This window comes from Streptomyces sp. NPDC056347 (genome assembly GCF_042262625.1).
Taxonomy (GTDB): domain Bacteria; phylum Actinomycetota; class Actinomycetes; order Streptomycetales; family Streptomycetaceae; genus Streptomyces.
Genome location: NZ_JBHJQP010000045.1, coordinates 1 through 46,310, shown reverse-complemented (window position 1 = coordinate 46,310; position 46,310 = coordinate 1). Strand labels below are relative to the sequence as shown.

The following is a 46,310-nucleotide window of genomic DNA, read 5'->3' as shown; positions in this document are numbered from 1 at the left end:
CCCGTGCCCGGTCCGCCGGCCCGGGGGCGCTCACTCCGTCGGCTCGACCCCGGCCCGCAGCAGGCCGTACGTGCAGGCGTCCTCCAGCGCCTGCCAGGAGGCGGCGATGACGTTGTCCGCGACGCCGACCGTGGACCATTCGCCCTCTCCGTCGCCGGTGGTGATGAGGACGCGGGTGGTGGACTCGGTGCCGGTGCGGCCCTCGAGGATGCGGACCTTGTAGTCGATCAGCTCCAGCTTGGCGAGCTGCGGGTAGATCCGTTCCAGGGCGACCCGCAGCGCCCGGTCCAGCGCGTTGACCGGGCCGTTGCCCTCGGCGGTGGCGACGATCCGCTCGCCCTTGGCCCAGAGCTTCACGGTCGCCTCGTTGGCGTGCGTGCCGTCGGGACGGGTCTCGACGATGGACCGCCAGGACTCGCTGCGGAAGTAGCGGCGGACCCGGCCCTCCGCCTCGGCGCGCAGCAGCAGTTCGAAGGAGGCGTCGGCGGCCTCGTACGTGTAGCCCTTGAGCTCGCGCTCCTTGACCCGCTGGACGATCCGGCCGACGAGCGCGCGGTCGCCGCTGAGGTCGAACCCGAGCTCCTTGCCCTTGAGTTCGATGGAGGCCCGGCCCGCCATGTCGGAGACCAGCATCCGCATGGTGTTGCCGACCCGGGCGGGATCGATGTGCTGGTAGAGGTCGGGGTCGACCTTGATCGCGGAGGCGTGCAGCCCGGCCTTGTGGGCGAAGGCCGAGACCCCCACGTACGGCTGGTGGGTGGAGGGGGTCAGGTTGACCACCTCGGCGATGGCGTGCGAGATCCGGGTCATGTCGGCGAGCGCGCCCTCGGGGAGCACGGTCTTGCCGTACTTGAGTTCCAGGGCGGCGACGACCGGGAAGAGGTTGGCGTTGCCGACCCGTTCGCCGTAGCCGTTGGCGGTGCACTGGACGTGGGTGGCGCCCGCGTCGACGGCGGCCAGGGTGTTGGCGACCGCGCAGCCGGTGTCGTCCTGGGCGTGGATGCCGAGCCGGGCCCCGGTGTCGGCGAGCACCGTGGCGACGACGGCCTGGACCTGGGCGGGGAGCATGCCGCCGTTGGTGTCGCAGAGGATGACGACGTCGGCGCCCGACTCGGAGGCGGCGCGGACGACGGACTTGGCGTACTCGGGGTTGGCGCGGTAGCCGTCGAAGAAGTGCTCGCAGTCCACGAAGACCCGGCGGCCCTGTTCGCGGAGGTAGGAGACGGTGTCGACGATCATCTCCAGGTTCTCTTCGAGGGTGGTGCGCAGCGCGAGTTCGACATGGCGGTCGTGCGATTTGGCGACCAGGGTGATCACCGGGGCGCCGGACGCCAGCAGCGCCTTGACCTGCGGGTCCTCGGCGGCCTTGGCCCCGGCCCGGCGGGTCGCGCCGAAGGCGACCAGCTGGGCGTTCTTGAACTCGATCTCCTGCCGGGCACGGGCGAAGAACTCGGTGTCGCGGGGGTTGGCGCCGGGCCAGCCGCCCTCGATGAAGCCCACGCCGAAGTCGTCCAGGTGCCGGGCGATGGTGAGTTTGTCCGCGACCGTCAGGTTGATGCCTTCACGCTGGGCCCCGTCGCGCAGCGTGGTGTCGAAGACGTGGAAGCTGTCGTCCGTGGCGTTGGCCTTGGTGGTCATGCTGGTCTGACTCCTGTCGGATGGAGCGGATCCGGACATTCTGGCTCCACTTGCCCCCATCATCCCGCGCGCGGATCGGCCCGGCCGGGGTGAGGGCCGGAAAACGAAAAAACCCCTCGCGGGTGCGAGAGGTCTGCGCGCGGGTCTGGGGCAGGGTGGCCGTGCCGCACGAGGTGGTGCGGGACGGTCACTGCGGACCGGCGCGCCTGCTGCCGATAATCATGGCGGAGAAGGGCACGGTCGCAGTCTTGCACAAGGCCGCGGCCGCGCCCCGCCCCGTCTCAGGATGCGGGCGTGACGGTCCGTTCCGGTGCACCCCGCCCGGTCTCCTCGGCGCCGATCCGGCCCAGGTCGATGTCGCGGGTCTCCCGCATGGTCAGGTAGACGACCAGGGAGACCGCCGCGCAGCCCGCCACGTACCAGTAGAAGCCGGACTCGATGCCCGCCTTCTTGAACCAGAGCGCCACGTACTCGGCGGTGCCGCCGAAGAGCGCGTTGGCCAGGGCGTACGGAAGGGCGACACCCAGGGCGCGGATGCCGGTCGGGAAGAGCTCGGCCTTCACGCAGGCGTTGATCGAGGTGTAGCCGGTGACGACGACCAGGGCGAGCAGCGCCAGTCCGAGGGCGGGCCAGAAGGTGCCCGCGTGCTTGAGCATCGTCATGATCGGCACGGTCAGGAAGGTGGAGCCGACCGCGAAGGTGATGAGCAGCGGCCGCCGTCCGATCCGGTCGGAGAGCATCCCGGCGAGCGGCTGGATGCACATGAAGACGAACAGGGCGCAGAAGCTGACGAGCGAGGCGGTGGACTTCTCCATGCCCGCGCTCGTGGAGAGGAACTTGGTGAGGTACGTGGTGTACGTGTAGTACGCCACGGTCCCGCCCATGGTCAGCGCCATCACCAGGAACGCCTCGCGCCTGTGCTGCCACAGGGCCTTCAGGGTGCCGCGGTCCTGCTGCCCGGCCGCGCCGGACTCCGCGTAGACCTCGGTCTCCAGCATGTTGCGGCGCAGATAGAAGACGATCGCGGCGCCGAGCGCGCCGATGATGAACGGGATGCGCCAGCCCCAGCTGTGCAGGGCCGCCTCGGACATGTTGCGCTGCAGGACGATCTGGAGGCCCAGGCCGACGAGCTGTCCGGCGGTCATGGAGACGTACTGGAAGCTGGAGGCGAAACCGCGCCGGTCCGGGGCGGAGGCCTCGGTGAGGTAGGTGGCGCTGGCCGCGTACTCGCCGCCGACCGAGAGGCCCTGGAGCAGCCGGGCGACCAGCAGTACGGCGACGCCGCCGTACCCCGCGACGTCGTACGTCGGGGCGGCGGCGATGAGGATCGCGGAGGCCGACATGAGGGTGACGGTGAGGGTGAGCGCCGCCTTGCGGCCCCGGCGGTCGCCGATCCGGCCGAGCAGCCAGCCGCCGACCGGCCGCATGAAGAAGCCCACGGCGAAGATGCCCATGGTGTTCATGAGGTTGGCGGTCTCATTGCCCTCGGGGAAGAACGAATCCGCGAAGTAGACCGCGAAGGTCGCGTACACGAACCAGTCGAACCACTCGACCATGTTGCCGGCCGAACCGACCCAGATTTTCTTCCACTGCTCTCGTCCCATGGTCCGTCACCGTGCCCGAACCACCGGGAGGGGAACAAGGGCGCGCGGCGCAACGATCACGCGTACTTACGTACGTTTCGTTCACGGCGACGCGAACGTGCGGCGCGAGCCCTCACCGCGAGCCCTCACCGCGGGCAGTCGCCCGGCAGGCGCTGCGGGCGGTCACCGCGGGCGCTCATCGGGCGAGCAGCGACTCCTCGAGGAACTCCGTCACCCGGGCGAGGGCCCGCTCCCGCCCGGTGCCGGGGAGGCCGACCGCGACATGCACGCTGAAACCGTCGAGCAGGGCGCGCAGCCGGGCCGCGAATCCCCCGGCGTCGACCGGGCGGAACTCCCCGGCCGCCGCGCCCCGCGCCAGCAGCTCCACCAGGTCGCGGTGCCAGGCGTCCTCGACGGCGGCCTGGCGGGCGCGCGCGTCGTCGTCCGCGTTCCGCGAGCGGTTCCACACCTCCAGCCAGAGCGTCCAGTGCGGGTCGCCGGGGCCGTCCGGGAGGTACAGGCCGACGTACCCGTCGAGTTGCTCACGTGCGGTCCCCGGCCCCGACAGCAGGGCGCGCCGCCGCGCCCCGAGCTGTTCCTCGCTCCATTCCAGGGTCTGGAGCAGCAGCTCGTCCTTGGTCCGGAAGTAGTAGAGGAGGTGACCGCTGCTCATGTGGACCTCGCGGCCGAGCCCGGCCATGGTGAGGCCGTCCAGCCCGCGCTCGGCGATGGTCGCCATGGCGGCGGCCAGCAGTTGTTCGCGGGGCGGGGCGGTGTTGCGGCGGCGGGGCGCGGGGGGCACGGTTTCAGACCTTCGGCTGCTGCTGGGTGATGCAGTGGATGCCTCCACCGCCGGCGAAGATCGTACGCGCGTCGACGAGGGTGACCGTGCGGTCCGGGAAGAGTTCACCGAAAATGGCGGCCGCCTCCTGGTCGCGCGGGTCGTCGAAGGCGCAGAGCACCACGCCGCCGTTGCAGAGGTAGTGGTTGATGTAGGAGTAGTCGACCCACTCGCCGTCCGCCTCGAGCACGGTGGGCGCCGGGACCTCCACGACGTCCAGCGAGCGGCCCCGGGCGTCGGTGGCCCCGCGCAGGATGCGCACGGTCTCCCGGGTGATCTCGTGGTCGGGGTGGGCCGGGTCCGGCTGGACGTGGGCGACGACGGTGCCGGGGCGGGCGAAGGCGGCGACGATGTCGACATGGCCGAGGGTGCCGTACGTGCCGTAGTCGCCGGCCAGTCCGCGCGGCAGCCAGATCGCCTTCTCGGTGCCGAGCCGGGCGTGGACCTCGGACTCCACCTGCTCGCGGGTCCAGTCGGGGTTGCGCTCCTTGCCGAGCTGGACGGTCTCGGTGAGCAGGACGGTGCCCTCGCCGTCCACGTGGATCGCGCCGCCCTCGTTGACCAGCCGGGAGCTGTGCACGGGGACGTCGGCGAGCCCGGCGACGGCGCGGGCGATGTGCTGGTCGTGCTCCCAGCGGGCCCAGCCCTGGGCGCCCCAGCCGTTGAACGTCCAGTCCACGGCGGCCAGCTTCGTCCCGTCGGTGACGAAGGTGGGGCCGATGTCCCGCATCCAGGCATCGTCGAGGGGGTGTACGGCGATTTCCACGTCCGGGCCCAGCAGCGCGCGGGCGCCGTCCTCCTGGCCGGGTCCGACGACCATGGTGACCGGCTCGAAGCGGCGCACGGCGCGGGCGACGGTGGCCCAGGCGTCGCGGGCCGCGGCCAGTTCGGCCCCGGACTCGAAGGTGGGGTTGGGGCCGGGCCAGGCCATCCAGGTGCGTTCGTGCGGGGCCCACTCGGGGGGCATGCGGAAGGTCACTGCGGGTCCTTGGGGTCTGCGGTTCGGCGGAGGTGTCAGAGGAAGTAGAGGCGGTTGAGGGAGACGGAGTCGGCGGGCTCGGAGCGCAGCGGGTCGCCGTCCAGGGTGACCAGGCCGCTGTGGGCGTCCACGGCGACCTCCCCGGTGCGGGAGTTGTGGATCAGGTCGCCGGGGCCGATGCCGCGGGTGCCGCGCACGCCGACGCGGCGGCGCCGGGTGGGCATCTCGTCGGCGCCGAGCTGGGCGGCGGCCTGCGAGACGAAGGCCACCGAGAGGTCGGCGGCGGTGGCCCCGTACGCCCCGAACTGCGGCCCGAGGACCAGGGGTTCGCAGGTGTCGGTGGCGGCGTTGGGGTCGCCGGTGACGCCGTACGCGGGGAATCCGGCCTTCAGGACCAGCTGCGGCTTCGCGCCGAAGAACTCGGGCCGCCACAGCACGATGTCGGCCATCTTGCCGGTCTCGATGGAGCCGATCTCGTGCGAGAGACCGTGGGCGATCGCGGGGTTGATGGTCAGCTTGGCGATGTAGCGCAGCACCCGGGCGTTGTCGTCACCGGGGCCGTCGCCCTCCATCGGGCCCAGTTCGGCCTTCATCTTCCCGGCCATCGCGAAGGTGCGGCGCACCGTCTCGCCGGCCCGGCCCATGCCCTGCGCGTCGGAGGAGGTGATGCCGATGGCGCCCAGGTCGTGCAGCACGTCCTCGGCGCCCATCGTCCCGGCGCGGATGCGGTCGCGGGCCATGGCGGCGTCGCCCGGCAGGTCGGTCTTCAGGTCGTGTACGGAGACGATCATCCCGTAGTGCTCGGCGACCGCGTCCCGTCCGAAGGGCAGCGTGGGGTTGGTGGACGAGCCGATGACGTTCGCCACGCCCGCCATCTTCAGGACGTTGGGGACGTGCCCGCCGCCGCAGCCCTCGATGTGGAAGGCGTGGATCGTACGGCCTTCCAGGACGCGCAGGGTGTCCTCCACCGACAGGCACTCGTTCAGTCCGTCGCTGTGCAGGGCGACCTGGACGTCGTGCTCCTCGGCGACCCGCAGCGCGGTGTCCAGGGCGCGGGTGTGGGCGCCCATGTCCTCGTGGACCTTGAAGCCGCAGGCCCCGCCCTCCGCGAGCGCCTCGACCAGCGGGGCCTGGTGGGAGGACGAACCCCGGCCCAGGAAGCCGATGTTGACCGGCCAGGCGTCGAAGGCGTTGAAGGCGTGGCGCAACGCCCAGGGCGAGTTGACGCCGACGCCCCAGACCGGGCCGAACTCCTGGCCGATGATCGTGGTGACGCCGGAGGCGAGGGAGGCCTCCATGATCCGCGGCGAGAGCAGGTGGACATGGGTGTCGACGGCGCCCGCGGTGGCGATCATGCCCTCGCCGGAAACGATGGTGGTGCCGGTGCCGACGACGACGTCCACGCCGTCGAGGGTGTCCGGGTTGCCGGCCCGGCCGATCGACGCGATCCGGCCCTCGCGGATGCCGATCGACACCTTGCGGATGCCCTGCACGGCATCGATGACCAGGACGTTGCTGATCACGACGTCGCAGGTGTCGCGGACCGCGGCGGCCTTGAGGTGGAGCCCGTCGCGGGCGGTCTTGCCGAAGCCGGCCAGGAACTCCTCGCCGTACGCCTGGGCGTCGGACTCGACGCGGACGGTCAGCCCGGAGTCGCCGAGCCTGACCCGGTCACCGGCGCGCGGGCCGTGCACGGAGGCGTACTCGTACGGGTCGATGCTCATCGTTCAGCTCCCAGGTATCCACAGGCGGCTGCGCGCCGCAGGGCCTCCTCGCGTGCGCCGGGCGCGTCGAGCGGCCCGTCCACCAGTCCGGCGAAGCCGATCGCGATCCGGTCGCCGCCGATCGGCACGAGCCCCACCTCGACGCTCTCGCCCGGCCCGAACCGCACGGAGGACCCGGCGGGGACGCGGAGCCGCATCCCGTAGGCCTCCGCGCGGGCGAAGTCGAGCCGGGGGTTGGCCTCGAAGAAGTGGAAGTGCGAGGTCACCGAGACCGGCACGGTCGCGGTGTTGCGGACGGTCAGCCGCACCGCGGGCTCCGGCTCGGGCGTGGCGGGCCCGGGGAGCACGGCCCCGGGGCCGTCGTCGCCCAGCCCGTCGCCCAGCGGCCGGGAGACCACGGCGAGCCGCGAGCCGTCGTCGAAGACGGCCTCCACATGGACCTCGGTGACGACGTCGGCGACGCCCGGCAGCACGTCCTGCGGACCGAGCACGCAGCGGGCCGCCTCGATGGCCTCGGCCAGCCGGAGCCCGTCGCGGGCGGCCTCGCAGACGGTGTCCGCGATCAGGGCGGTGGCCTCGGGGACGTTGAGCCTCAGGCCCCGGGCGCGGCGGGCGCGAGCCAGCTCGGCTGCGCTGAACAGCAGCAGCCGGTCACGTTCCGTCGGAGTCAGTCGCATGTCTCCCACCTCTCGGTTTAGAGCGTCACTCTAACTCAAGGTTAGAGCGACGCTCTAAGACATGTGAGAGGTCCCACTCCACAGCGCGGGACCGCTCCGCGCACCGCTCCGCGCACCGCACCGCGCACCGCACCGCGCACCGCACCGCGCACCGCACCGCGCACCGCACCGCGCACCGCTCCGGGCACGCGAAAGCCGCGCCGGCGAAGCGCCTGGCGCGGCTTTCGTGCGTACTGCGTGGCCCGGTTCGGGCCCCGGCACAGGGGAGGGCTCAGCCCAGGGGGTGCATCCAGCCGTGGGCGTCCTCGACGACACCGCGCTGGATGTCGAGCAGCCGCTCACGCAGCTTCATCGTGACCTCGCCGGGCGTACCGCCGCTCTGGACCCACTCGCCGCTCGCGCACTTCACGGTGCCGACGGGGGTGATGACGGCGGCGGTGCCGCAGGCGAAGACCTCGGTGAGGCTGCCGTTCGCACTGTCCTCGCGCCACTGGTCGATGGAGACGCGCCCCTCCTCGGACTCGTAGCCGAGGTCACGGGCGACCTGGAGCAGCGAGTCGCGGGTGACGCCGGCGAGCAGCGAGCCGGTCAGCGCCGGGGTGACGATCTTGTTCCCGTACACGAAGTACAGGTTCATCCCGCCGAGCTCCTCGACCCACTTGTGCTCGATCGCGTCGAGGTAGGCGACCTGGTCGCAGCCCTTCTCGGCGGCCTCGGCCTGGGCGAGCAGGGACGCGGCGTAGTTGCCGCCGGTCTTGGCGTCGCCCATGCCGCCGGGGACGGCGCGCACCCGGTCCTCGGAGAGCCAGATGGAGACCGGCTTCACGCCGCCGGGGAAGTAGGCGCCCGCGGGCGAGGCGATCACCGCGAACAGGTACTCGTTGGCGGGCTTCACGCCGAGGCCGACCTCGGTCGCGATCATGAACGGGCGCAGGTAGAGCGACTCCTCGCCACCGTGCGCGGGCACCCACGCCTTGTCCTGCTGGACCAGCACGTCACAGGCCTCGATGAAGGTCTCGACGGGCAGCTCCGGCATGGCCAGACGGCGGGCGGAGGCCTGGAAGCGCCTGGCGTTGGCCTCGGGCCGGAAGGTGGCGACGCTGCCGTCGGGGCGGCGGTAGGCCTTGAGCCCCTCGAAGATCTCCTGGGCGTAGTGGAACACGGTGGTGGCCGGGTCGAGCGAGAGCGGGCCGTAGGGGACGAGCCGGCCGTCGTGCCAGCCGCGCCCCTCCGTCCAGCGGATCGTCACCATGTGGTCGGTGAAGCGGCGGCCGAAGCCGGGATTGACCATGCTGGCCTCGCGCTCCGCGTCGGACAGGGGGTTCGAGGAGGGCTTGAGCTCGATCGTGGGCGTCGTCATGAGTGCGTGTCCTTCACCGGTTGTATGGGGTGGACCGCGTGCACGCCGCTCCCGCCAGGCAGGTACTAGGACGTCCGAGCTTCCGTTCGACCCGCGGCCCCGTTCGATTATCGCTCCCGGGTGGCCGTGGGTGAAACGTGGTGAATACGGTCCAGTGGTCGATGGTGGCACCCGGGGCCGCACAGGTGAAGCCGCCGGGTGCGGCTGCTACCCGGCGGCTTCGAAGCGGAGTCGTCGGGTCAGCCCGCTACGCGTACCGCGAGCGCGTCGCCGATCTGTTCGGTCGTACGGGTCGAACCGTCGCGCTCCGCGAGGTCGGCGGAGACGGCGTCCTCGATGCGCGCGGCCTCGGACTCGTGGCCGAGGTGGCGCAGCAGGAGGGCGACGGAGAGGATCGTGGCCGTCGGGTCGGCCTTGCCCTGGCCCGCGATGTCGGGCGCGGAGCCGTGGACGGGCTCGAACATCGACGGGAAGGCACCCGTCGGGTTGATGTTGCCGGAGGCGGCCAGGCCGATTCCGCCGGTCACGGCGGCGGCGAGGTCGGTGAGGATGTCGCCGAAGAGGTTGTCGGTGACGATGACGTCGAAGCGCTCCGGCTGGGTGACGAAGAAGATCGTCGCGGCGTCGACGTGCAGGTAGTCGGTGGTGACCTCGGGGTATTCGGCCGCGACGCGGTCGAAGGTGTTCTTCCAGAGGTGGCCCGCGTACACCAGCACGTTGTTCTTGTGCACCAGCGTGAGCTTCTTGCGCGGACGGGCGTTCGCCCGCTCGAAGGCGTCGCGGACGACCCGCTCGACGCCGTAGGCCGTGTTCACGCTGACCTCGGTGGCGACCTCGGCGGGGGTGCCGGTGCGCAGCGAGCCGCCGTTGCCGGTGTACGGGCCCTCGGTGCCCTCACGGACGACGACGAAGTCGATGTCCGGGCGGCCGGCCAGCGGGGTCGCGGTGTTCGGGAACAGCTTGGACGGGCGCAGGTTGATGAAGTGGTCGAAGGCGAACCGCAGCTTCAGCAGGAGCCCGCGCTCCAGGACGCCGGACGGCACGGAGGGGTCGCCGATCGCGCCGAGCAGGATGGCGTCGTGGCCCTTGAGGGCTTCGAGGTCCGCGTCCGGGAGGGTTTCGCCGGTGCGGTGCCAGCGCCGGGCGCCAAGGTCGTACTCCTTGGTCTCCAGCTTCACGTCCTGCGGGAGAACGGCGCGGAGGACCTTCAGACCCTGGGCCACGACCTCCTGGCCGATACCGTCACCGGGGATCACTGCGAGATTGATGCTGCGAGACATGTCCGCACCCTACTGCCCGTCCCATCCCATGACATGCGACGTCCACCATGCGGACACATGGGCAGCTATACGTGTACCGTTCACCTATTCGCCGGTAGGGCGTCGGCCGACGGGTGGATGTTCTGGTTCATGGACATCCCCCGTTTCGGAATCCCCGAGAAGCTCGCCGCCCGTATGAGCATGGCCGAGCAGCACGAGTATCTGCGCACCCGGCTGACCCGGCGCGGCGCGCTCCGCGCGGGCGTGGCGACCGCGGCGGTCGCCGGCGCCGGGCTCGCGGCCCAGCCCGCCCAGGCCGCCCCCACCGTGCTCACCGCGCCCCGCACCTCCACCCGGGTCGACGGTGCGCTGGTGGCACCGTTCGGACGGCATCTGGCCTACGGGGCGGACCCGAGGACACGGATGACGGTCTCCTGGCAGGTCCCGTTCGCCGTGCGGCGGCCGTACCTGCGGATCGGGCTCCAGCCGTGGGCGCTGAGCCGCCGGATCGACGCCGAGGTGCGCCACCTGACCACCCCGGAGCTGAACGGCGGGAAGATCGCCGCGGCCGAGCAGTTCTATCTGCACGCGAGCCTGGAGCGGCTGCGGCCGGGCACCACGTACTACTACGGGGTCGGCCACGACGGCTTCGACCCGGCCGACGCCCGCAACCTGGGCACCCTCGGCACCTTCACCACCGCGCCCGCCCGCGCGGAGCCCTTCACCTTCACCGCCTTCGGCGACCAGGGCGTCAGCTACCACGCGCTCGGCAACGACCAGCTGATCCTCGGCCAGAACCCGGCCTTCCACCTGCACGCGGGCGACATCTGCTACGCGGACCCGTCCGGCTCGGGACGGCCCACCGACAGCTACGACGCCCGCACCTGGGACCAGTTCCTGGCACAGACCGAGACGGTGGCGAAGACGGTGCCGTGGATGGTCACCACCGGCAACCACGACATGGAGGCGTGGTACTCGCCGGACGGCTACGGCGGCCAGAACGCCCGCTGGACGCTGCCCGGCAACGGCCCGGACCCGGTGCACCTGCCCGGCGCCTACTCCTTCACGCACGGCAACGTGGCCGTCGTCGCGCTGGACGCCAATGACGTCTCGTACGAGATCCCGGCCAACTTCGGGATCAGCGACGGCCGCCAGACCCGCTGGCTGGACCGGCGCCTGGGCGAACTGCGGGCCCGCCACGACATCGACTTCATCGTGGTCTTCTTCCACCACTGCGCCTTCTCGACGACCAACGCGCACGCCTCCGACGGCGGGGTGCGCGACGCCTGGGTGCCGCTCTTCGAGAAGCACCGGGTGGACCTGGTCGTCAACGGCCACAACCACGTCTACGAGCGCACCGACGCGATCCTGGACAACGCCGTCCGGCGCAAGGTCCCCATCGGCGACCGCACCGACCCGGCCCGGGACGGCATCGTGTACGTCACCGCGGGCGGCGCGGGCAAGGCGCTGTACGACTTCCCGGTCCCGGACAGCTACGAGGGGCACGTGGCCGACCGGGAGAGCGTGGACACGTACCACGTGACCAGGGACGGACAGCGGGCCGCCGAGACCGTGGAGTGGTCCCGGGTGCGCTACACCGGGTTCTCGTTCCTGGCGGTGACGGTCGAGCCCGGCCGGCACCCCCGGATGAAGGTGGCGGCGCTCGCCGAGTCGGGCGAGCGCGTCGACCACTTCGAGATCGCCCGGAGCTGACGGGCGGGTACTGACCGGACCGGCACCGGCCGGACCGGTACCGACTGAACCGGTACCGACTGGGCCGGTCTCAGTGACCGGTGGAGCCGCCGTTGTCCCTGCGGTCGAGGGCGCGCTGGAGGGCGGCGGCGGCGTTCCGGCGCTCCGACTCGGTCGGGCGGTGGGAACGGCGGACACGGCGGACGGTCGTCTGGACCATGATGGATCGACTCCTTGAGATCACGGGGATTTCGAGATCGAAGATCGAAGATCGTGAAAGTGATTTCGAGATCAGGATTTCGAGGCGCCGGAGGGGCGGGGAGCGCGCACCGCAGGGGTTGCCTGCACTAGGGCGCGCACTCACGACCGCCAGTCGCTGGATCGAGCGTGACGTTCGGCTCCTACAAAGCTAGGGCAGCGGAGCCGGTCTGTCTCCACAGTTACTCGGACTTCCTACTATCTGAGACGGAGGTTTGGGCCCGGCCCCCGGAACCGACCGGCCGAACGCCCAGGGCTCGGGGCATCGCCCCAGCTCGGACGGGGTGCCGGGGAGGCCCGCCGGACGGGCGGCAATTGTCCGGCAGCGACCCGGCAATATGCTCACGGCGTCACGTTCCCGGCACCGCCACCACCGACGGGCGCCCAGTCGCCGGTCGGCCGCACCCTGGTCCGGACCAGTCATGATCGGCCACACTGCCGCCATGACCGACACCCCGGCCAGCACGGCCACCACAGCCGCATCCACCCGGTGGACGCCCATCCACGGCGCCGCCTACCAGCCGGTCCCCTACCGCCCCGGGCGGATGGCGGCCGACGAGTCGCTCGCCACCGCCGCCCGGCTGCGGCGGCGGATGGACGAGCGCAGGACCGTACGCCGCTTCTCCCCCGACCCCGTGCCCGAGCAGGTGGTACGGGACGCGATCGCCTGCGCCGCGACCGCGCCGTCCGGCGCCCACCAGCAGCCGTGGACCTTCGTCCTGGTCAAGGACCCGGAGGTGCGGCGGCGGATCCGGGAGGCGGCGGAGCACGAGGAGCGGATCAGCTACGAAGGCCGGCTCGGCGAGGAATGGCTGGCGGCGCTGCGTCCGCTGGGCACGGACGCGGTCAAGGCCCATATGACGGACGCCCCGGCGCTGCTGGTGGTGTTCCAGCAGCGGTACTGGGTCGGCGAGGACGGCACCCGGCACAAGCACTACTACGTCGACGAGTCGGTGGGGATCGCGGTCGGCATGCTGCTGAGCGCCCTGCACCAGTCGGGCCTGGCGGCGCTGATCCACACCCCGAGCCCGATGCGGTTCCTGCGCGAGGTGCTCGGCCGCCCGGAGAACGAGAAGGCGTTCGCGGTGATCCCGGTCGGCTACCCGGCCGACGACTGCGAGGTGCCCGGCCTGATACGCAAGTCGCTCGACCAGGTGCTCGTGGAGATCTGAGGACCGGGCCGTACGGGCCCCGGAAATGGAAACCGCCTCCCGGCCGGCAGGGGAACCGGGCGGGAGGCGGAGTTCATGGGCGGGGCGCCGGGGTGGGGCGCCCCGCGGGGTGTCAGCCCTGGTGGGGGTAGGTGTAGTCGGTCGGCGGAACCAGCGTCTCCTTGATGGCCCGGGTCAGGGTCCAGCGCTGGAGGTTCTGCGGAGCGCCCGCCTTGTCGTTGGTGCCCGAGGCCCGGCCGCCACCGAAGGGCTGCTGGCCGACGACGGCACCGGTCGACTTGTCGTTGATGTAGAAGTTGCCCGCGGCGTACCGCAGCTTCTCCATCGTGTGCGCGGCGGCGGCGCGGTCGTTCGAGATGACGGAACCGGTCAGCGCGTAGTCGGAGACCGACTCCATCTGCTCCAGCATCTCGTCGTACTTCGCGTCCTCGTAGACGTACACGGCGAGGATCGGGCCGAAGTACTCGGTCGTGAAGACCTCGTTGGCCGGGTCGGTGCACTCGATGACGGTCGGACGGACGAAGTAGCCCACCGAGTCGTCGTACGTGCCGCCCGCGACGATCGTGCAGCTCGGGTCGGCCTTGGCACGGTCGATCGCGGCCTTGTTCTTGGCGAACGAGCGGTCGTCGATGACGGCGCCGATGAAGTTCGACAGGTCGGTGACGTCACCCATGGTGATGGAGTCGACCTCGGCGGCGAAGGTCTCCTTGAAACCGGAGTTCCAGATGGAGGCCGGGACGTACGCCCGCGAGGAGGCCGAGCACTTCTGGCCCTGGAACTCGAAGGAGCCGCGGGTCAGCGCGGTCTTCAGGACGGCGTGGTCGGCCGACGGGTGGGCGACGACGAAGTCCTTGCCACCGGTCTCGCCGACGAGCCGCGGGTAGGTGCGGTAGTTGGCGATGTTGGTGCCGACCGTCTTCCACAGGTGCTGGAAGGTGGGGGTCGAGCCGGTGAAGTGGATGCCGGCCAGGTCAGGGTGGTTCAGCGCGATCTCGGAGACGGCCAGGCCGTCACCGGTCACCAGGTTGATGACGCCCTTGGGCAGACCGGCCTCCTCCAGCAGCTGCATCAGCAGCACCGCGGAGTGGGTCTGGGTCGGGGACGGCTTCCACACCACGACGTTGCCCATGAGGGCGGGGGCGGTGGGCAGGTTGCCCGCGATGGCCGTGAAGTTGAACGGCGTGATCGCGTAGACGAAGCCCTCCAGCGGGCGGTGGTCCATGCGGTTCCACACGCCGGCCGAGTTGGCGGGCGGCTGCTCCGCCAGGATCTGGCGCGCGTAGTGCACGTTGAAGCGCCAGAAGTCGACGAGCTCGCAGGGGGTGTCGATCTCGGCCTGCTGGGCGGTCTTGGACTGGCCGAGCATGGTGGAGGCGGCCATCGTCTCGCGCCACGGGCCGGACAGCAGCTCGGCGGCGCGCAGGATGATCGCGGCGCGGTCGTCGAAGGACATCGCGCGCCAGGCCGGGGCGGCGGCGAGCGCGGCGTCGACCGCGTCCTTGGCGTCCTGCTCCGTGGCGTTGGCGTACGTACCGATGACGGCCTTGTGGTTGTGCGGCTGCACGACGTCGAAGCGGTCACCGCCGCCCATCCGCTTCTCGCCGCCGATGGTCATCGGCAGCTCGATGGGGTTCTGGCTCAGCTCCTTGAGCTTCTCCTCCAGGCGGGCACGCTCCGGGGAGCCCGGGGCGTAGGAGTGGACCGGCTCGTTGACCGGCGCGGGGACCTGGGTCACAGCGTCCATGGTTTCCGTTGCTCCTTGGGTAGAGAGGTGGAGGGGGAGGGGGAGGGCTCAGCCCTTGGTCAGGATGGAGCGGCCGAAGAACAGCAGGTTCGCCGGCTTCTCCGCGAGACGGCGCATGAAGTAGCCGTACCAGTCGGTGCCGTACGCCGTGTAGACCCGCATCCGGTGGCCCTCGGCGGCGAGCCGCAGGTGCTCCTCGCTGCGGATGCCGTAGAGCATCTGGAACTCGTACTCGTCCAGCTTGCGCCCGGCGCGGCGGCCCAGCTCCTGGGCGATGGCGATCAGGCGGGGGTCGTGCGAGCCGATCATCGGGTAGCCCTCGCCCTCCATGAGGATGCGCAGGATCCGGACGTACGCCTTGTCGATCTCGGCCTTGTCCTGGTACGCGACGGAGGCGGGCTCCTTGTAGGCGCCCTTCACGATGCGGACGCGGCTGCCCGCGGCGGCCAGGCGGCGGGCGTCGTCCTCGGTGCGGAACAGGTACGCCTGGATCACACAGCCGGTCTGCGGGAAGTCCTTCCGCAGCTCCTCGTGGATGGCGAACATCGAGTCGAGGGTGGTGTGGTCCTCGGCGTCCAGGGTGACCGTGGTGCCGATCGCGGCGGCGGCCTCGACGACCGGGCGGACGTTGGCGAGCGCCAGCTCGTGGCCCCCGTCCAGCGACTGGCCGAACATGGAGAGCTTCACGGACATCTCTGCCTTGGTGCCCAGGCCCAGGTCCTTGAGGCGCTCGATCAGTTCGAGGTAGGCGTCGCGGGCGTCGGCGGCCTGCTCGGGGGTGGTGATGTCCTCGCCGACCACGTCGAGGGTGACTTCGAGGCCCTTGGCGGCGGCGTCCTCGATGACGGGCACGACCTGGTCGACGGTCTCACCGGCGATGAACCGGTCGACGACCTGCTTGGTGCCGGGTGCGGCCGAGATGAAACGGCGCATCTTGTCGCTGCGGGACGCGGCGAGAATCACGGGAGCCAGCACGGGGCACCTCCACGGAAAGTACGAACGGAGGCCATATCGGTCGAGGGGTAACAGACCGGTACAGCACGGAGAACCACCGTGAAATCTAAGGATCGCTCCGATCCTGTGCCATCGACAGCTGTCACGCATCCGCTCCCCCGTTCTCAGACATATGTCTGAAGGAGTGCGAGAATGATCGGGTGAAGGGTGATTACCAGGAGCTGGTCGACGAGATCTCCGGGCTGCTCGGCGCCCCCGCGACGCTGGAGAACCGGGATTTCGGCCTGGTCGCCTTCGGTGCCCACGACAGCGACGACGACAGCGCGATGGACCCGGTCCGCACCCGCTCGATCCTGACCCGCCGCTCCACCCCGGCCGTCCGGACCTGGTTCGAGGGCTTCGGCATCACCCGCGCCACCGGCCCCGTCCGCATCCCCGCCGCCCCGGAGGCCGGGGTCTTCCGGGACCGGATCTGCCTCCCGGTGCGCCATCGCGGGGCGGTGCTCGGTTACGTGTGGCTGCTGGACGCGCACCCCGGGCCGACCGACGAGCAGCTGGCCGCGGCGATGGAGGTGGCGGCCCGGATCGGTGCGCTGCTGGCCGAGGAGGCGCGGGCGGGCAGCGATCCGTCCCGGGAGTTCGGCGCGGTGCTGGCCGCCGGGCGGGGCTGGCAGCGCGACATGGCGGTGGCCGCGCTCACCGAGGCGCTCGGCCCGGACGCGCAGGGGCTGCACACGGTGGTGTGCGTGACCCCGTGGCCGCTCGACCCGCCGTCGGTACGCACGGTGCCGTCGGCGGCGGCGCTCGCCCCGGTCGCCGGGGCCGGGGCGCCGCACTCACTGGCCGCGCTGGTCCGGCTGCGCTCCTCCGGGGTGCTCGATCCGGCGTACGCCGCCGCCGACCGGCTGCGCGTGGTCGCGGGCGGGCCCGCCACCGCCGGGGTCGCGGTGCCCCGCCGGGGCCTGGCGGAGTTGGCCGCGGCCTGGCGGGAGGCGGCGGCCGCCGCCCGCGCCGCCGCGGCCGAGGACCGGTTCGGCGAGGTCGTCGAATGGTCGGCGATCGGACCGTACCGGCTGCTGACCACGCTTCCCGCCCACACCGTCGCGGACCCCGCGGTACGCGCCCTGCTCGCCCCGGCGCACAAGGATCTGGCCCACACCGCCGAGGCGTTCCTCGACTGCGCGGGGCAGGCGTCCCGGACGGCCGCCGTGCTCGGCGTCCACCGCCAGACGCTCTACTACCGCCTCTCCCGCATCCAGCAGCTCACCGGCCTCGATCTCAACGACGGCGAGGACCGGCTGCTGCTGCACATGGCCCTCAAGAGCGCCCGGCTGGGCCGGGCCTGACCCGGCGGGCGGCCGCCCGCGGCCACCCCGCGCCCACGTGCCCGACGCACTGGAAGCCGGCCGGCCCGGTGGGCTCGTGGACGCGGGCCCGGACCGCGGCCGGCCCATCACCGGCAAGGCCCACCACCGGTACTCCCGACGGTGACTACGACGCCCCCTGCCCCGGATCGGGAGCGGTGCGTTCCTGGTCCGACCGGCCGCCCAGCACGGCCTTCAGACCGTCCGTCAGGTCCTGGGCGGACGGGGCGGACTCCTCGTCCATCATCCACTGGACCATCACGCCGATGAGGAGCGCCTGGCAGAACAGCCCGGCCACCCGCGACCGCTCGGGGTCCTTCTCCGGGTCGATGCCGAGCATGTTCTCGGCGAGCCCGTCGCGCCCCTCGCGCTGCGGGCCCAGCAGGGCGTCGCGCAGCGCGGGGTCCTTCTCCAGCCGGGAGACGACCTCCATCTGGAGCTGCCAGACGGACCGGGTACCGGGGTAGCTGGCGATCACCCGCTGCCAGGTGTCGCGGAACTGGTCGAGCGGCGCCAGGGGCCCGGCATCGGCCGCGTCCCCCTTCTCCGGCTCGGTGAGCAGATCGCCCCACTCCTCCGTCACCCTCAGGAAGGCGAGGTTGAGCAGCGCCTCCTTGGAGCCGTAGTGGTAGCCGATGGAGGCGAGGTTCGTGCCGGAGGCGGCCACGATGTCCCGCGCCGTCGTCCGGGCGTACCCCTTCTCCAGCAGGCAGCGCTTGGCGCCTTCGAGCAGATCCTCACGGTGTCCCATGACAGCAGCGTACCCGGCACACAGACATACGTGTAAGACGTACGTCTAGATGCCGGGTACGCGACAGCGGCGGAGGTACGGCCGTCAGTAGGTGAGGTTCACCGTGCGGGCCGAGGCGGCGCCGATCTCCGTGGCGATCTCGGCGAGCACCGAGGCCGGGACGTCGTCGTCGACGGTGAGGACGACCAGGGCCTCGCCGCCCGCGCCGGTCCGGGAGACCTGCATGCCCGCGATGTTCAGACCGGCCTCGCCGAGGATGCGGCCGACGGTGCCGACGACGCCCGGGCGGTCCTCGTAACGCAGCACGACCATGTGGTCGGCGAGCGCCAGGTCCACGTCGTACTCGCCGACGGCGACGATCTTCTGGAGGTGCTTGGGCCCGGCCAGCGTGCCGGAGACCGAGATCTCCTCGCCGCCCGAGAGCGTGCCGCGGACCGTGACCACATTGCGGTGCTCCGGCGACTCGGAGCTGGTGGTGAGGCGGACCTCGACACCGCGCTCCTGCGCGAAGAGCGGGGCGTTCACGTAGGACACGGTCTCGTCGACCACGTCCTCGAAGACGCCCTTGAGCGCGGAGAGCTCGAGCACCTTGACGTCGTGCTGGGTGATCTCGCCGTAGACCTCGACGTCGAGGCGGACGGCGACCTCGCCCGCGAGGGCGGTGAAGATGCGGCCGAGCTTCTCGGCGAGCGGCAGCCCCGGCCGTACGTCCTCGGCGATCACGCCGCCCTGGACGTTGACCGCGTCCGGGACCAGCTCACCGGCGAGAGCCAGGCGCACGGACTTGGCGACCGCGATGCCCGCCTTCTCCTGGGCCTCGTCGGTGGAGGCGCCGAGGTGCGGGGTGCAGACGACCTGGTCGAACTCGAAGAGCGGGGAGTCCGTGCAGGGCTCCTTCGCGTACACGTCGAGACCGGCACCGGCGACCCGGCCCTCCTTGAGGGCGGAGGCGAGGGCCGCCTCGTCGACGATGCCGCCGCGCGCGGCGTTGACGATGCGGACCGAGGGCTTCACCTTGTGCAGCGCCTCGTCACCGATCAGGCCGATCGTCTCGGGCGTCTTGGGCAGGTGCACGGTGATGAAGTCGGCGACCTGGAGCAGCTCGTCGAGCGTGAGGAGCTTGACGCCCATCTGCGCGGCACGGGCGGGCTGCACATAGGGGTCGTACGCGACGATCTTCATACCGAAGGCGGACATGCGCTGGGCGACCAGCACGCCGATGCGGCCGAGGCCGACGACGCCGAGGGTCTTCTCGCTCAGCTCGACGCCGGTGTACTTGGACCGCTTCCACTCGCCGTTCTTGAGCGCGGTGTTGGCCTGCGGGATGTTGCGCGCGGTGGCGACCAGCAGACCGCAGGCGAGCTCGGCCGCGGTGACGATGTTGGAGGTCGGGGCGTTGACGACCATCACGCCGGCCTTGGTGGCGGCGGAGACGTCGACGTTGTCGAGGCCGACGCCGGCGCGGGCGACGACCTTCAGCTTCTTCGCGGCGGCGATGGCCTCGGCGTCGACCTTGGTCGCCGAGCGCACCAGGATGGCGTCGACATCGGCGATCGCGGGGAGGAGTTCGGCGCGGTCCGCGCCGTTGCAGTGCCGGATGTCGAAATCCGGTCCCAGCGCGTCCACCGTGGCGGGCGACAGCTCTTCAGCGATGAGTACGACAGGTTTCGAGCTCACGTGGGTCCTCACAGGTCCAGTGCGGACGGCCGTCCCGACGGCCGCAGGCGTGGAGGGGCTTGCCGCGTGGAAGACGCACGACACTGTGGGCCTGACGCGTGTATGTGTGGAGCAGTGTAGTCATGCACCAGGACGCATATTGCGCCCCGTTGGAAGGATCACCCGCACGGGGGTGGACGACTTGTACACACGTACGACGCCGCGACTTCCAGCGGTGGAGAAGGGGAAAACGCCCCGGGGGCGGGCCGGTGGACCCGCCCCCCGGGGCGTCGGTGTTACGCGTCCTCGTCGTTGACCCAGCTCATGAGCTTGCGCAGCTCGCGGCCGGTGGTCTCCAGGAGGTGGTCGCTGTCGGCCTTCTTGTACTCGTTGTACTTGGGCAGGCCGTTGTGGTACTCGGCCATCCAGTTCTTCGCGAAGGTGCCGTCCTGGATCTCCGCGAGGACCTTCTTCATCTCGGCCTTGGTCGCCTCGGTGATGATCCGCGGGCCGGTGACGTAGTCGCCCCACTCGGCGGTCTCCGAGATCGACCAGCGCATCTTCTCCAGACCGCCCTCGTACATCAGGTCCACGATGAGCTTCAGCTCGTGCAGGCACTCGAAGTACGCGATCTCCGGCTGGTAGCCCGCCTCGGTCAGCGTCTCGAACCCGGCCTTCACCAGCGCCGCCGTACCACCGCAGAGAACGGCCTGCTCACCGAACAGGTCGGTCTCGGTCTCCTCGGTGAACGTCGTCTTGATAACCCCGGCCCGCGTCCCGCCGATCGCCTTCGCGTACGAGAGCGCCAGCGCCAGCCCGTTGCCCGAGGGGTCCTGCTCGACCGCCACGATGCACGGAACCCCGCGCCCCTCCTCGTACTGCCGGCGCACCAGGTGGCCCGGACCCTTCGGCGCGACCATGCACACGTCGACATCGGCCGGCGGCGTGATGAAGCCGAACCGGATGTTCAGACCGTGCCCGAAGAACAGCGCGTCCCCGGCCTTCAGGTTGTCCCGGACGGACTCCTCGTAGACCTTCGCCTGGATCGGGTCCGGCACCAGGATCATGATCACATCGGCCTCGGCGGCGGCCTCGGACGGCGAGACCACCCGAAGCCCCTGCTCCTCGGCCTTCACCTTCGACTTCGAGCCCTCGTGCAGACCGACCCGGACGTCGACACCCGAGTCACGCAGCGACAACGCGTGCGCGTGCCCCTGGCTCCCGTAACCGATGACCGCGACCTTGCGGCCCTGGATGATGGACAGATCGGCGTCGTCGTCGTAGAACAGCTCGGCCACTGGGTTTCTCCTTGGTGTGCAGGTGTTGCGTCCCACCGTACGGCGGGGTGCGTCAGATACGTTCTCGGGTCTCGCCATACGAGCGGCGAGGCGGCGGGGCCGGTTGCGGCCCTACGCCGTGCGGTCGAGGGCGCGCAGCGAGCGGTCGGTGATCGAGCGCGCGCCACGTCCTATGGCGATGGTGCCGGACTGGACCAGCTCCTTGATGCCGTACTGCTCCAGCATCTTGAGCATGGCCTCCAGCTTGTCGGAGCCGCCGGTCGCCTCGATCGTGACGGCCTCCGGGGAGACGTCCACGGTCTTGGCGCGGAACAGCTTGACGATCTCGACGATCTGGGAGCGGGTCTCGTTGTCGGCGCGGACCTTCACCAGAACGAGTTCGCGCTGGATCGCAGCGGAGTGCTCGAGTTCGACGATCTTCAGGACGTTCACCAGCTTGTTGAGCTGCTTGGTCACCTGCTCCAGGGGCAGGTCCTCGACACTCACCACGATGGTGATGCGGGAGATGTCGGGGTGTTCGGTGGTGCCGACCGCGAGCGAGTCGATGTTGAAGCCGCGGCGCGAGAACAGGGCGGTGATCCGGGCGAGGACACCGGGCTTGTTCTCGACCAGGACGGAGAGCGTGTGCTTGGTGGACATGGCGTCGGTCTCTCTTCGTCTCTCAGTCGTCTTCGTTGTCGCCGAAGTCGGGGCGCACCCCGCGGGCGGCCATGACCTCGTCGTTGGAGGTGCCCGCGGCGACCATCGGCCACACCATGGCGTCCTCGTGGACGATGAAGTCGATCACGACGGGGCGGTCGTTGATGGAGTTGGCCTCTTCGATGACCTTGTCCAGGTCGGCCGGGTCCTCGCAGCGGATGGCGTGGCAGCCCATGGCCTCGGACAGCTTGACGAAGTCCGGCACGCGGGTGCCCTTCGCCGGGACGCCCTCGGTGTCCGCCCCGGAGTGCAGCACGGTGTTGGAGTAGCGCTGGTTGTAGAACAGGGTCTGCCACTGGCGGACCATCCCGAGGGCGCCGTTGTTGATGACCGCGACCTTGATCGGGATGTTGTTGAGCGCGCAGGTGGTGAGTTCCTGGTTGGTCATCTGGAAGCAGCCGTCGCCGTCGATCGCCCAGACCGTACGGCCGGGCATGCCGGCCTTGGCGCCCATCGCGGCGGGGACCGCGTACCCCATCGTCCCGGCACCGCCCGAGTTCAGCCAGGTGGCGGGCTGCTCGTACTGGATGAAGTGCGAGGCCCACATCTGGTGCTGGCCGACGCCCGCCGCGAAGATGGTGCCCTCGGGGGCGAGCTGGCCGATCCGCTGGATGACCTGCTGCGGCGAGAGGCTGCCGTCCTCGGGCAGGTCGTAGCCGAGCGGGTAGGTCTCGCGCCAGCGGTTCAGGTCCTTCCACCAGGCGGTGTAGTCGCCGACGCGGCCCTCGGTGTGCTCCGCCTGGACGGCCTGGACCAGGTCGGCCAGGACCTCGCGGGCGTCACCGACGATCGGGACGTCGGCGGCGCGGTTCTTGCCGATCTCGGCGGGGTCGATGTCGGCGTGGACGACCTTGGCGTACGGGGCGAAGCTGTCCAGCCTGCCGGTGACGCGGTCGTCGAAGCGGGCTCCGACGGCGACGATCAGGTCGGCCTTCTGGAGCGCGGTGACGGCGGTGACCGCACCGTGCATGCCCGGCATTCCGACGTGCAGCGGGTGGCTGTCGGGGAATGCGCCGAGCGCCATCAGCGTGGTGGTGACGGGCGCTCCGGTGAGCTCGGCGAGGACCTTCAGCTCGGCGGTGGCCCCGGCCTTGATGACGCCGCCGCCGACGTACAGCACCGGGCGCGCGGCCTGGGTGATCAGCTTGGCGGCCTCGCGGATCTGCTTGGCGTGCGGCTTGGTGACCGGGCGGTAGCCGGGCAGGTCCAGGGTGGGCGGCCAGCTGAAGGTGGTCTTCGCCTGGAGGGCGTCCTTGGAGATGTCGACCAGGACCGGGCCCGGACGGCCGGTGGAGGCGATGTGGAAGGCCTCCGCGATCGTGTGCGGGATGTCCTCGGCCTTGGTGACCAGGAAGTTGTGCTTGGTGATCGGCATGGTGATGCCGCAGATGTCCGCTTCCTGGAAGGCATCCGTGCCGATCGCCTTGGAGACGACCTGGCCGGTGATCGCGACCATCGGGACGGAGTCCATGTACGCGTCGCCGATCGGGGTGACCAGGTTGGTGGCGCCGGGGCCGGAGGTGGCCATGCAGACACCGACCTTGCCGGTGGCCTGGGCGTAACCGGTGGCCGCGTGCCCGGCACCCTGCTCGTGACGGACCAGCACATGACGGACCCGGGTGGAGTCCATCATCGGGTCGTACGCCGGAAGGATGGCGCCGCCGGGAATGCCGAATACCGTGTCGGCCCCCACCTCCTCGAGGGAGCGGATGAGGGACTGCGCGCCCGTGACGTGCTCGACGTTGGCGGCGGACGATCCGCCGTTACGGGCCCGCGGCTGGGGGTGGTGGGCCCCGGTGGCCTGCTCGGTCATCGGCATTCTCTTCTCGAAGCTGAGGGTTTCTGCGGGTGTTTTGCGACAGTTTGCGTAGTGCCGGTGCAACAAAAAACCCCTCGTGCCTGAGGCAAGCGAGGGGAGCGCGTCGGTGTTGGTCTGCGGAGTGCCGTGCGGGACTCTGCTTCAGCCGACGCGCTGTCCAAGTACGAGAATTCGGGTGCGCATGGCATTGACCCTCTCTCCGACGCACTCGCGATGTCAAGTGGGTGGGATGGACGTCTCAACATGTGATCCACTGAGGAGGGGGCCGGCGCCACCGGTCAGGACCGGCTGGGCCAGGCTACTGCCGGGCACCGGGAACTCCCTGCGGGCGAGCACGCGGCGCAGCCGGTACTCGTCGAGCGGCCCGGAGAAGGCCATGCCCTGGGCGTGCGTACAGCCCATGGCGCGCAGCGCGAGGACCTGCTCCGGTACGTCGACGCCGTCGGCGACCGACTGGAGACCGAGGTCGCAGGCGATGCGCAGCAGACCGCTGGTGATCTTGTGAAGTCGAGCGGACTCCACCACTCCCTCGACCAGTTCTCGATCCAGTTTCAAGACGTCGATGGGGAGTCTGCGCAGGGCGTTGATCGCGGCGTAGCCGCTGCCGAAGCCGTCCAGCGCGATCCGGACCCCGATGCGGCGCAGGGCCGCCAGACGCTGCTCCAGCTCGTCGAAGGAGATCCGGGGGTCGCTGTCGGCGACCTCGATCATCAGCGCGCCGGAGGGCAGGCCGTGCCGGGTGAGCAGTGCCTCGACGGAGCCGGACGGCATCCCCTTGTCGAGGAGGCGGCGGGCGGACAGCCGCACGGCGACGGAGACCGGGTGCCCGGCCCTGGCCCGCTCGGCGGCCTGCTCGACGGCCTCTTCCAGGAGCCAGCGGCCGAGCTCCGCGGTGCGGTCGCTGTCCTCGGCGACGCGGAGGAACTCCGCCGGGGTGAACAGGATGCCCTGGGCCGAGCGCCAGCGGGCCTGGGCGGAGACGGCGGCGACCGTACCGGTGGCGAGGTTCACCACCGGCTGGTGGAGCAGGGCGAACTCGCCGTCGCGCAGGGCGGTGCGCAGCCGGGCGGCCAGCTCGGAGCGGCGTACGACATCTGCCTGCATCTGGGGGGCGTACAGCTCGACGCGGTCCTTGCCGCCGGCCTTGGCGCGGTACATGGCGAGGTCGGCGTTGCGCATGAGGTCGCTGGGGCTGATGCCCGGCTCGGCGAAGGCGACCCCGATGGACGCGGCCACCCGGACGTCCCCGGTACCGATCCGGTACGGCTGGGAGAGGGTGAGGCGCAGCCGGTCGGCGATCTCGTGGACCTGGCATTCCCGGGCGGACTGGTCGCGGGTGCCGTCGCCGAGGATGATCGCCGCGAACTCGTCGCCGCCGAGGCGGGCCGCGGTGTCCCCGGCCCGGACGGATTCGTGGAGGCGGTGGGCGGCCTGGACGAGGAGCTCGTCGCCCGCCTGGTGACCGAGGCGGTCGTTGACCGCCTTGAAGCCGTCGAGGTCGATGAAGAGCACGGCGGTGCCGGGGTCGCCGGAACGGCGGCCGCCGAGGGCCTGGCGGACCCGCTTGGTGAACAGGGCGCGGTTGGGCAGGTCGGTGAGCGGGTCGTGCTCGGCGTTGTGCTGCAACTGCGCCTGGAGACGGACCCGTTCGGTCACGTCGCGGCTGTTGAGGATCAGCCCGCCCTGGTGGCGGTTGACCGTGGATTCGACGTTGAGCCAGTCACCCGTGCCGGATCTGAAGCGGCACTCGATCCGGGTGGTGGGCTCCTCGCTCGGCGGGGTGGCGAGGAAGCGGCGCACTTCATGGATGACCCGGCCCAGGTCCTCGGGGTGGATGATCGAGGAGAGCTCGGCCCCGACCAGCTCCTCGGCCTCGCGCCCGTACACCCCCGCGGCGGCGGGGCTCACGTAGCGCAGCACGCCGGTGGGGGCGGCGATCATGATGACGTCGCTGGAGCCCTGCACCAGGGAGCGGAAGTGGTTCTCCTTCTGGGCCAGTTCCTGGGTGAGGGCGATGTTGTCGACGAGCATGATGCCCTGCCGGACGACCAGGGCGAGCACCACCGTGCAGCCGGTGAAGATCACGACGCGGTCCACCCGGCGGCCCTCGATGGCGTTGTAGAGGATGCCGAGGGTGCAGACGGCGGCGGCGAGGTACGGCGTGAGCGCGGCCAGGGAGCCCGCGATGGGGCGGCTGACGGGCGGTGCGCCGCGGGGCGGCAGGACGATGTCCGCGGCCCGGTTGGCGCCCCAGGGGGCGTAGGCGAGGAGCAGGGAGCCGGCGAACCAGCCCGCGTCCAGCATCTGGCCGGAATGGTAGGCCTGGCGCAGCAGCGGCGAGGTGAACAGGGCGTCGGACAGTACGGTCAGGGCGAGTGCGGCGACGGCCGTGTTCACCGCGGAACGATTGACGCTGGACCGGCGGAAGTGCAGCGCCAGCACCATGGAGACCAGCACGATGTCCAGGAGCGGATAGGCCAGCGCCAGCGCCACCCGGGCCACGCTCACGCCCTCGGCGTCCACCAGATGCGCGGTGTGGGCGAGGGCGAGGCTCCAGGAGAGCGTGAGGAGCGATCCGCCGATCAGCCAGGAGTCCAGCGCGAGGCAGAGCCAGCCGGCTCTGGTGACGGGGCGTTTGGCGAGGACGAGCAGTCCGACGATGGCGGGCGGCGCGAAGCAGAGGAACAGCAGGTCGGCCAGGGAGGGCGTGGGCACCGGGAGCCCGAGCACCACTTCGTACCAGCCCCAGACCGCGTTGCCCGCGGCGGCCATGAACGAGGAGAGCGCGAAGAGGAGCCAGGCGGGCCGGAAGCGGCTGCTGCCCTCCCGCGCGTAGCGGTAGCAGGAGACGGCGGCGACCAGTGCCGCCGCGCAGAGGCCGAAATCCCCCATGAACGCGGCCAGTTGCGGGGATCCCCAGCCGAAGGCCGAGCCCACGGCGTATCCGGCCCAGACGACACCGAGAAGGGTCTGCCAGAGCAGCGGGGACACGCCGCCCGCGGCCGACCTCCGGGAGAGCAGCGCCCCTAGGGCGTCGGCCGGCGCGCTCACCGGGGCGCCCCCGGCATCGCCGCGTACGCCGGCCCCCTTCGGCTGTCCGGTGGTGTCGGATCGTGCGCCCATCGCCCGTGCATCACCCGTCGCCCCCTCGCGTGTCGCGTCCTCCCCGGCGCCGTCCCTCCACTCCGCGGCTCAGCGCCCCTTTCGGGACGATACACCAGACCCGTCACACAGGGACATAGTTCCTCTACTCTCCGTGACGATCAGGGAGGTTGTCCTGTACCGTGCGCGACCGCTGCCCTTCGCTGCGTGGTCAGCCGGTGGTGAGCACCACGTTGCGCACCGGCTCCCCCGCCGCGAACCGCCCCAGTTGCGCGGCCAGCAGACGTTTGGCGCGCGGGAGGAAGGCGGAGGAACTGCCGCCCACGTGCGGGGTGATCAGGACGTGGGGAGCATGCCAGAGCGGGTGGCCGGGCGGCAGGGGTTCCGGGTCGGTGACGTCGAGGGCGGCGCGCAGCCGGCCGGACTCCAGTTCGGCCAGCAGCGCCGCGGTGTCGACGACGCCGCCCCGGGCGACGTTCACCAGCAGCGCCCCGTCGCGCATCGCGGCGAGGAACCCGGCGTCGACCAGCCCTTGGGTGGAAGGGTTCAGCGGGGTCGACAGCACGACGACGTCGGCCTCGGGCAGCAGACCGGTCAGTGCGTCGAGCCCGTGCACGGGGCCGCGCGCGGATGCCCGCGCGGAGCGTGCGACGCGCACCACCCGCGCGCATTCGAAGGGCGCGAGCCGGTCCTCGATGGCGGCGCCGATCGACCCGTACCCCACGATCAGTACGGATCTGTCGGCGAGCGCCGGGTAGAAGCCGGACCGCCACTCCTGCGCGTCCTGGCCGCGCACGAAGCCCGGGACGCCGCGCAGCGAGGAGAGGATCAGGGTGAGGGCGAGCTCCGCGGTGGACGCCTCGTGGACACCCCTCGCGTTGCAGAGCCGCACCCCGGCGGGCAGCACCCCGAGCCCCGGCTCCACGTGGTCGATGCCCGCGGTCAGCGTCTGCACGACCCGGACGCCCGTCATCCCGGCGAGCGGCCGCACCGAGACCGCGGAGCCCTTCATGTACGGCACGACGTAGAAGGCGCAGTCGGCGGGATCGGCCGGGAAGTCCGGCCCGCCGTCCCAGAACCGGTACGCGAGCCCCTCGGGGAGCCCGTCGATCCCACCGGCCGGGAACGGCAGCCACACCTCGGGCGTCTTCGCCGGTGCGGGGCTGTCGGAGGTGTTCGTCGATGTCATGGTCAGGAGGCTAATCGCCACCGGGAGGGTGATCGTCGGAGGCCGTGCGAGGTGCGGTGGGCGGCAGAGGTTACTTTGGGGTGTGCGGTGCGGTCCCGCGACGGCGGGGCGTGGGCCCGGTTCGGCGGTGGGCCCGGGGAGGATCGGGGAGTTGGAGCGCAGGAGTCTTGGTGCGGCGGCGCTCGCCGTGGGGGCGGTCGGTCTCGGCTGCATGCCGATGAGCTGGGCGTACAGCGCCTCGCAGCAGCGCGGTGACCGCGCGTTGCGTACGGTGCACGCCGCGCTCGACGCGGGCGTCCAACTGCTCGACACGGCCGACATGTACGGGCCGTTCACCAATGAGCTGCTGGTCGGCCGGGCACTGAAGGGCCGCAGGTCGGACGCGTTCGTCTCCACCAAGTGCGGTCTGCTGGTGGGCGATCAGCACATCGTGGCCAACGGCCGTCCCGGCTATGTGCGGCGGGCCTGCGACGCCTCGCTGCGTCGCCTGCAGACCGATGTGATCGATCTGTACCAGCTGCACCGGCCCGACCCCGAGGTGCCGATCGAGGAGACCTGGGGCGCGATGGCCGGCCTGGTGACCGCCGGGAAGGTACGGGCGCTCGGGCTCTGCGCGGTCGGGGCGCGGGCCTCGCGGCGGGCCGGGTCGCGTATGTACGACGAAACGATCCGTCAGCTGGAGCGGGTGCAGCAGGTCTTCCCGGTGAGCGCCGTGGAGGCGGAGCTGTCGGTCTGGTCGCCGGAGGCCCTGGAGTCCCTGCTGCCGTGGTGCACCACGCGCGGGGTGGGGCTGCTGGCGGCGAAGCCGCTGGGGAGCGGCTATCTGACGGGCACGCTGACGCCCGGTCAGGGCTTCGAGCCGGAGGATCTGCGGGCCCGGCATCCCCGGTTCACGGCGGAGATGATGGCGGCGAACCAGCCGGTGGTCGTGGGGCTGCGGCGGATCGCCGAGCGGCACGGGGCGAGCGCGGCGCAGGTGGCGCTCGCCTGGGTGCTGCGGCAGGGGCCGCACGTGGTGCCGGTGCCGGGGACCAAGCGGGAGCACTGGGCGGTGGAGAACGCGGCGGCAGCCGGGCTGGCGCTGACCCCGCGGGACCTGGCGGAGATCGCCGCGCTGCCCCGGGCGCAGGGGTCGTGGGACTGAGGCCCGGCCTTCCGGACCCCCGGTGGCCGGTTCCGGGGCCCCGGGGCGGGTTCGCGGGATAGGAACAGTGGTCAGGTGTCCGTCGAAGGGATCGGTGCTGTGCGCGGTGTTCTGTTCGGATCTGTACGAAACCCTGCCGGGCGGCGGCGGGGGCGCCGGGCCCCGGCGTTGGCCGCGCTGACGGCCGGGGCGCTGGTGCTGGGCACGGGCTGCTCCGCGGGCGGGGAAACCGGCACGGCGGGCACGGCGAGTACGCCGCCCGCCCCGCACACGGCTTCGGTGCCGCCGCCCTCCCCCACCGCCTCGCCCCGGACACCGCCCGCGAAGGGTTCGGTGAAGGTGGTGTCGACGCTCACCGGGGGCCTGGACTCGCCCTGGGGGCTCGCGGCGCTGCCCGGCGGCGATCTGCTGGTGTCCTCCCGCGACAAGGGGACGATCACCCGGATCGACGGCGAGAGCGGGAAGAAGACCCTGCTGGGTTCGGTGCCGGGGGTGGCGCCCGCCGGTGAGGGCGGTCTGCTGGGGATCGCGGTCGCCCCTACGTACGGTGCGGACCACCTGGTGTACGCGTACTTCACGACCGAGTCCGACAACCGCATCGCCCGGATGCAGTACGACGAGGACGGCACGACACCGGGTCAGCTCCTCGGCGCGCCGGACACGATCCTGCGCGGCATCCCGAAGGGGTCGATCCACAACGGCGGCCGGATCGCCTTCGGCCCGGACCGGATGCTGTACGCGGGGACCGGTGAGACGGGGGACACCGGGCTCGCGCGGGACAAGGAATCGCTGGCGGGCAAGATCCTGCGGATGAGCCCGGACGGACAGCCGGTGCACGGCAATCCGTCGGCGGACTCCGTGGTGTATTCGTCCGGGCACCGCAATGTGCAGGGGCTGGCCTGGGACGGGGAGGCGCGGCTGTGGGCCTCCGAGTTCGGCCAGGACACCTGGGACGAGCTGAACCGGATCGTGCCGGACGGCGACTACGGCTGGCCGCGGGCCGAGGGGAAGTCGGGGAAGAAGGGGTTCGTCGATCCCGTGGCTCAGTGGAAGACCTCCCAGGCGTCCCCGAGCGGGATCGCCTTCGCCCGGGGTTCGGTCTGGGTGGCGGGACTGCGTGGCAAGCGGCTCTGGCGGATCCCGCTCTCCGGCGGTGAACGGGAACCTTTCGCGGCACCGCAGGCGTTCCTGGAGGGACAGTACGGCCGTCTGCGCACCGTGCTCGCCGCGGGCGGCGACAAGCTCTGGCTGGTCACGAGCAATACGGACACCCGGGGCACCCCGAAGCCGGGGGACGACAGGATCCTGCTGCTCACGGTGCGCTAGCGGGGCGGCAGCGGTGGAAGGGCGTGGCGGCCGGTGTTCAATTTCTTCGAGGAGATCTTCGCACCGGGACGAAAGCACACCTCGGACGAGCAGAAGCGGCTCGAGCTGTCCCGGGTGGATCTCGGTGTCGGCGATCTTGGACGCGGTCCGATCGACCTGGCCTCCGGGAAGGTGGTGGTCAGGGCGCCCGAGGCGGACCGGGAGTCCGGCCCGGACGCGCCGCCGGGCGCTCCCGACGCCGAGGAGTGAGCGGGGCTCCCGCCCGGCCCGGGGGCTGTTCCCGGTCCGGTCACCACGCGCACGGCGCCCGGGAAGGGACGGGCCACCGCTCCGTTCTCCGCGTGCTGCGTGCTGCGTGCTGCGTGCTGCGTGCTGCGTGCTGGGGAGCCGTGCCCCGGTCCCGGTGGCGCCGGGGCACGGCCCTGCCGGTGGTGCCGGGTCAGCTCGCGGCGTCGAAGGCGGCCGTGAGGCGGGGTACGTAGTCGGCGAAGGCGGCGGCCCAGCAGCCGTAGTTGTGGCCGCCGTTGCACTGGGGCGAGAGCGAGGCGCCGTCGCCGTAGTCGACGAACCGGCTCTTCAGGCCGAGCGCGTCCATGCGGGACTTGACGTTCCGGGAGGCGATCGCGGTGTAGTGGTCGATCAGGTCGTTGTCGCCGGTGTAGAGGGTGACGTCGGTGTCGGCGAGCTTGGCCAGGTTGACCGGGGCGGCCGGGTCGACCGCCTTCCAGATCCGGTCCGCGTCGAACACCGGGTACGGGGAGCCGAAAATGGCGTCGCTGTCGACGGGGGGTCCGTAGCCGGTGCAGTCGCCGGTGCCGGAGGTGGTCAGGGCGCACCAGGCGCCGGGGAGGTTGAGCTCCGTGGCCAGGACGACGGCGCGTATCTCCGCCATGCCGAAGTCGATGCCGCCGGAGAGCGCGGCGGTGTGGCCGAAGAGGTCGGGGCGGGCCTCGGCGTAGTGCAGGGCGCCGTAACCGCCCATCGAGAGGCCGGTGACGGCGCGGTGGCCCCGGTCGGCGAGGGTGCGCAGGTTCGCGTCGATGAAGGGGACGACCTGTTTCAGGTGGAAGGTCTCCCAGTTGGCCGCGCCCTCGGCGGTGTTCTGCATGAGCCAGTCGGCGTACCAGCCCTTGCGTCCGCCGTCCGGTACGACGGTGATCATCGAGTCCGAGCGCAGCGCGGGGACGGCCGCGGCGTCGTCCGGGCTGCCCGGTCCGCCGTGCAGGAAGTACGTCACCGGCCAGCGTTTGTCCGGCTGGGTGCGGTAGCCGCTGGGCAGGAAGATGCGGATCTTGTGCTGCCCGGAGAGCTGCGGGGTGGTGACGGTGATGGTGAAGTCGGTGTCCGAGTGCACCTCGGTGCCCCCGGCGACCTGGGTCAGGCCGAACCCGTCGGTCAGCACCGGCGGCGCGGCGCCGTCGGCGTGGGCGAGCGGGGCGGTGAGGGTCGCGGTCACGGTCAGCGCGGCGGCGGCCACGGCCGTTCTCGTCCGGGCCCGCCAGGTGGTCGGCAGCGGCATTCTCATCGGATGTCCTCTCCGGGAAGGTTGGGGCGGATGGCTCCCGCGAGTGCTCTCGCGGGCGGTACCGGTGCGGTGGATCAGAGCGCGCAGAACGCGTCGGTCAGGGCCTTGCCCGTGTGGGTCTGCCCCGGCGTGCCGAGGAGCAGGTGGTACTCGTTGTTCGCGTGCAGCACCTGCTCGGTCCCGTCCTCGCTGCTCAGCCAGTTGTTGTAGTAGCCGAGCACCGCGCCGTTGTGTCCCCAGGCCCACTTTCCGCAGGGCAGTTCGGTGCGCGTGATGCCCAGCCCGTAACCGACGTCGGCGGTGACGGGAACCGTAGTCTTCAGCTCGGTCATCTGCGCGGGCTTCAGGAGTTTTCCAGCCATGAGAGCCCGGGAGAACGTGGCCAGGTCGTCCAGGGTCGACACCATGGCCCCGGCGCTGCCGAATACCTGCACGTTGGAGGCGGTGCCGTCGTTGATGAAGATCGTCCGGATCACGTAGCCGTTCAGGTGGTTGCCGTAGAGCGCGGGGTCCGAGGTGGGGAAGGTGGTGTCGCTCAGGCCGAGGGGTCCGATGATCCGGTGCTTGATCTCCGTGGCCGGTTCCTCGCCGGTGACGGCCTTGACCACCATGCCGGCGAGCACGTAGTTGGTGTTGGAGTAGTCGTACTTCTCTCCCGGCCGGGTCGTCGGAGCCCGCATGCCGAGGGCGACGTCGACGAGATTCTGGGGCGGGAAGACCTCCCTCGGATTGGCGTTGAGGAAGTACGGTGCGCTGATTCGGACGGATTTGAAGTAGTCGGGCAGGCCCGAGGTGTGGTTCAGCAGCTGACGGACCGTGATCTTCGAGCCGTCGTAGCCGTTGGCGTCGACCGCTCCCGGCAGCCAGCGGTCGACGGTGTCGTCCAGCGAGAGCTTCCCCTCGCCCTCCAGTTGGAGCAGCACGGTGGAGACGAACGCCTTGGTGTTGCTGCCGATCCGGTACTTGGCCTTCGGGTCGGCGGGGACCTTGTTGACGAGGTCTCCGACGCCGGCGTGCACGTACTGGGTGGCGTCGCCCTTCCTGACCATGCCGATCACGCCCGGGTACCCGTCGGCGACGCCCTGCTGGGCCCCCGCCCGAAGGATGTCGGCCGGGCTCTGGGCGGTGGTGGTGGCCGAGGAGCCGGCGGCCCGGGTGGCGGCGGTGGCCGGGCCGACGCCGGCGGCCAGCAGGCAGGCCGCGGTGACCACGGCCGTACCGAGCACATTGAGTTTCTTCATTCGCTTTCCTGTCCCTTCGAATCGGTCGGTCGTTCTTCGGCTGTCCGGTGGGGTCCGGCCGTGCCTCAGTGGCGGCATGCGGCCGCGACGACGAGCAGAAGGACGAGAATTCCCGCGGCCCGGAGACATCCGAAACCCCCGTCCGGGTTCTTCCGATTGGTCTCCACATGGCCACCGGCGGGAATTCCCGGGTGCTGTTTCGCGTAATGCTCCAATTGCCTTCTGGCACCCTCGGATTCGGCGAGCCAGGCCGTCCTGAATCCGCATTCGCCGCACCAGAACCGGAAGGCCATGTCGACTCCTCATGAATCGCGGCGGGAGAAAGCCCTGAGGGGCGGTCGGGTCCGGTGCCGGGCCGGTCCGTACCCCGCGGGCGCCCTTCGCGCCGCAGGTACCCGACGGGTGCGCCGCCCCGTGTCGGCGCTCCTCGCCGGGCACCACCGATCGTGCTGTTCGCGCCGATCCGCGTACAGGACATGCGACCGGCCATATATGACCGGTCGCCGCCGGTAGGGTCGTCGCGACCGCGCACGGTGGTGGGAGGGGTGTCGAAGTGGCGGACCGGCTCGGCACGTTGTTGCGTCGGCTGCGCCATGGGGCGGGGCTGACGCAGGAGCAGTTGGCGGAGCGGTCCGGGGTGAGCGTGCGCACGATCCGCAGACTGGAGACCGGCAGCTCCGGCGACTACCGGCTGGGCACGGTGGAGTCGCTGGCGGACGCGCTGGAGGCGGGGGCCGAGGACCGGCAGCGGCTCGTGGCCACCCTCGCGGGACCGGCCGCCGCATCCGCGACGGCGGCCGCGGGCGTTGTGGTGCCGGCTCCCGTTCCCGTCCCTGATTCCGGTACGGGCGGGGAATCGGAATCATTACCGCGTTCCGGTCCGCCGCCGGTGCCGCCGCCCGTTCCGGCACCCCGGGAACCTTCCGTCGCGGCACCCGTTCATCATGAGGTCGGCACCGCCGCCGATGAATTGGCCCGGGAGATCCGACGGCGCTGGCAGCGTGAGGAGGAGCACCGGCGGGTGCACGACCCCTTTCCGCTTCCGGTGCGCTGGCGGGACGCTCCCGAGTCGCTTACCGACCATTCGGAAAACATTCAGCGTCTGCCGCCGGGTGCGGCACCGGAGCACATGGATCTCAGCGGCGATCTGAGCAGTGTCGCCGAGGTCTACCGGCGCGTCCTGTCCGGGCGGCTGGTGGTGCTGGGCCGGGCCGGGTCCGGCAAGTCGGTCCTGACGATCAGGTTCGTCCTGGACCGGCTGGCGGACCGTCGGCCCCAGGAGCGGGTGCCGGTGCTCTTCAGCGTCGGCTCCTGGGACCCCACGGACGTCGCGCTGCGGGACTGGCTGATCGACCGGCTGCTGCGCGACCACCCGCATCTCACCCGCCGGGCCCCCGGCGGGGCGACGCTGGCCGCGGCCCTGGTCGACTCGGATCTCGTGCTGCCGGTCCTGGACGGCTTCGACGAGATCGCGGAGAAGCTGCGCGGTACGGCCCTGGAGGTGCTGAACGACACCTCGCTCCCGCTCGTCCTGACCAGCCGGCGCGACGAGTTCGCCGAGGCCGTCGGGAAGGTACGGGCCCCGCTGGTCTGGGCCGCCGGGATCGAGCTGACCGACCTCACCCTCGACGACCTCGCCGACTACCTGCCCCGCACGGCCCGGCCGGTCCCCCGCGACGACGGCGGGAGCTCAGCGGTCTGGACCGACGTGCTGAACCGGCTGCGCGCCCCGGAAGGCGGTGCGGACACTCCCCTGGCCCGGGTCCTGAGCACCCCGCTCATGATCGTGCTGGCGCGGACGATGTACAGCGACTCCCCCGGGCGAAAGCCCTCGGACCTGCTGGACGCCGAGCTGTTCCCCGACGAGAACGCCCTGGAGGAGCACCTGCTGGCCGGCTTCGTGCCGACGGTGTACCGGCGTCGCGTCGCCGAGCGGAGCGCGGGCGTCCGCCGGGGGCGGCAGCGTGATCCGGAGCGCGCCGAGCGCTGGCTCGGCTATCTCGCCCATCACCTCGCCCGCTCCGACCGCGAGCAGCAGGACCTGGCGTGGTGGCGGATCGGTGATTCGCTGCGCCTGTCCACCCGGCTGCTGGCGGTGGTGGTGGTCTCGGCGCTCTGCGTCGCGGTGGCCGACTGGGCCGTCAATCTGTTCGTCCTGTCGTTCCCGGCCGACGCGGCCTTCGAGGTCCTCCTGGTGGGGGGTTCGATGGGGCTCGTCGCGGGTCTGGCCTTCGGCTCCGTCCACGCGGTCCTGGTCCGGCTCGGCGGAACGGCCTTCGAGCCCGCCCATGTGCGGCCGGGGCTGCGGCTGCCCGGGGCGGGCACCGGGGGCCGCAGACCGGTGCGCGCGTTCGCCGCCCGGTTCGGTGCCGTGCTGCCGGGCGGGTTCGTGATGGGCGTCGGGTGCGCGTGTGCCCTCGCCCTCCAGCGCCGGCTGTTCTACGGGATCCCGCTCACGAACGAGCTGGTGATCAGGGGCACCCTCATCAACATGCTGGTCTTCGGCCTGATCTTCGGGACGGGCGCCGGGCTGGTCTTCGGGATCGTGGCTGCGCTCGAGGCGCCGCTGGACGTCGCCTCGGCGGCCACCCCGGCCGGACTGCTGGCCTCGAACCGCGCCACGGTGGTCCGGCAGGTGCTCGTGCTGGCCCCGATGCTGACCCTGGCGATCGCCGCCGGTGGCCGCCTGTTCGCCGGGCTGCTCGACGGGATTCTCGGGCCGCTGTCCTGGCCCCTGTCGGACGCGCTGTTCATCGGTGCCATCGGCGGGCTCGGCGGCGCCTCGGCGTACGCGCTCTCGTTCACCGCCTGGGGGCGCTGGCTGGTACTGACCCGGGTGTGGCTGCCGCTGACCGGCCGGCTGCCCCGGGACACGGCGGCGTTCCTGGACGACGCGTACCGCCGGGGCGTGCTGCGGCAGGCCGGGGCGGTGTACCAGTTCCGGCACATCCGGCTCCAGCACCATCTGGCCCGGTCGTACCGTGAGCACCAGCGGAGATACGCGCCGGCCCGCTTCGGCTCCGAGGCTCAGGGACCCGGTCCGCAGAAGCCCGGTCCGCGGAGCCCCGGGGTCCGCAGGCCCGGTCCGCAGAGGTACGGGGCGCGGAAGCCCGAGGCGTAGGGGCCGGAGGCCCGAGCCGTGGAAGCCCGGGCCGAGCGGTCCGGTTCGCCGTCAGGACAGCGGCCTGCGCCGTCAGGACTGCTGCTGGGAGCGCCACTCCGGGGCCAGTACCGCCCAGATCTCCGAGTCGTGCCGCTCGCCCCGGTACAGGAAGCTCTCGCGGAGCACCCCGTCGCGCGTCATGCCGAGCCGCCGGGCGACGGCGGTGCTGGCGGTGTTCCCGGCGGAGGCGCGCCACTCCACGCGGTGCATGCCGCGCTCGTACACCGCCCAGTCGATCAGCTTCCGGGACGCGCGGGTCACCAGGCCGCGGCCCAGGCCGGCCGGTTCCAGCCAGCAGCCGATCTCGCAGTTGCCGGACTCGGCCTCGAAGATCCGGAACAGCACGCCGCCGACCAGGGTGCCGTCCAGCCAGATGCCGTAGAGCCGTCCCGTGTCGGACGCCTGCTTCTCCGCGTACCGGCGCAGCAGTTCACGGGACGAATCGAGGTCGGTGGCGAAGGAGGCGAAGGGGATCCACGGGTCGACGAGCTCCCGGGCCCGGTCCACGTGGTCGAGGAACTCCTGCGCCTGCCAGATCTCCAGCGGGCGCAGCTCCGCACCGTCGTCGCCCAGGGATACCGCGAACATCATGCTCCTTCTCGTGCCGGTTCTCGTACCGATTCCGCCGTCTGCGGGATCTTCGCACGTGCGGGCGCACGGGTGTCGGGCGGCTCGATGCTGAACCGGGGCAGCAGCCGGTCCAGGCGGCGCGGGAGCCACCAGTTCGCCCCGCCCAGCAGGTGCATCAGCGCCGGGACCAGCAGCGTGCGCAGGACGAAGGCGTCGAGTGCGACGGCCGCGGCGAGCGCGATGCCGAACATCGCGATGACCCGGTCGCCGCTGAGGACGAAGGCGAGGAAGACCGAAATCATGATCACGGCGGCGGAGTTGATCACCCGGCCGGTCTCGGCGAGGCCCACCCGGACGGCCCGCCGGTTGTCGCCGGTCTCCAGCCACTCCTCGTACATCCGCCCCACCAGGAACACCTGGTAGTCCATGGAGAGTCCGAAGAGCACCGAGACCATGATCACCGGCAGGAAGGGTTCGATCGGCCCGGAGCTGCCCAGTCCCAGTGCTTCGCTTCCCCATCCCCACTGGAAGACCGCGACGACGACCCCGAAGGAGGCGGCGACGGCCGCCACGTTCATCGCCGCGGCCTTCAGCGGGATGCCGACCGACCGGAAGGCCAGGAGCAGGAGCAGACAGCCCAGGCCCACGACCACGCCGACGAAGAGCGGGAGTTTACCGACGATGATCCGGGCGAAGTCGTCGTAGCCGGCGGTCACTCCCCCGACATGGGCCCGGAGCGAGGTGTTCTCCGCGGCGCCCGGCAGGACCTCGGTGCGCAGCCGGTCCACGAGGTCGCTGGTCTCCCGGGACTGCGGCGAGGTGGTCGGTACGACGGTGACGAAGGCGGTGTCGCCGCCGCTGTTGTACGTGACCGGGCCCGCCGAGGCGACGCCCGGGGTGTGCCGCAGCGTGGCGGGCAGGCCGTCCATGGCCAGCCGGTCGCCCGCGCCGTCCAGCCGGGCGGCGATGGTCAGCGGTCCGTTGACGCCGGGGCCGAAGCCCTCGGCCAGCAGGTCGTACGCCTTGCGGGTGGTGGCGGAGGCGGGGTTGTTGCCCTGGTCGGAGGTGCCCAGGTGGAGGGCGGAGGCGGGCAGGGCGAGGACCAGCATCACCGCGGCGGCCACCGCCCCGAGCAGCTTGGGGTGGCGTTCGACGAAGGCGGACCAGCGGGCGGCGAAGCCGGTCGGCACCTCGGGGCGCGGGCCGTGCGCGGCGAGCCGGGCCCGTTCGCGCCGGCCCAGCGCCCGCGGGCCGATGAACGACAGCAGCGCCGGGAGCAGGGTCACCGAGGCGGCCACGGTCAGGACGACGGTCAGCGAGGCCGCGATCGCCACCCCGTCGAGGAAGCCCAGCCGCAGGATCAGCATGCCGAGCAGGGCGATGCAGACGGTCGCCCCGGCGAAGACCACGGCCCGGCCGGTGGTCGCGACGGCGTTCTCCCCGGCCTCGCCGACCGTGAGGCCCTGGCGCAGCCCTCTGCGGTGCCGGGTGACGATGAACAGGGCGTAGTCGATGCCGACGCCGAGCCCGATCAGCATGCCGAGCATGGGCGCGAAGTCGGCGACGGTCATCGCGTGGCCGAGCAGCACGGTGCCCGCGTAGGCGGTGCCGACGGAGACCAGCGCGGTGGCGATGGGCAGCATGCTGGCGGCGAACGAGCCGAAGGCGAGGAAGAGGACGACGGCCGCGACGACCACCCCGACGGCCTCGCCGAGATGGACGGAGGGTGCCTCGGTGAGGGCGACGGCGGGGCCGCCCAGCTCCACCTGGAGGTGGCCGGAAGCGGCCTGCCGGGCGGTGTCGACGACGGCCTCAACCTGCGGTGCGGGGATGTCCTCGACCCGCTGGTCGAAGGTGATCACGGCGTAGGCGGTGCGGCCGTCGCCGCTGATCTGCCCGGCGCCCGCGGCCCCGTACGGGCCGGTGACCGCGCCGACCCCGGGCAGTTCCTCGACGGCGTGCAGGGTCCGGGTCATCGTCTGGCGGACGTCGTCGGCCCGCACGGTGGAGTCGGAGGTGTGCCAGACGATGGTGTCGGTGTCGCCCCCGAGGTCCGTGAAACCGCTCTGGAGGAGTTCGGCGGCCCGGCCGGACTCGGTGCCGGGCACGTTGTAGTCGTTGGAGTACGCGGAACCCGCGAGGACCGCCGCGGTGGCCGTGCCGCCGAGGGCGAGCAGCCAGAGGAGAACGGCGATGAGACGGTGCCTGATGCACCAGCGGGCGATGGCAGCCAACGGACGTGCTCCCTGCTGGTTCGTGGTCCCCGGGCAGCATGGAACAGGGATCTGCTGCGAAGGACGCATGACCTGAGAACCGTCACTCTGGCAGCCGAATATGATCCTTTGTCTCTTTCGTGGCCTTATTCACAACAGGCGCGGAGGGGGCACCGCGGCCCCCTCCGCGACGGCGGTCCGGCCGTCTCACCCGGCTCGTTGTTCCTCCGCCTCCAGTTCGTCCTCGAACTGCTCCTCGATCTCCGCGATGCCCTTCCTGACGACCTCCGCCAGATGGACGGGACAGGTCAGCGGCTCGCTCCCGGAGCCCTGGCCGGAATCCGCGCCGGCGGCGGGGCACATTCCGGGGGCGTGGAGGCGCACGATGCGTGCCAGGCGGTCGGACGCGCGCTCACCGCCGGGCGCATGGCCGTCCGCGTGGTCGCAGCCGCCGCCGGGCAGGGTGGTGGCGGCGGTACGGAGGATGCCGAGGATCTCGCGGGCGATCCCGTACGACAGCTCCAGGGAGTCGGCCGCCGTGCCCATCAGGAGCAGCAGGACGGTCCGCTCGGGGGCGGGTCCGTCCGGGCCGAGCCGCTCGTAGCGCCGGGCCGCCCAGAGCGCCGCCTCCTCGGAGGCCGTCTCGTCCTGGAACGGGGCGTGCCGCGCGCTCAGCGACTCGATGTCGAGCCGGCCGTCGGGGCGCAGGTACACCCGGTCCAGATGTGCCGTCTCCCGGGTGCCGAAGAGCCGGTCGACCGCTTCGCGCAGATGGTCCCGGGCCTCGACGGCGAGGGCGCGCAGGAAGGTGGGGCACGTCCATGCCTCCAGCGGGGCCCCGTATCCGTCCGCGTGCTCCTGACGCAGGACGGCACGGCCGCCGGGGCTCTGCAGGTGGATGCCCTCGGCGGCCTGCTGGTCGCGGCCGGAGCCCAGTGCCGGGTGCTCGCCGTCCCCGTGCGCGCAGGCCCCGTCCGGCAGCAGCGGCAGTACGGACTCCAGGCCCTCGATCATGTCGTCGAGCAGCGACCGCTGTCTGATCCGGCCCGACCCCGCGTACCAGCAGTTCGCGTGGGCGACGACGACATAGCCGGCGAGAGAGGCCCGGGAGAGGTCGCCGGGCGGTACGGCGTGGATCTCCAGGTCCCAGAGCGGTTCACCGTTCGGATAGTCGTTGAGCACACTGCCCAGGCTGCGGATGTACCTCTGATGGTCCTCGGGGACGATCTGGGGGATGCCGTCCGCGCTGCCCGGCAGGATCACGTCGGCGGCCGTCCGCGCCCATCCGGCGGCATTGCGGGGGCAGGAGTCGGCCCCGTCCCACTCGTCGAACGGAACCTCGACGTCCGGCGCGTAGGACAGTCCGTCCACGTCCGTGTCCCACTCCTCCAGGCTGTCGGTGTACGGATGGTCCGCGTGCCCGCACCCGTCGGCCCGGAGGCCCCGCTCGTCCAGGGCGTCGGCGGCGGCGCCCAGCGCGTCCACCACGGCCCGCTCGACGGCCGCGCCGCGTCGCCCGAGGATGTACGGCGCCATGCTCACCAGCCCGAAGGCCAGCAGAACCGCCTGCTCGCCGTCCGGTTCGGCGGCGAGCAGGCGGGCGCACTCCAGGACGACGGGATCCGCCTCCTCGGGGGCGGCGCCCGCCGTGACTCCGTCCCACTTCTCGATCAGTTCGTTCATGATCAGGGACACGTGGGCCGCGCCGCCGTGGTTCCGGCGGGCACCGGACTCCCCTGCGGACGGCCTGCCGGGCGGGCCGTCAGCCCGAGACGCTCGCCCGGCCGTTCTCGATGTGCCCCATCAGCCGGCGGCGGAAGACGTCGTCCCCGTCGACGGTGACGGCCAGGTCGTACCAGCCGTGCGCGTCGGCCGCGGAGTGCACCACCGTACGGCTGCGGCCGGGCTTCACCTTGACGGTGCGGGTCCAGTCGCGCAGGTCCGCCTCGTCGACGTAACCGAGCGGGCGCACGGTGAAGGTGAGCGTGGTGCGGCCGGTGTTGCGGAGGGTGAGGTGGACGTCGCGTTCACGGGCGTCGATGCGGGAGGCGACCTCGGCGGCGCCGTCCCGCGCCGGTCCGGCGAACTCCCGGCGGAAGCCGTTCGGCCCGGTGACCGTGAACCGGTACGCGTCCCCGGTGACGGGCACCGTCCACCGTGCCTCGCCCCGCACGTCCCGGTGGAGCGGCGCGGGGAACTCGCCCGCGTACGGGTACAGGGCGAAGTGGGCGGAGGAGCGGCCGGTGTTGCTGAGTGCCACCCGTACCGCGCCGTTCACCAGGCTCGCCTGCGCGTCCGGCTGGTAGGGCAGCGGGCGGGCCGGGCGGTGGCCGGGCTCCTGCTCGGGCATCCGCTGCACGGCGGGCGGCTTGGGCGACCAGCGGCCGCTGAACGGCGGGATGGTGCCGGGCCGCTCCACCTCGGGGCGGCGCCGGGTGCGCGAGAAGTCGAAGGCCGAGGTCAGGTCGCCGGTGACGGTGCGCCGCCAGGCGCCGATGTTCGGCTCCTTCACTCCGGTCCAGCGCTCCAGGAAGCGGATCACGGAGGTGTGGTCGAAGACCTCGGAGCAGACGTAGCCGCCGACGGTCCACGGGGAGACGACGAGCATCGGGACCCGCATGCCGAGGCCGGTGGGCTTGCCCTCCCACTGCTCCTCGGTCACCTCGGCCGGGGCGACCGGCGGCGGCACGTGGTCGAAGAAGCCGTCGTTCTCGTCGTAGTTGATGAAGACCGCGGTGTGCCGCCACACGTCGGGGTGCCTGCCCAGCGCGTCCAGGACCTTGTAGACGATCGTGGCGCTGTGCACCGGCGAGGAGACGCTCGGGTGCTCGGAGTCGACGGCGGAGGGCACCAGGTAGGAGACCTCGGGCAGGGTCCCGGCCGCCACGTCCCTGGCGAACTCGTCGGCCAGGGTCCCGGTCTCCACCCGGCGCAGAGCCCGCTCGAAGAGACTGCGCTCGGTCTTGTCCAGGGTGGCGACGCCCTCCTCCAGCAGCCCGAACAGGCGCTGCCGCTCGGCGTCACCGGCGTCGCGTATCGCGGAGTAGAACGACTCCATGTACGTGTGGCCGCCGGTCCGCGCCAGGGCCTTGCGGGCGACGGCCTTGAAGGTGGCGAAGAACTCGATCTGGTTGTCGGTGAAGTTCTCCCACTCGGTGTACGTGCGCCAGCTGTGCCCGGCCTTCTCCAGCCGCTCGGCGTAGGTGCCCCAGTCGTAGCCGGGGTGGGTGCCCTCGTCGTACGCGTCGTTGCCGACGGCCCGCTCGCCGTTCGGCTCGTTGCCGGTCTTCCCGCTCCAGAGGTGGTTGCGGTTGGGGCTGGTGGAGGAGTGGATGGAGGAGTGGTACGCGTCGCAGACCGTGAAGGTGTCGGCGAGCTCGTAGTGCAGCGGGATGTCGCGGCGGTCGTAGTACGCCATGGTGGCGGCGGTCTTCGCGGAGATCCAGCCGTTCATCCAGCCGCCGGCCCACGCCTTGCCGCCGCCGCTCCAGGAGTGGTCGAGGGCGCCGATGTACTGGAGGTCCTTCTTCTGCGTCTCGGCGGCGTCGCGCACGGGGAACGGCAGCACGGAGGCGCCCAGCGGTGCGGGCTGCTGGAAGACCGGCCGGCCGTCGGGCAGCTCGACGGCGTTGCGGTCGCCGAAGCCCCGTACGCCGCGGAGCGTGCCGAAGTAGTGGTCGAAGGAACGGTTCTCCTGCATCAGGATCACCACGTGCTTGATGGCGCCGAGCCCGTCGCGGCCGCCGTGCCCGGCCGCGTGGGCGGGCTGCGCGGCGATCGCGGCCTGGAGCGAGGGCGGCAGCAGCGACCCGGCCGCCGCGGCGCCGAGCGCGCCGCCGCCGATCGCGAGGAGCCGCCGCCGTGAGATGTCCGTGGTCAAGTGAGCCTCCCGAGTCCTGTCGTTCAGCCGGGAAGCTAATCCGGCCGGATGGCGGACGGAAGGACTCGGGGCGGCTGTGCGGTGAACGTCCAACAGGTCGGGCGGGAAGTCCAAGACGGCCCGGGGCGGCACGTCCCGACCGGCAGGACCTGTCCGGAGGCGTTCGCGCATTGACCGGCTCCCTCTCTGACGGCAACCTTATGGCTCGTCAATTACTTGTGTTGGGGGACCAGTTGAACAGTGCGTCGCACCACATCGGGCCGGATTCGGCTCCGGACAGATACCGCCTGCTCAATTCGATCGGGCGGGGCGGCGAGGCCGTTCTCTACCGGGCCGAGATCGAGCTCGACGGGGCGCCGGAGACCGTGGTCGTGAAGGTCATGGACTCGAGGACCACGATCACCGTCGAGCAGTTCCAGCGGCTCAGTGCGAAGTGGCAGGAGCAGGCGGAGCTGCTGCGGTTCGTGAACCGTCCCGGCGTGGTGGGGGTGCGTGAGCATTTCGAGGGGCCGCCGATCCACGGGCGGGGCGCGTCCTCGACCGCGGCCGGGCGCTCGCTCGTCCTGGTCATGAATCATGTGGAGGGTCTCGACCTGCGCGACTGGCGGGAGGAGCGCACCCTCGCCAGCCACGCCGAGCGGCGCGAGGTGCTGCGGACGCTGGAGCAGCTGGCCGACGTGCTGGACTGGCTGCACTCGGGCCGGGCGACACCCTCCGGCCGGACCGTCGTGCACGGCGACCTGTCGCCGGGCAATGTGATGGTCGACGTGCACGGGCAGGCCACGCTGGTCGACTTCGGGCTGAGCAAGCTGACGGCCGACCACCGGACGGCGGAGGTCTGGTTCACCCCGGGGTACGCGGCGCCGGAGGTCTTCGAGGGCAAGCGGACGCCGCACACCGACCGGTACGCGTTCGGCGCGATTGCCTACTTCCTGCTGAGCGGCCAGTCGCCGCCGAGCACCCCGGAGCAGTTGCGGGCCGCCCTTTCCGCCCTCCCCCAGGTGGCCGCGGCGGCCCCGGACCGGGTGGAGCGGCTGCTGCGGATCTGCGCGGCCGAGCCGGACCGGCGGCCGGAGAACCTGACGTCCTGGGTGAAGGACATGCGCTCGGCGGTGGTGTCGACCACGGTCACCGGAGCGTCGGCCGTCGCCCCGGTCCACGACGCCGTACCGGGCACGGGAGCGGCGGGCACGGGAGCGGCAGGCACGGAGGCGCCGGGGACGGAAACAGCGGGGACGCGGGCACAAGGTGCGGGAGTACCGGGCGCGGGAACGCCGGGTGCGGGCCTGCCCGCCGTGCCGCCGCCGCCCTCCCTGCCGCCCGCCGTCCCCGGCGCCGACGCGCCCCCGGCCTTCCCGCCGCCGATCACCGCGTCCGCCGATCCCGGGGTGGCACCGCCCACCACCGTCCGCTCCGGCCCCTCGACCGCGCCCTCGACCGCTCCCGCCACCACGCCGGGGAAGCCGCCGGAGGCCTCGATGGGACCGTCCGTCCCCAACCCGCCCCGGCCCGACGGGGTGCCCGGAAAGAAGAAGGGGAAGCGGCCGGCCGTCGCCCTGACGGTGGCGGCCGTGCTCGTCGCCGCCGTGCTCGGCGCGGGCGGGGCATGGGCGCTCCTGCGCGACAACGGCGACGGCGGCCGGACGGACCACGCCGCCGATACCTCGTCCCGGACCCCCACACCCCCGGATTCCGGCACCGGCAGCGACACGCCCGATCCGGACTCCGGCAGTACGGACGGCCAGGACAGCGACCCGTCCGCCGCCCCTTCGACGCCCGGCACCGTCGCCGATGCCCGTGAGGTGTCGCTGACCACGCTGAGCGCGATCGCCGACCCCGCCTACTTCGAGGTGGGTTCGGCGACCCTCAACGCCCAGCAGCACCCGGAGGCCTACGTGGCGTCGCCCGACTGCGGTGAGGCCCCGTACATGGAGTTCGACCTCGGCCGGGCCTGGCGGACCTTCGAGCTGACCGCGGGCATCGACGACGGCTCGTACTACGAGTCGGCACGGCTGACCATCAAGGTGGACGACACCATCCTGTGGGTCGGCAAGCTCGTCCTGGGCAAGCCCCAGAAGCTGTCCCTGAAGGTCGAGAACGGCTTGCGGCTGCGCATCGGCGTCGACGAGGACTGCGACGGCGCGAAGCTCGCGCTCGGCACCCCGCTCCTCAAGAGGTGACCCCCGGCGTCGCGGGCCCCCGCCTCACACCCCGATCAGCTGGAGCGCCCCCCACAGCGCCACCGTCGAAGCGCCCAGGGTCGCCGGTACGGTCAGCAGCCCGAGCCGGGTGAAGTCGCCGAGATCCGGGGCCGCGTCATGGGCGTGCAGGATGCGGCGCCAGAGCAGAGTGGCGAGCGAGCCGACATAGGTGAGGTTCGGGCCGAGGTTCACGCCGATCAGGGCGGCGAGCAGCGGGCCCGGACCGGCCGCCGCGACGACCGGGAGCAGGGCGAGTATCGCGGGCAGGTTGTTGATCAGATTGGCGAGGACCGCCGCCACCGCGGCCACCGCCAGCAGTTCCGGCAGAGAGGAGCCGTCCGGCAGGAACGCGTCGATCCCCGCCCCCAGCCCGTTGTCCACCACCGCCCGGACGACGACGCCCAGCGCGAGGACGAACAGGCAGAACAGCGGGTGCGCGGAGCGGACGATCCCCTTGACACTGGTATCGCGCCGGACCAGCGCGCGGACCGCCAGCACCCCGGCGCCCGCCAGCGCCGCCCACAGCGGCTCCGCGCCCGCGAACGAGGTGACGACGAACCCGCCCAGCGTGAGCCCGAGGACGACAAGCGTGAAGACCGGCACGGGCGGGCGGTCGGTGCCGGGTTCCGGCGGGTGCGCCCCGGCGGCCAGATCGGCGGCGAAGACCCGGCGGAAGACGGCGTACTCGACGGCGACGGCAACCACCCACGGCAGGGCCATCAGGGCCGCGAACCGGGTGAAGGAGAGACCGCTCGCGGTGAAGGCCAGCAGGTTCGTCAGGTTGGAGACCGGCAGCAGCAGGGACGCCGAGTTGGCGAGGTGCGCGCAGGCGTAGACGTACGGGCGGGGGCGGGCGCCGACGCGGGCCGCGGTGGCCAGGACGACCGGGGTCAGCAGGACGACCGTGGCGTCCAGGCTGAGTACGGCGGTGATCACCGCGGCGACGAGGAAGACCCCGCCGAGCAGCGGCCCGGTGCGGCCCCGGCAGGCGCGGGCGACCAGGTCCCCGGCGGCCGTGAACAGCCCCTCGTCCGCGCAGAGCTGTGCCAGCACCAGGATCGCCGCGAGGAAGCCGACGACCGGGAGCAGACTGCCCACCTGGGCCCGGGCCTCGGGCCAGGAGACCGCACCGGCCACGGTCACCAGTACGGCGGCGGGCACGGCGGCGGTCGCCTCCGGCAGCCCCCTCGGGCGCACCACGGCGAAGACCAGCACGCCGAGCAGCAGGACCACGGAGACGGTCTCGGCCGTGACGGTGTTCAGCGGAGCCTCCGGACAGGTGAAGGGG

At 71.8% G+C, this 46,310-nt stretch carries 33 protein-coding genes; 8 read left to right on the top strand and 25 right to left on the bottom strand.

The genetic code is table 11. From position 1 onward, the window contains the following. Positions 1–30 precede the first annotated feature (30 nt). The 8 genes from cimA to ACFCV8_RS13340 all read right to left on the bottom strand — a co-directional run bounded on the left by cimA (position 31) and on the right by ACFCV8_RS13340 (position 10,082). Positions 31–1,638 (bottom strand): citramalate synthase, encoded by a 1,608-nt coding sequence (gene cimA, locus ACFCV8_RS13375; protein WP_376685441.1) that lies wholly within the window; start codon positions 1,636–1,638, stop codon positions 31–33. Positions 1,639–1,919: 281 nt separating this feature from the next. Next, positions 1,920–3,242, bottom strand: a complete 1,323-nt coding sequence (locus ACFCV8_RS13370; RefSeq protein WP_376685440.1) for an MFS transporter — start codon at positions 3,240–3,242, stop codon at positions 1,920–1,922. A 175-nt stretch (positions 3,243–3,417) separates the two neighbouring features. Further along, positions 3,418–4,023 carry a TetR/AcrR family transcriptional regulator gene (locus ACFCV8_RS13365; RefSeq protein ID WP_376685439.1) on the bottom strand — a complete coding sequence of 202 codons (606 nt, stop codon included), beginning with the start codon at positions 4,021–4,023 and terminating at the stop codon, positions 3,418–3,420. A 4-nt stretch (positions 4,024–4,027) separates the two neighbouring features. After that, positions 4,028–5,029, bottom strand: coding sequence for an agmatine/peptidylarginine deiminase (locus ACFCV8_RS13360; protein ID WP_376685446.1), 1,002 nt, complete (start codon positions 5,027–5,029; stop codon positions 4,028–4,030). Between the two features lie 47 nt (positions 5,030–5,076). Beyond that, complete coding sequence (locus tag ACFCV8_RS13355) at positions 5,077–6,765, bottom strand: urease subunit alpha (protein ID WP_376685438.1); 1,689 nt, start codon at positions 6,763–6,765, stop codon at positions 5,077–5,079. Continuing rightward, complete coding sequence (gene ureA, locus ACFCV8_RS13350) at positions 6,762–7,442, bottom strand: urease subunit gamma (RefSeq protein WP_376685437.1); 681 nt, start codon at positions 7,440–7,442, stop codon at positions 6,762–6,764. Before ureA ends, ACFCV8_RS13355 begins: the two co-directional genes overlap by 4 nt. Before the next feature lie 271 nt (positions 7,443–7,713). After that, on the bottom strand, positions 7,714–8,802 hold the full coding sequence (locus ACFCV8_RS13345) for a branched-chain amino acid aminotransferase (RefSeq protein WP_376685436.1): 1,089 nt from the start codon (positions 8,800–8,802) through the stop codon (positions 7,714–7,716). Between the two features lie 239 nt (positions 8,803–9,041). Further along, a complete protein-coding gene (locus tag ACFCV8_RS13340) occupies positions 9,042–10,082 on the bottom strand; it encodes a 3-isopropylmalate dehydrogenase (RefSeq protein WP_376685435.1) in 1,041 nt (346 codons plus the stop codon). A gap of 129 nt (positions 10,083–10,211) precedes the next feature. Between ACFCV8_RS13340 and ACFCV8_RS13335 the strand changes: the two genes are divergently transcribed. Next, on the top strand, positions 10,212–11,774 hold the full coding sequence (locus tag ACFCV8_RS13335; RefSeq protein ID WP_376685434.1) for a purple acid phosphatase family protein: 1,563 nt from the start codon (positions 10,212–10,214) through the stop codon (positions 11,772–11,774). Between the two features lie 70 nt (positions 11,775–11,844). Here ACFCV8_RS13335 and ACFCV8_RS13330 read toward each other — a convergent pair whose 3' ends face one another. Next, positions 11,845–11,973, bottom strand: coding sequence for a hypothetical protein (locus ACFCV8_RS13330; protein ID WP_268246630.1), 129 nt, complete (start codon positions 11,971–11,973; stop codon positions 11,845–11,847). A 481-nt stretch (positions 11,974–12,454) separates the two neighbouring features. Between ACFCV8_RS13330 and ACFCV8_RS13325 the strand changes: the two genes are divergently transcribed. Continuing rightward, positions 12,455–13,183, top strand: coding sequence for a nitroreductase family protein (locus tag ACFCV8_RS13325; RefSeq protein WP_376685433.1), 729 nt, complete (start codon positions 12,455–12,457; stop codon positions 13,181–13,183). A gap of 112 nt (positions 13,184–13,295) precedes the next feature. On the opposite strand, the gene pruA is transcribed toward ACFCV8_RS13325, so the two are convergent. Both pruA and ACFCV8_RS13315 read right to left on the bottom strand, forming a co-directional pair. Then, positions 13,296–14,927 carry an L-glutamate gamma-semialdehyde dehydrogenase gene (gene pruA, locus ACFCV8_RS13320; RefSeq protein WP_376685432.1) on the bottom strand — a complete coding sequence of 544 codons (1,632 nt, stop codon included), beginning with the start codon at positions 14,925–14,927 and terminating at the stop codon, positions 13,296–13,298. A gap of 48 nt (positions 14,928–14,975) precedes the next feature. After that, positions 14,976–15,902 carry a proline dehydrogenase family protein gene (locus tag ACFCV8_RS13315; protein ID WP_376685431.1) on the bottom strand — a complete coding sequence of 309 codons (927 nt, stop codon included), beginning with the start codon at positions 15,900–15,902 and terminating at the stop codon, positions 14,976–14,978. 179 nt (positions 15,903–16,081) lie between these two features. Here ACFCV8_RS13315 and ACFCV8_RS13310 point away from each other — a divergent pair, with 179 nt between their 5' ends. Continuing rightward, entirely contained in the window at positions 16,082–17,227 is a 1,146-nt protein-coding gene (locus ACFCV8_RS13310; RefSeq protein WP_376685430.1) for a PucR family transcriptional regulator, read from the top strand. Between the two features lie 145 nt (positions 17,228–17,372). Here the strand turns inward: ACFCV8_RS13310 and ACFCV8_RS13305 are convergent, their stop codons facing one another. From ACFCV8_RS13305 to ACFCV8_RS13275, 7 genes are all read right to left on the bottom strand, one after another. After that, positions 17,373–17,996 carry a TetR/AcrR family transcriptional regulator gene (locus tag ACFCV8_RS13305; RefSeq protein WP_376685429.1) on the bottom strand — a complete coding sequence of 208 codons (624 nt, stop codon included), beginning with the start codon at positions 17,994–17,996 and terminating at the stop codon, positions 17,373–17,375. A gap of 84 nt (positions 17,997–18,080) precedes the next feature. Beyond that, positions 18,081–19,673, bottom strand: a complete 1,593-nt coding sequence (gene serA / locus ACFCV8_RS13300; protein WP_376685428.1) for a phosphoglycerate dehydrogenase — start codon at positions 19,671–19,673, stop codon at positions 18,081–18,083. A gap of 275 nt (positions 19,674–19,948) precedes the next feature. After that, positions 19,949–20,950, bottom strand: a complete 1,002-nt coding sequence (gene ilvC, locus ACFCV8_RS13295) for a ketol-acid reductoisomerase (RefSeq protein WP_376685427.1) — start codon at positions 20,948–20,950, stop codon at positions 19,949–19,951. Between the two features lie 111 nt (positions 20,951–21,061). Then, complete coding sequence (gene ilvN, locus ACFCV8_RS13290; protein WP_376685426.1) at positions 21,062–21,589, bottom strand: acetolactate synthase small subunit; 528 nt, start codon at positions 21,587–21,589, stop codon at positions 21,062–21,064. 22 nt (positions 21,590–21,611) lie between these two features. Beyond that, the gene (locus ACFCV8_RS13285; protein WP_376685425.1) at positions 21,612–23,468 is read right to left on the bottom strand and encodes an acetolactate synthase large subunit; all 1,857 of its coding nucleotides are present in this window, start codon (positions 23,466–23,468) and stop codon (positions 21,612–21,614) included. A gap of 216 nt (positions 23,469–23,684) precedes the next feature. Continuing rightward, positions 23,685–26,519 carry a putative bifunctional diguanylate cyclase/phosphodiesterase gene (locus tag ACFCV8_RS13280; protein WP_376685445.1) on the bottom strand — a complete coding sequence of 945 codons (2,835 nt, stop codon included), beginning with the start codon at positions 26,517–26,519 and terminating at the stop codon, positions 23,685–23,687. A 262-nt stretch (positions 26,520–26,781) separates the two neighbouring features. Further along, positions 26,782–27,759, bottom strand: coding sequence for a 2-hydroxyacid dehydrogenase (locus ACFCV8_RS13275; protein WP_376685424.1), 978 nt, complete (start codon positions 27,757–27,759; stop codon positions 26,782–26,784). Positions 27,760–27,946: 187 nt separating this feature from the next. Here ACFCV8_RS13275 and ACFCV8_RS13270 point away from each other — a divergent pair, with 187 nt between their 5' ends. The 3 genes from ACFCV8_RS13270 to ACFCV8_RS13260 all read left to right on the top strand — a co-directional run bounded on the left by ACFCV8_RS13270 (position 27,947) and on the right by ACFCV8_RS13260 (position 30,478). Further along, complete coding sequence (locus tag ACFCV8_RS13270) at positions 27,947–28,903, top strand: aldo/keto reductase (protein WP_376685444.1); 957 nt, start codon at positions 27,947–27,949, stop codon at positions 28,901–28,903. Between the two features lie 168 nt (positions 28,904–29,071). Next, positions 29,072–30,229, top strand: coding sequence for a PQQ-dependent sugar dehydrogenase (locus ACFCV8_RS13265; RefSeq protein ID WP_376685423.1), 1,158 nt, complete (start codon positions 29,072–29,074; stop codon positions 30,227–30,229). A gap of 33 nt (positions 30,230–30,262) precedes the next feature. Next, complete coding sequence (locus tag ACFCV8_RS13260) at positions 30,263–30,478, top strand: DUF6191 domain-containing protein (protein WP_376685422.1); 216 nt, start codon at positions 30,263–30,265, stop codon at positions 30,476–30,478. Between the two features lie 190 nt (positions 30,479–30,668). Here the strand turns inward: ACFCV8_RS13260 and ACFCV8_RS13255 are convergent, their stop codons facing one another. Next, a complete protein-coding gene (locus ACFCV8_RS13255) occupies positions 30,669–31,754 on the bottom strand; it encodes an alpha/beta hydrolase (RefSeq protein ID WP_376685421.1) in 1,086 nt (361 codons plus the stop codon). Between the two features lie 74 nt (positions 31,755–31,828). Continuing rightward, positions 31,829–32,995, bottom strand: a complete 1,167-nt coding sequence (locus ACFCV8_RS13250) for a serine hydrolase domain-containing protein (protein WP_376685420.1) — start codon at positions 32,993–32,995, stop codon at positions 31,829–31,831. A gap of 553 nt (positions 32,996–33,548) precedes the next feature. Here ACFCV8_RS13250 and ACFCV8_RS13245 point away from each other — a divergent pair. Continuing rightward, entirely contained in the window at positions 33,549–36,116 is a 2,568-nt protein-coding gene (locus ACFCV8_RS13245; RefSeq protein ID WP_376685419.1) for a helix-turn-helix domain-containing protein, read from the top strand. 72 nt (positions 36,117–36,188) lie between these two features. Here the strand turns inward: ACFCV8_RS13245 and ACFCV8_RS13240 are convergent, their stop codons facing one another. The 4 genes from ACFCV8_RS13240 to ACFCV8_RS13225 all read right to left on the bottom strand — a co-directional run bounded on the left by ACFCV8_RS13240 (position 36,189) and on the right by ACFCV8_RS13225 (position 42,821). Next, on the bottom strand, positions 36,189–36,746 hold the full coding sequence (locus ACFCV8_RS13240; RefSeq protein WP_376685443.1) for a GNAT family N-acetyltransferase: 558 nt from the start codon (positions 36,744–36,746) through the stop codon (positions 36,189–36,191). Then, the gene (locus tag ACFCV8_RS13235; protein WP_376685418.1) at positions 36,746–38,962 is read right to left on the bottom strand and encodes an MMPL family transporter; all 2,217 of its coding nucleotides are present in this window, start codon (positions 38,960–38,962) and stop codon (positions 36,746–36,748) included. The genes ACFCV8_RS13240 and ACFCV8_RS13235 overlap by 1 nt, the downstream gene beginning before the upstream one ends. 186 nt (positions 38,963–39,148) lie before the next feature. Next, the gene (locus tag ACFCV8_RS13230; protein ID WP_376685417.1) at positions 39,149–40,624 is read right to left on the bottom strand and encodes a hypothetical protein; all 1,476 of its coding nucleotides are present in this window, start codon (positions 40,622–40,624) and stop codon (positions 39,149–39,151) included. Between the two features lie 79 nt (positions 40,625–40,703). After that, the gene (locus ACFCV8_RS13225) at positions 40,704–42,821 is read right to left on the bottom strand and encodes a phosphocholine-specific phospholipase C (protein ID WP_376685416.1); all 2,118 of its coding nucleotides are present in this window, start codon (positions 42,819–42,821) and stop codon (positions 40,704–40,706) included. Positions 42,822–43,054: 233 nt separating this feature from the next. Here ACFCV8_RS13225 and ACFCV8_RS13220 point away from each other — a divergent pair, with 233 nt between their 5' ends. Next, positions 43,055–45,001: a protein kinase gene (locus ACFCV8_RS13220; protein WP_376685415.1), complete on the top strand. Its 1,947-nt coding sequence runs from the start codon at positions 43,055–43,057 to the stop codon at positions 44,999–45,001. 24 nt (positions 45,002–45,025) lie between these two features. Here ACFCV8_RS13220 and ACFCV8_RS13215 read toward each other — a convergent pair whose 3' ends face one another. Then, the gene (locus ACFCV8_RS13215; protein ID WP_376685442.1) at positions 45,026–46,285 is read right to left on the bottom strand and encodes an SLC13 family permease; all 1,260 of its coding nucleotides are present in this window, start codon (positions 46,283–46,285) and stop codon (positions 45,026–45,028) included. Between the last annotated feature and the right edge of the window lie 25 nt (positions 46,286–46,310).

What these genes read in the sequence shown, in the direction of transcription:
- ilvN (WP_376685426.1), bottom strand. Translation starts at nt 21,589, where the DNA reads ATGTCCACCAAGCACACGCTCTCCGTCCTGGTCGAGAACAAGCCCGGT.
- ACFCV8_RS13250 (WP_376685420.1), bottom strand. Translation starts at nt 32,995, where the DNA reads ATGAAGAAACTCAATGTGCTCGGTACGGCCGTGGTCACCGCGGCCTGC.
- ACFCV8_RS13340 (WP_376685435.1), bottom strand. Translation starts at nt 10,082, where the DNA reads ATGTCTCGCAGCATCAATCTCGCAGTGATCCCCGGTGACGGTATCGGC.
- ACFCV8_RS13285 (WP_376685425.1), bottom strand. Translation starts at nt 23,468, where the DNA reads ATGCCGATGACCGAGCAGGCCACCGGGGCCCACCACCCCCAGCCGCGG.
- ACFCV8_RS13305 (WP_376685429.1), bottom strand. Translation starts at nt 17,996, where the DNA reads ATGGGACACCGTGAGGATCTGCTCGAAGGCGCCAAGCGCTGCCTGCTG.
- ACFCV8_RS13255 (WP_376685421.1), bottom strand. Translation starts at nt 31,754, where the DNA reads ATGAGAATGCCGCTGCCGACCACCTGGCGGGCCCGGACGAGAACGGCC.
- ACFCV8_RS13355 (WP_376685438.1), bottom strand. Translation starts at nt 6,765, where the DNA reads ATGAGCATCGACCCGTACGAGTACGCCTCCGTGCACGGCCCGCGCGCC.
- ACFCV8_RS13335 (WP_376685434.1), top strand. Translation starts at nt 10,212, where the DNA reads ATGGACATCCCCCGTTTCGGAATCCCCGAGAAGCTCGCCGCCCGTATG.
- ACFCV8_RS13240 (WP_376685443.1), bottom strand. Translation starts at nt 36,746, where the DNA reads ATGTTCGCGGTATCCCTGGGCGACGACGGTGCGGAGCTGCGCCCGCTG.
- pruA (WP_376685432.1), bottom strand. Translation starts at nt 14,927, where the DNA reads ATGGACGCTGTGACCCAGGTCCCCGCGCCGGTCAACGAGCCGGTCCAC.
- ACFCV8_RS13325 (WP_376685433.1), top strand. Translation starts at nt 12,455, where the DNA reads ATGACCGACACCCCGGCCAGCACGGCCACCACAGCCGCATCCACCCGG.
- ACFCV8_RS13345 (WP_376685436.1), bottom strand. Translation starts at nt 8,802, where the DNA reads ATGACGACGCCCACGATCGAGCTCAAGCCCTCCTCGAACCCCCTGTCC.
- cimA (WP_376685441.1), bottom strand. Translation starts at nt 1,638, where the DNA reads ATGACCACCAAGGCCAACGCCACGGACGACAGCTTCCACGTCTTCGAC.
- ACFCV8_RS13230 (WP_376685417.1), bottom strand. Translation starts at nt 40,624, where the DNA reads ATGAACGAACTGATCGAGAAGTGGGACGGAGTCACGGCGGGCGCCGCC.
- ACFCV8_RS13360 (WP_376685446.1), bottom strand. Translation starts at nt 5,029, where the DNA reads ATGCCCCCCGAGTGGGCCCCGCACGAACGCACCTGGATGGCCTGGCCC.
- ureA (WP_376685437.1), bottom strand. Translation starts at nt 7,442, where the DNA reads ATGCGACTGACTCCGACGGAACGTGACCGGCTGCTGCTGTTCAGCGCA.
- ACFCV8_RS13330 (WP_268246630.1), bottom strand. Translation starts at nt 11,973, where the DNA reads ATGGTCCAGACGACCGTCCGCCGTGTCCGCCGTTCCCACCGCCCGACC.
- ACFCV8_RS13275 (WP_376685424.1), bottom strand. Translation starts at nt 27,759, where the DNA reads ATGACATCGACGAACACCTCCGACAGCCCCGCACCGGCGAAGACGCCC.
- ACFCV8_RS13370 (WP_376685440.1), bottom strand. Translation starts at nt 3,242, where the DNA reads ATGGGACGAGAGCAGTGGAAGAAAATCTGGGTCGGTTCGGCCGGCAAC.